Below are 57527 nucleotides of genomic sequence, written 5' to 3' on the forward strand. Positions count from 1 at the left end.
TCAGCTGGACCACGTATTCGCGGTCATAGCGGAACGGCTCGCGCTTTTTCGGCTCGATGACGATCGCGCCATAGGCCCCGTCCGGTTCCTGGAAGCCGCTGTGGCTGTGAAACCAGTAGGTGCCGCTCTGGGTAATCGGGAAGCGGTAGGTGAAGGTCTCGCCCGGCGCGATACCGTCATAGCTGATCCCTGGCACGCCATCCTGCTCAAAGGGCAGGATCAGGCCGTGCCAGTGGATCGAGGTCGGCTCGGAGAGGTTGTTGGTCACATTGATGGTGACATCCTCGCCTTCCTTGAAGCGCAGGACAGGCCCGGGCGTGGCGCCGTTATAGCCGATCCCGATCCGCGTGAAGGTGCCGGTGTCGACGGGGACCCGGTCGACGGTGAGATTGTATTCGCCGGCGGCGGCGGCGCCAGAAAGCGCGGCCGCCAGACCGGCACCGAGCAGAGAGGCCCGGCGCAACAGTCCGATTGTCATGGATGAGTTCCAGTCGAATATATGGTTATCGGCAGCTCTGCGACTGCGCATGCGTGCGTCAGTGGCTCAGTTTGACCTTGCCGTGCATACCGGTCTCGTAGTGGCCTGGTACATTGCAGGCGAATTCGAGGTCTGCATGCTTCGGGAAGGTCCAGACGATCTCGCCGGACTTGCCTGGCTCCAGCAGCACGCTGTTTGCCTCGTTATGCATGCCGTGTCCCATGGACGCTTGCATGGCCTTCGCCGCCTCAAGGTTAATGCGATCCGGCTCGAGTACGCCGTGCTCCATCATCATCATCATTTCCGGACGGTGGGCCTCGTGCATCGCCGCCGTGGCGATGTTGAATTCATGCACGAATTCGCCGGCGTTGCGGACCACGAAGCGGATGGTCTCGCCTTCCTTTATGTCCAGTGATTCAGGCTCGTAATAATTGTCGTACATGGTGATTTCGATGGTTCGGGAGACCTTGGCGGGGTCACCCGGCTTGCCGATTTTCATGTCGTGCATACCGTGACCGCCGCCATGCGAGCCGGCGGCGAGGGCCAGGCCGGAGGTGAGCAGGGCAAATGAAAGGCTGGCGCCAAGGACAGCGCCAAGGATTCTGGAAGAGGACATGTGTGTTCCTTCACGAACTGAATAGATTTCTGAATTCAGCGGCCCGGCCGGATGGCGGGCGCCTGAAGTGATTGAAATCCGGTCAGATACGTGGAGGCGGTGTCTCGGCGGCTGGACTGATTCCCCGGAGCTGCGCATCCGGCGTGGTGAAGAGTGAGAAACCGACATGGCCCACCGACACCATGTCTCCGGTGTCCGGAGGATAAAAGCCGGTGTGGCAGTGGGATGCGGTCAAGTCAGCGCATGTCGTCATCCGATTGTCCGAACATCCGGTGTCCGGGCAAAATGCGGCACTGATCCGAGCGATTTCTGCATGATCTATCGGCGCGCCAACGGCGTTATCGACAGCCGCGCTCGAGATGCCATCACGTGCTGGCATGCCGTGCCCGAACGACGGGAGCGCCGTCATCAGCAGGATCGCTGCCGCTATGAATGTTGTCCGCCACATGATGTCGTTTGTGAGGCTTCCACCGACTGGAAGGTCAAGCCGCAATTTAGACCTTCTTTACTTCCCCCACTTCAGCGCTATCGGATCAACCTCCCGCGCAAGTTCCAGCAACTGCGCCCGGGTTTCTGGATGCAGCGGCGCCACCGGGTGCCGTACATGCTCGCTCGCAATCACCCCGCCGTCCTTCATCACCGCCTTGCTGGCGCGCCAGCCGCACTGGCGGTTCTCGAAATTGATCAGCGGCAGCAGGCGTTCGTAAACCCGCTTCGCTTCCGCCCGGTCGCCCTTGAGATGCGCTGCGATGGCGGGGCGGATCAGGTCGGGGATCATGGCGGAGGTCATCGAGCCGGTGGCGCCTGCATCAAGATCGGCGAGCAAAGTGATCGCTTCCTCGCCATCGAACGGGCCTTCGATGGCATCGCCGCCGGCCTCGATCAGGGCGCGCAGTTTTGCCGCCGCCTGGGGCACCTCGATCTTGAACAGCTTCACCTGCTCGATCTCATTCGCCATGCGCACCAGCAAGGGCACCGAAAGGGCAACGCCGGAGAGTGGCGCGTCCTGCACCATGATCGGGATACCGCCGGCCTGGCTGGCGCGCCCGAAATGCTCGACCATGCCGGTCTCATCCGCTTTCAGCGCTGCGCCGTGATAGGGCGGCATCATCATCACCATAGCAGCCCCCATCGCTGTCGCCTCGCGCGCCCGTGTCTCGACGATGCCGGTGGAGAAATGGGAGATGGTGACGATCACCGGAACGCGGCCCGCCGTGTGCTCAAGGCAGAGCCTGGTCAGGTCCGCCCGCTCGGCATCGCTCAGGAGGAATTGCTCGGAGAAATTGGCGAGGATGCAGATCCCGTCCACACCCTGATCCACCATGCAGTCGATGACGCGCTTCATGCTTTCGAAATCGACCGCTCCATCATCGGTGAAGGGCGTCGGCGCGACCGGCCAGATGCCGGAATAGGGTTTGCTGGTCATGGTGTTTTTCCTCCCGCAGTTCTTTTGTACGCAAGATGAGCCGATCCGGGACCCGTGTCACTTCCCGATCCACGCAGTGTGTTACGTCGTCTGTGATATGATCTTGGGATATAATTCTGGCGTTGGGGTGCATTTGGCGTCATCACACCGCCGCACGCGCAATACGACTGAAGACGAGGATTGAAGGAGCTTCCTGAATTGACGGACGCGTCACACGCCGCCGCACCTGTTAACGACGCCCCGTTCGTGGTCGCGGCGCTTTACAAATTCACCGCCCTGCCGGATTTCGAAGCTCGCCAGCCAGCATTACTGGAAGCCTGCCGGATGGCCGATGTGTACGGCACGCTTTTACTAGCGTCCGAAGGCATCAACGGCACCATTGCCGGCAGCCGGAGCGGCATCGATGCAGCGCTTGAGCATGTTCGCAGCATTCCCGGCTGTGACGATCTGGAGCTGAAGGAATCCTTCGCCTATGTGAATCCGTTCTTTCGCATGAAGGTGCGGCTGAAAAAAGAGATCGTCACGATGGGCGTGCCGGACATCGACCCGCGCGAAACCGTCGGCACCTATGTCGAGCCTGACGCCTGGAACGACCTGATCAGCGACCCGGATGTCATCCTGATCGATACCCGAAATGCCTATGAAGTCGGTATCGGCACTTTCAAGGGGGCAATCGATCCCGACACAACTACTTTCCGCGAGTTTCCGGGCTGGTTCAGGGATCAGGAGAGCCTGTCTCCCGAGGCCGTGCGCGGTAAGAAGGTGGCGATGTTCTGTACCGGCGGTATTCGCTGTGAGAAGGCCACAGCGTTCGTCAAACAACAGGGCATCGAGGATGTCTTTCATCTGAAGGGCGGGATTCTGAAATATCTCGAAACCGTTCCCCCGGAAGAGTCGCTATGGGAAGGGGAGTGCTTCGTCTTCGACCAGCGCGTGTCGATAAAACACGGCCTTGAACTCGGCAGCTACGATATGTGCCATGCCTGCCGCATGCCCATTGATGAGCAGGGCAAGGCTTCATCCCTTTATGTCCCCGGTGTTTCTTGCCCGTCCTGTCACAGCACCAGCGACGACAGGCAGAAGAGGCGTTTCGAGGAGCGTGAACGTCAGGTGGAATTGGCGGAGCAGCGGGGCGAGAAGCATATCGGTAGCGCGCATAAAGTGCCGTCAACCGGCTCCGGGGAGCAAAGTGACTGAAGGCCCCGCCATCAACGGGCTGGAGACTTCAGGCAGCCCGCTTCCCGTTCTCTATTCTTTTCGCCGCTGTCCCTATGCCATGCGTGCGCGACTGGCCCTGACGGTAAGCCTGCAGGATTGCGCACTCCGCGAAGTTGTCTTGCGTGACAAGCCCGCGGAGATGCTGGAGCTTTCGCCAAAAGGAACGGTCCCGGTCCTGCACTTGCCCGACGGGCAAGTGTTGGAACAGAGCCTCGACATCATGCGGTGGACGCTTGCGCGCCATGACCCGGAAGGCTGGCTCAGCCCGGAGACCGGGAGCGTGGTGGAAATGGACGCGCTAATCGCCGATTGCGACGGGGGCTTCAAGCATCATCTCGACCGCTACAAGTATTCCGTCCGGTATGGGCCGGAAACCGATCCTCTCTATCATCGCGGTGAGGGTGCGGTTTTCCTGGGGCGCTTGAACGAGCGTCTGAAAGTCCAGTCTCAATTGTTCGGCGCCCGGCCGAGCCTTGCGGACTATGCGATATTCCCGTTTGTGCGCCAGTTCGCCAATACCGGCCGGGACTGGTTCGATGCCCAGCCTCTGGCCGCCCTGCAAGCCTGGCTCTCAGGTCATCTGAGCTCGGACATTTTCCAGTCGGTCATGCGCCGGAGGGAAGGCACTGATGGCGCTGCGGCGCAGAGACTGCTGCGCTGAAATCACGGCTTCGGTGGGCCGGGACTAATGAAAGCTCGCCTCGTCGCGGAGGGAGCAGAGATTACCGTCCGGGTCGGTGAAGTTGGCGATTGTGCCCCACGAATAGGTCTCTATCTCTATCGCGACACCCTTGGCCCGAAGTTCTGCCGCGGTTGCTTCTACATCCTCGACATTGAAACGAAGCTTGGTCGGGTTTTGTTCGAGGCTTTTCCGTGCAGCAGGAGCCGGGCCGCCGACCTCGATCATCAGGTACGCGTCGCCGAGGGCGCAGCAGGTGAGGTGCGATCCGGGTTCGTCCTTTGTGTACATCACCGCAAGGCCGAGCGTTCCTGTGTAGAATTCCACGCAGCCCTCGTAGTGACTGGTGAAGAGTATGATACCGTGGCGGGTAAAGTTCATCGTCGTGCTTCCTTAATCGGTGCTCTGAGCCTTGTTCCGGGCGCAGCGCCTGCATGAACTGGCGAGCAGTCGTCCAATGTCTCGGGACTGAGCCTCAACCTTGCAGCAGGGCATGGAGGCCGTAGTAAAGGATGAAGGCGTTGACGAAGGCGAGATAGTAGAGGCCGGTCATGAAATAGGCCTCCATCTGTGGCGACTTTGTGGAGAGCACCAGGATGTCACGTGCATCGGTCGGGCCCCGGACGATTAGCACGAAAAGGACGGCATTAATCATCAGGTGGCCAATCGCATCGACCAGGCCAAACTCGAAAATGCCGAGGACCAGCAGGGTCTGGAATGCGAAGGCAATCAAGCGGGTCGCCACCGAAGCCGCGCCCAACAAGGTGAAGATGATCACGAACTCCACAAACCCGGCCAGCACCATGTAGATCTCGGGGTCGATACCCATCAAAATCCCGGGGTGTTTGGCCAGCAGCGGATAGGTCCAATCCGGAAAGGCGAATTTCTCGATAGAGAGCCAGAGAAAATTGATGCCGGTGGCAGCGTAAAGGGTCACAAAGCCAGATTTCTTCCAGCCATATGAGGTGCTGGCGGTCGCCATGAAAAAATAGGCGATGGCCGGGAAGATCAGGTAGTCGATCAGATGGAAAACGCCGAAATCGTGCAGTGCCAGGGCGTAGAGCAGCAGGATTCCCGCACCTAGTAGCGGCGTGGTCCTCCGGCTCACGGCGCAGAGCGCAATGGCGAGTTGGAACCAGGGCACCCAGTCCTGATCGGCGGCCAGCTCTGGCGCGAGGTAGAAACTGTTCCCGCCGAATTCGGCCATGGCCCACGCCGATGCAAAGAACAGACCTGCCGCCCCACGCATAATCAGGATCGAAAGCCCGTCGAAGACCTTCAGCCGCTGGTGGAACGCGTCCATGATACCGTGACGCAGTGCGATACGGTCGATCACGAAGAACAGGTACACAAGGGCGACAGAGATCAGGAAGAAAGTTACGAAAGTGGAGCTCAGTACGGCGTCGATGGACTTGGGCTGGGCCGAAACGTCGAAAGGCTCAAACCACTTGATATGTGCCGCCGCGGGCGAAGCGATCGTCATTGTCGCAAGCAGGATTGCGAGGGTACGGACCATCTTCATTGCGAACTGTCCTTTTCCACGTCGGTGGTGACCTTCTGAGCCTTGGAAAACCGGCTGGTAGATATTGTGCTCCCTGCCGGAGACAGTCACCGCGATCTTGATGATGAGCAGATTCAATATGGTTAACGCTCAGCTTATAGGTGAGGAATATACTTCGATGATCGAGGCATCAACTTTCAATTTGAGGTGTCGGAGACCTTTCCGGATGCGGGCGCAGGCCTAACTCTCCGTGTCATGTGTTTCTATCTGCCAAACAGAATCCTCATCTCTCGCCGCAAAATCATTAGGTTCCTCGGCGGGATAGGGGCTACCTCACTCTTCCCTGGGACATTCGCCATGGCTTCCGGCTCTCCGGTTATCGACGATCTTTCTCATCCGCATCCGCAGTCGTCTCGCGGCACGCACTGGCAACTCGTCTCCGATCAGGTGATGGGCGGCGTTTCGGCGGGAGAGATGACGCGGGAGACAGTCGACGGCCACGTGGCGCTTCGCATGCGTGGCGAGGTGAGCCTCGAAAACAATGGCGGCTTTCTGCAGCTGGCGCTTGATCTCAATCCGGACGGGGCTCCGATGGACGCATCCGGCTGGAAAGGGATCGAGCTGCAGGTGCGGGGTGCGGGGGAGGCTTACAATCTGCACCTGCGCACCGAAGACATGACGCGTTCCTGGCAATCCTATCGCGCGGATTTCATCGCCAACCCGGACTGGCATACCGTTCGGCTCGATTTTGCCGATTTCGAGGCCCATCGACTGGAGGCGCCGCTTGATCTGTCCAAGCTCCGGCGCATCGGTCTCGTGGCCATCGGCCGGGCTTTCGACGCCGATCTGGCGCTGGCAGGGGTGCAATTCTACGCCTGAGATTCGCGTCGAAGAATTCCTTTATCTCCGTCTCCATGACGCGCGTCGGGCAAGGCTGCCGTTGAGAAGGTTTCAATTTGAGCTAATGTCGCGAAAATATCGTTATTATCCAAAGACTTTCTTCCGATTAAGTTGAGCATTATAGTGTGACGTGCGCCGGAACTTTGTCCGACCGGCTGCGCCTGCATGGGGAGTGCTTTGGAGAATGATCGATATTGAGGATTATGGGCTGATGGAGCCCGGCAAGCTGAGAGCGGGAATCAATCTCGGGAATGTGCTGCTGGTGACAGGCACGACGGAAAGTGGGAATCCATCGGGAGTCTCGCCTGCGATCGCAGCGGCCATCGCCCGCAATTTCGGGTTCAGTATCTCCTATTGCACCTATCCTTCACCGGGCGCGGTGGCCGATGCTGTCGACCGGGACGAGTGGGATATTTGCTTGATTGCCGAGGACCCGAAGAGGGCGGAGACTATCGAGTTCTGTGGCGCCTATGCCGAGATCGAGGCGACCTACATGGTACCGGCCGGCTCGAAACTTACGAGCCTGGAAGAGGTGGACAAGCCGGGTGTACGGATCGCGGTATCAGACAGGTCCGCCTATGATCTCTATCTCAGCCGCGCCCTGAAGCATGCCGAACTTAAACGGGCACCCGGACTGAAGGCGGCGTTCGAGCTGTTTTGCGATCAGAAACTGGATGCATTGGCTGGGCTTCGTCCGGCTTTGCTGGAGAACGCGGCGAGCATGCCAGGCGCAAAAGTCATGGACGGGTCCTATACGGCGGTTCGTCAGGCGGTCGGCGTGAAGCCAGGGAATCCGGCTTTCGCCAAGGCGGTAAAGCGTTTTGTATCGGACGCCAGATCGAATGGCCTGGTTGATGGGCTGATTAACGAGTTCGGTCAGCGAGGGCGACTCTCGGTCGCATCCTAAATTGAATTTCGACAATCCGGCTCTGGCCTCGAAACAGGCCTTCTGCTAGCGTCCGCTGCACCGCAATATAGCAACCGGATCGAGCCTATGTCCGACCTCGAAACCCTTTCCGCAGCTTACCGGAACCTGAAATCCCGCAACCAGAACATCGACATGACCCGAGGTAAGCCCTCGGCAGCCCAGCTCGATCTGGCAGCGGCCATGTTCGAGCTCGTCAGCAGTGACGACTGCAAAGGCGCGGACGGCACCGATTACCGCAATTACGGCATCCTCGCGGGTATCCCGGAAGCGCGCGGGCTGTTTGCGGAGCTGATGGAGACGATCCCGGATCTGGTGATTGCGGGCGGCAACGGCAGCCTGCAGATGATGTATGACGCGCTTCTGGGCGCGGTCATGTTCGGTGTCCCGGGCGGTGACGGGCCCTGGAAAGACGCGAAGTTCCTTTGTCCGGTGCCGGGTTATGACCGGCATTTCGCCATTTGCGAGCGGCTCGGCATCGAGATGATCCCGGTCGAGATGCTGGATGACGGGCCGGACATGGATGCGGTCGAGACGCTGGTCGCCGAAGATGCGTCCATCAAGGGCATCTGGTGCGTGCCGAAATATTCCAACCCGACCGGCGCGGTCTATTCCGACCTGACGGTGGATCGGCTGGCGGCGATGAAATGCGCCGCGCCGGATTTCCGGATCATGTGGGACAATGCCTATGTGGTGCACCATCTGACCGGTGACATAGCGACGGTCAAAAACATCCAGAAGGCGGCGGAAGCGGCGGGTAGTGCGGACCGTATCCTGACCTTTGTTTCGACCTCGAAGATCAGCCTTGCCGGTGGTGGCGTGGCGGCCATGTCCGCCTCCAAAATCAACATCGACGACCAGTTGGAGCGGATGTTCTATTCAAGCATCGGCCCGGACAAGATCAACCAGCTGCGCCACGTCCGGTTCTTCAAGGACACGGCCGGTGTCGCCGCGCATATGGTCAAACATGCAGCGATCATCGCGCCGAAATTCGCAGTCGTTGAAAAGGCCATGATCGCCGCCTTCGAAGGCACCGGGCTCGCTACCTGGACCAAGCCCGAGGGCGGCTATTTCGTCAGTGTGGATCTCGCCGACGGTTGCGCCGCGGAAACTGTGAAGCTCTGCGCTGAAGCAGGCGTGAAGCTTACGGCCTCCGGCGCCTGCTTCCCCTACGGCAACGACCCGCGCGACCGCAACATCCGCCTCGCCCCGACCATGCCGACGGTGGATGAGCTGGAGCGAGCGATGGAAGTGTTCTGCACCACGGCGAAGATGGTGTGTCTCAGAAAGAGGGCAGGCGGTTAACCGTGTTCCGCCATTCCCGCAAAAGCGAGTTTTGCCGGAATGAGTACATGAGGCTTATCCCAGCCAATAGTCCTTGTAACTGTCCGCCCATTTCTTGAAATCGGCAAAGTTCCGCTCCGGGTTCAGATCGGGTGACCAGCCAAGCGCTTCCTTCAGGCGGGCGCTGACCAGCAATTGCCGGTCCACGTCTCCATGCAGGTTCACCGTCGGCTCTTCATCCGGTTTGGCAAGGCGCCAGGAGAAGTCCGGATAACCGCCTGCCAGCAATTCGCACCAGTCCGCCGTGCTCCAGGGATCGGAGCAGCTGATGTTGAAGACGTCATAGGGGCGGCTCTCGCTGTTGATCAGACGGACCAGGGCGTCGGCGATGTCGCGGCTGTAGGTCCAGTCCCGCATATCCCGGTAACGCAGTGTGGCCTCGCCGCCTTTAAGTGCGATGAGGGACGCCTGCATCTGGGGGCTCAGCGTGTCGCGCAGCCCGCTGTCGACTTCCCAAGGGCCGAAGACGCCTGAAAGACGGACGCTGAACATGTCCATCCCCCAGAGCTCGGCGAGCCGGCGGGTGATGCATTCGGAGGCGAATTTCGTCGTCGAGTACATGTTGTGCGGCCAGGCCGGGAGGTCTTCTGACAAGGGTTTGTCACCGAAGGCCGTTGTGCCGTAGGCGGCAGTGGAGCCGACATTGATCACCCGCTTCAGCCCGGCATCGCGTGCAGCTTCCAGAGCGGCGGTGAACGCCATCAGGTTGACCTCTAGAATCGAGCGCGGGGCGTTGGCATCCCGTTCCGGGCCGGCAGTGATCGCGGCGGCGCAGAACATCCGGTCTACCTTGTTTTCCTTCAGGGCGGAGAGGATGGCGCCGTCCTTGAGCGCATCGCCGACGGTTTCGACGACAGTGCCCGGATGCGTCTCGAAGGCGCGCTTGGCGGCAGCCGGGATCGGGCGCCGGTCGAACACGACGACGGTTTCGCCCTTCGCCAGCAATGCCTCCGCGATGTTGAGGCCGACAAAACCCGCGCCGCCCAAAATCAGCACTGCCATTTCTCTCTCCAGTTCGCCCGTTGACTTGTAGGGGTGATCCTAATGCAGGTGGGTTTATTTCCAAGAAGTTCCAAAGGCATCGCACCTTGGACGGTCACGCGCTAGTCTTCCCCGCGTATAGTTGGGGAGTTCAGGAGCATGACTGCATATCCGCGCGACTTTGTCGGCTATGGGGCCAATCCGCCGGATCCGCACTGGCCTGGCGGGGCGCGTTTGGCGGTGAACTTTGTCGTCAATATCGAGGAGGGATCGGAATACTCGATTCATGACGGTGACGGGTTCTCCGAGTCCGGCCTGACGGAATCGCCGGGTTCGCCGAATATGCCGGGCAGCCGCGATCTCGCCGCAGAGTCGATGTTCGAGTATGGCAGCCGGGTCGGGTTCTGGCGGGTGCTGCGTCTGTTTCAGGAACGGGAAATGCCGGCCACCTTCTTCACCTGCGCTCTGGCGGTGGAGCGCAATGCGGAACTGGCGGCGGCAATCCGGTCCTCGGGTTTCGATATCTGTTGCCACGGATGGCGCTGGGAGGAGCACTTCAAACTTCAGCGTGACGAGGAACAGGAGCATATCCAGCGCGCCGTCGCTTCCTTGCAGAAGACACTCGGAGAGCGCCCGCTCGGCTGGTATTGCCGTCACGGCCCGGGGGAGGCGACGCGAGAGCTTCTGGTGGAAGAAGGCGGCTTTCTTTATGACAGCGACGCCTATAACGACGAGTTACCCTATTGGGTCGAAGTCGATGGCAACCCGCATCTCGTCGTGCCGTATTCCCTCACTCACAACGACTCGAAATTCTCACGGGGCTGGCTCAATACCGGCCAGCAGTTCTTCGAGTTTATCCGGGATGGCTTCGATATGCTGTATGCGGAGGGGGCGACGCAGCCGAAGATGATGTCGATCGGTCTGCACACGCGGCTCATCGGCCATCCGGCACGGGCTGCCGGGTTGGCGCGCCTGCTCGATTACATCAAAGGGTTCGACGATGTCTGGGTCACGGGGCGGCTGAATATCGCCCGACACTGGTGGGAGCATCATCCATATCGCTGATTGGCAGCCGGATATAACCGGGCCCGGCCTCTAGTCGCGCATATCAGTCCGGCGCGTAGGCCTTCAGAAAGCTCTCCACAGCAGGGCCGACCGAATTTATCGCGTCTTCGGCTGTCCAGTCGCAGGAAGATGTGAACAGTCTCTGGATCATGAACGGGCCAGTTACAAAGCCCTGAAAGTGCGCCGCAGCCATCGCCGGGTCGGTTTTCCTCAGCAGGCCCTCGTCCTGCATTTTCCCTATATAGCCCGCGAGTTCGTTGCGCATCTTGCCAGGACCTTCATTCCAGAAGGTTTCCCCGATCAGTGGAAACTGCTCGGCCTCCGCGATCACGGTGCGCATCAATCGTAGTTTTTCGGGGTTGTTCACTTTCGCCAGGATCAGAAGTGCACAATCAGTCAGTACTTCGCGAAGCGTCCCGGAATAATCGATGTCATCGGAATTGGGCTCGCCGAAACCGGCGCACATTCCCCCCATGACAGTGCAAAACAGGTGCTCCTTGCTATCGAAGTAGCTGTACACCGTGCGCTTGGAGACATTGGCTTCCGCGGCAACCTTGTCCATCGAGGTAACTTCATACCCCTGTTCCGTGAAAAGTTTGCAGGCAGCATCAACGATTTGTCGCTGTTTTTCGGTTAACGGCTCGCTGTCCGGAAAATTCTGATCGATTTTTACCATGAGTCCTTGAAGTCTCTCGGTACACCGCTAAGTTTACGTACACTGCACGGTGTAGTATAGTTTTTAACACCTAAGAGACAGTAGCACGTTCTCTGAGTCGTAGGAGGGGCCGATGTCGGACGTACGTTCCGGGGATTCCGCTATACGGAAGGCCGGGTGGGCAGCGAAATATGCCCTCTGGGTCATTCGCTGGCGTTGGGCGGTTATCGCCGTCTCGATTTTGCTAACACTGGGGGCGGGCTTCGGCGGCCAGTTCCTTTCCTTTTCCACTGACTACCGTGTCTTCTTCAGTAAGGAAAATCCGCAACTTCAGGCGTTTGAATCGCTGCAGCGGGTGTTCAACAAGGAAGACAATATCTCCCTGGTGCTGCAGCCGAAGAATGGCGATGTGTTCCAGGCTGACATGCTTGCCGCTATCCGGGACCTGACGGAGCAATCCTGGCAGGTACCCTTCGCAACGCGGGTCGACAGTATCTCCAATTTCCAGAACAGCACGGCGGAAGAAGACGATCTGATCGTTGACGATCTGGTGCCGGCTGGAAGTCCGCTCGATGCCTCCGATCTGCAGCGTATTCGCGCGGCGGCGATGACCGAGCCGCTGTTGCGGGACCGGATCATTTCCCCGGACGCCCGGACAACAATGGTCAACATCACCATCACGCTGCCCCAGAAGGAGCTGACGGAGGTGCCGGAGGCGATGGCCCATGTCGACAGACTGGTCGCTGATTTCCGGGCCGACAATCCGAACATCACTCTGGCAATCACCGGCTCGGTGGCGCTCAACAACAGTTTCTCGGTTTCCGCCCAGAACGACATGCAGACCCTCATCCCGCTGATGTACGGGGTTCTGCTGCTGGTCATGGCAGTGCTTCTGCGTTCCATCTCGGGAACTTTCGCGACTCTTCTGGTAATCGCATTCTCGGCCATGACGGCAATGGGGTTGGCCGGCTGGCTCGGTATTCAGCTGACACCGCCGTCGGTCACGGCGCCGACCATCATTCTGACTTTGGCCATCGCGGATTCCGTCCATGTGTTGATCAGCATGTTCCATGGCATGAGGCGCGGGATGACGAAGCGGGATGCTCTGGTGGAGAGTCTTCGGGTGAATTTCCAGCCGGTCTTCCTGACCAGTCTGACCACCATGATCGGCTTCATGTCGCTGAATTTTTCCGATGCGCCACCGTTTCGGGATCTTGGCAATATCACGGCAATGGGTGTCGGGGCGGCCTGGTTTTTCTCCATCGCCTTCCTGCCGGCCCTGATGGCGGTGCTGCCGGTGCGGATCAAGCAGCGGGAGGAACATGAAAGCGTGGCCATGGAGCGGCTGGCGGAATTCGTCATCCGGCGCCGTGGCCCGATCATGATCGGTACGCTCGCCCTTGTTGCCGGACTTGTGGCCTTTATTCCGAAGATCGAGTTGAACGATCAGTTCGTGAAGTATTTTGACAAGAGCATCCAGTTCAGGAACGACACGGACTGGGCGACGGATAATCTCTCCGGAATTTATCAGGCCCAGTGGAGCATTCCGGCGGCCGAGAGCGGCGGGATCTCCGATCCCGATTATCTCCGCCGTCTCGAGGATTTCACGCAGTTCCTGAGGGTGCGCGGTGAGGTCGTCCACGTCCTCACGTTGACCGATATCTTCAAGCGCCTGAACAAGAATATGCATGGCGACGATCCGGACTGGTACAAACTGCCGGACGAGCGGGATCTTGCCGCGCAGTATCTGTTGTTGTTCGAGATGTCCCTGCCGTTCGGACTCGACCTGAATAATCAGGTGAATGTCGACAAGTCGGCGGTCCGGGTCATCGCCACGCTGGAGAACATCACCACCAACGAGCTCCGGGCGCTGGACGAGGAAGCCTCGGCCTGGCTCCAGGATCATTTCCCGAGCGCGGCCGAAACCCGGGCCTCTGGGCCGTTCGTCATGTTCGCCTATATTGCCAAGCGCAATATCGAGGGCATGCTGACCGGTACTTTCTTCGCCTTCCTGCTGATCTCCGCAACGCTGACCATCGCGCTTCGGAGCATGAAGCTCGGCGCCATTTCTCTGGCTCCAAACCTTGTGCCCGCGGCCATGGCCTTCGGGATCTGGGGGCTGACAGTCGGCGAAGTCGGCATGGCGTCCTCGGTCGTGACCGCGACCAGCCTCGGGATCATCGTCGATGCGACGGTGCATTTCCTCTCGAAATACCGGCGCGCCCGGGTCGAGCGGGGCGAGGATGCGGAGGACGCGGTGCGTTATGCCTTCTCGACGGTCGGCACGGCGCTCTGGGTCACCACCGCCATCCTGGTCGCCGGGTTCGCGGTGCTCTCTCTCTCCACTTTCAAGATCAACGGGTCCATGGGGATGCTGACCGCGATCACGCTGGTCATGGCCATCATCATCGACTTCCTCCTGTTGCCGGCCATGCTGCTGTTGCTCGATGGCCGGCGCAAAGACCGGGACGCCGGACAGGCGCCCCTTGCTCAAGCTGCGGAGTAAGAAAATGGGAAAACTTCAGCGCATTCTTGCCTTGGCGGTGCTTGCCATCAGCCCGATGCTGCAATCCGCCTACGCGGAAACGCCACAAGAGAAGGGGCGAGCGATTGCCGAGGAGACCGACCGGCGGGATCTCGGTTGGGGCGACAGCGATGTCGTGATGTCGATGATCCTGCGCAACGCCGAGGGAGAGAGCAGCGTCCGTGAATTACGGCTCCGCTCCCTCGAAGTGCCGGAGCGGGGCGTCGGAGACAAGAGCATCACGGTGTTCGACAAGCCGAGGGATATCGAGGGGACGGCCTTTCTCTCGCACACCAGGATCCTGGACCCGGACGACCAGTGGCTTTACCTGCCGGCCCTGAAGCGGGTGAAACGGATCTCGTCCAAGAACAAGTCCGGTCCCTTTGTCGGCTCCGAGTTTGCCTATGAGGACCTGGTGAGCCAGGAAGTCGACCGGTACGACTACACATGGCTGCGGGACGAGAATTGCGGCGAAGCGGCGCCAACCAGGGAGTGCTTCGTTGTCGAGCGCACGCCGCTCTATGAGCATTCTGGCTATACCAAACAGATCTCCTGGGTGGACAACCAGGATTATCAGCCGCGCAAGATCGAGTTCTACGATCGTAAGGATGCCCTGCTGAAGACCCTGCTGATGCTCGACTACAAGCAGTATCAGGCTCGCTACTGGCGCACCCACCGGATGGACATGACCAACCACCAGACCGGCAAGTCCACCACCCTGACCTTCGAGGATTACAGCTTCAAGGTTGGGCTCTCGGAGGATGATTTCGAAAAGAACAGGCTGAAGCGCGTCAGATGATCAGAGGCGTCAGGTTTGCGGCGGCGGGGCTGTGCCTCGCCGCCAGCGCTCAGTCCGCTCTGGCGGAAGAGCCGAATATAGAAACCAGTTTGGAGCTCGGCATGGAGCTTCGGTTGTTCCCGGATGACCCGGCCTTCGGGTCGCAGCGTAACAGGGCCGTCAGTCCATCTTTTTATCTGGAGCCGGAACTCTCTGCGGATTGGAACGGAGGAGACGACCGTCTCTCGCTGGTGCCCTATGCCCGTGTCGACCGGGACGATGACAGCCGCACTCATGTCGATCTTCGGGAGGCCAACTGGCTGCATATCGGAGACGGCTACGATCTTGTGGTTGGCGCGGACAAGGTGTTCTGGGGCGTCACCGAGTCCCGTCATCTGGTGGATATCATCAACCAGAGCGACGGGGTTGAGGATGTGGATCTGGAAGACAAACTCGGCCAGCCGATGGTCCAGCTTGCGGTGCCGAGTGATCTGGGGACATTCAGCTTATTCGTCATGCCCTATTTCCGTGAGCGTACCTTCCCCGATGCGGATGCCCGGCTGAGCGGCGGCGTGCGTGTCGCTGGCGATGCGCAGTACGACTCGCCTGCGGAGGAGTTCCACCCGGACCTTGCCGTCCGCTGGTCCCAGGTGATCGGCGATTTCGATGTTGGGTTGTCGCATTTCCACGGCACCAGCCGCGAGCCGCGCCTGCTCGCGCTCGATCCCGCCAATCCGTCCAACCTGACCCCGTATTACGACCAGATCGACCAGACCGGGCTGGATCTGCAATACACCACCGATGCCTGGCTCTGGAAACTGGAGGCCATCGGGAGGGGCGGCCACGGGGACTATTTCCCCGCCGCTGTCGCCGGGTTCGAATATACACTCTTCGGCATTCGCGGTAGTGACATGGATCTCGGGTTTCTGGCCGAATATCAGTATGACGGCCGGGACGAGCATGGCAGTGCGCCGGGCACGCTCGCCAACAACGACACTTTCGTTGGCACGCGGTTGACCTTCAACGATGTGGACGACACCTCGGTCCTTGCCGGGGCTGTGGTCGATAACGAAGATGGCTCGACCCTGCTGTCCCTGGAGGCAGAGCGCCGGATCGGGGATGCCTGGAAGGTGGAGGCGGTTGCCCGTTTCTTTCTCAATGCCGACCGGGAGAATGCCCTCAAGGCGCTGGAGCGTGACGATTTCGTCAGTCTGACCCTGATCCGTTATTTCTGAGGTGCGGCCTGCAGGACTATGCCGCCGGTTTCACCGCAGAAAGCATGGCGTGGCCGGCGACGCAGCTTCGCAGGCCGGCAAGGATGAAGACGCCCTCGGGGGTGAGGATACGGACGTTCAGCTGTCATTCCGTTCCACATGTCGCATCTGCCGGATAGAGATCGGATTAATGCTGCATAGCCTCTTCCCAGTCGCGCCGGCGGATCAGCACTGGCTCGCAATCGGTTTCTTTCGGCAAGAAGACCCAGAGACCTACCTCGGGCGAGCGCGGGTCGTCATGCCCGTTCGCCTTGCTGATCGTGCCTACCCGATTAAAGAGAGGCTCATGAATATCGCCGGTGTACCGAGCGGTTCGGTGTTCCATAGTCAGGTTCATCGCGACCTCCCGCGCCAAATGGTATGCCCAGTTGACGAAAAAGGGAGCGTTAGGTGAAGTGTCAGCTTGTTTAAAAATATTCGAAAAAAAGAAAATTTTCCCTGATTGGTTGGCTAACCAATTGCTTGCGGAAGATTTTTTCGAAAAATGGTCAGATCTCTGCAATAAGCCACTATTTTAATCAAGAAATTTGGTTTTTAGGCCAAAAAGACATTCAGCGCATATATATTGGTGACGTGTTCGCTGGGTGTTTTTCTTGCGACGACTTCTGCTTGATATTCAACCGCCGCCAGTCGCAGGCCGACTCTCCAGGAAGCCTGTTCTGCGCACGTATCGGGCTTCTACAAGAGCGGATCGTGAGCGATGACGTATCCACTGATGCGGCTTCTCTCTTTACGCCGCTGGGGACCGGGGATAAGAACCGAAGGCATTTGTTCGTGAGGTGATGACGTGACCGACCAATCTCCGGATACCGGCGCCAAGGCGCCAGCGCCACTCGGCCCTGACGATCCGGCAACGGTTATCGTATTGGGGAATGAGAAAGGCGGCTCCGGCAAATCCACGGGCTCCATGCATGTGATCGTGGCCTTGCTCAGACTTGGCTTTAAAGTTGGCTCCATCGATCTCGACATGCGGCAATGGACGCTGACTCGGTATCTTTCGAACCGCGCTGGGACGATGAAGAACGATGGCATTTCGATGCCGATGCCCGTGCATGTATTTCTCTCCCGCAGCGACAAGCCGAACCGCAAGGAAGCAGAGGCGGAGGACCGGCAACGTTTCGAGGCTGTTCTGAAGAAATTGCGGGCAGACTCCGATTTCGTGGTGATCGATTGTCCAGGTACCGATACCTATATCGGCCGCCTCGCGACTGGTTATGCGGACAAACTGGTCACGCCGCTGAATGACAGTTTCGTCGATCTCGACATGCTGGCTAACGTCGATGGCCGGACCGGCGAGATCATCAAGCCGAGTGTCTATTCCGAAATGGTCTGGGAAGCCCGCAAACAGAAAGCGGCCCGCGATGGCGGCACGCTCGACTGGATTGTGATGCGCAACCGCCTCTCCAGTCTGGCGGCGCGCAACAAGCAGGAAATGGAGCGCGTGGTCGGTCTGCTGGCAAAGCGGATCGGCTTTCGGGTGGCGCCTGGTTTCAGTGAACGGGTGATTTTCCGCGAGTTGTTCCTGCGCGGTCTGACCATGCTCGATGTCTTCGAGATCGGCGACAGTGGCAAGCCGCAGCTTTCTCATGTCGCGGCCCGTCAGGAAGTCCGGGGCCTGCTGAATTCATTGCAGCTGCCAAACCGGATACCGACGCCGCATTCCAGTGAGCCGGCTGACGAGGCCGTCGAGACCCCATCGGTGATAGGGGATGAGGACCAGGAAGAGTAAGGGCCTCTGTCTGTTTTTCCGGACTTTATGTCCAGCACCTGCCGCAAGAATGGACTGCTGCCGTGAGTGTGACTGCCGGACTGAACCATCTAGGCCTGTCTGTCCGAGATCTGGACGAGACCACCCGGTTTTTTGTCGAGGTGCTCGGCTGGGAGGAACTGGCGCGGGACGAGAGTTACCCTCGTAACGCAGTCACGGATGGAAATCTGCGCCTGACACTCTGGCAGGTTGACCATTCACAGGACGTGGTTGATTTCGACCGGCGGGCGAATATCGGCCTGCACCACCTTGCCATCGAGGTTCCGGGCGAAGATGTCCTCTATGCGACTGCCGAGCGTGTGCGGGACTGGCCGGCGGTGGAGATCGAGTTCATGCCGGAATTCATGGGCGCCGGGCCGAGGAAGCACATGATGTTCCGCGAGCCGGGCGGCATTCGTCTGGAGTTGGTCTGGCCGGGCGCCGCGTAGGTGTTCTTGAAGTTTTAGCGCCAGCTCGACTCGGCAGCCATCTCGTTCAATGTAGGTCCGCTGAGCTCGAAGTCCGCAGCTTGGTATTGTCGGCTGCCGATATGGTTATAGAAATCAATGGCGACCGAATTTGTCGGCAGGGATTGCCAGACCACCCAGGATCCCCCGCGTGCGATGGTTTCCGCTGCGACGGCACCAATCAGGGCGCGTCCTGCTCCGGTGCCACGGGCACTGTCCTCGACATAGAGGTCGAGCATGTGGAGGCCAGGCGTGCCGAGACCTATATTGAAGCTGTTGATGAAGATGGCGTAACCGATCAGGTCTGAATCACGTTCCGCGACGATGCCGTCGAACCGCTTGTGTTCGCCGAAACCGTAGCGGATCACGTCGTCGGCATCGAAAGGCGGTGGCGGCATGCCTTCATGAGCGGACAAAGCGGCGGCCATCTCCGCCACGCGCTGCGCATCCTTTTCCAGCAAAGCCCTGACACGGAATTCCATTATGATCTCCCTGCGATGCGGGTTGGAAACTTGAGGCTGCGATGCAACATAATGCTAAAGCCTCGAAGAAAGTGAAGCGTCGAAGATGACCACACGAAAAAAGAGCGGAGGGATCGTTGACCGGCCGGGAGCGGCGCCGTCCGCGTCGATCTCGTCCCAATCCGATATCGACGCATTCGTGCGCCGGGTCCGCAGCGCGCCCGCAGCGGTTCCCACGGGACGGCCGGGGCGTCTGCTCTTCGCCATGGATGCCACGGCCAGTCGTGAGCCTTCCTGGGACCGGGCCTGCCAGCTTCAGGGTGAGATGTTTTCGGAAACGGCCGCTCTTGGCGGTCTTGCGGTGCAACTCGCTTACTATCGAGGGTTCGGTGAGTTCAAAGCCAGCGCCTGGCTGACGGAAACAGAGAAACTGCTGCGGGAGATGACGGGCGTATTCTGCCTTGGGGGGCAGACCCAGATCGGACGCTTGCTTGGCCACGTCATCTCCGAGACAGGCAAGGAGCGGGTTCAGGCGGTCGTGTTTGTCGGCGATGCGTTCGAAGAAGACATCGATGCGGTCTGTCATCGGGCAGGTGAACTTGGCGTTCTCGGGGTTCCGGTCTTCATCTTTCACGAAGGTGGCGATCCGGTCGCACGGCGCGCATTCGAGCAGATCGCGCGATTGACCAAGGGCGCCTGCTGCCCATTCGACGGTAACAGTGCCCAGCAGCTCCGGGATTTACTGGCGGCGGTTGCCGTTTATGCGGCGGGCGGCAGAAAGGCTCTGCAGGATTTTTCAGCGCAACGGGGGGGGGCGGCCTTACAGTTGACCCATCGCTTCGGCAAATGACGGCGACCGGCGGGAGGATAGCCAGGTGCAGTTTCTGATACTGGGCAGCAGTCTGTTGGTCGGGTTTGGTCTGATCGGTTACTGGTTCATCAACGCCGATCCGGCAAAGATTCGCGCGACCGCGAAATGGTTCGGGCTTGGTCTGCTCGGCGTTCTTGTGATGGCGCTGATTTTCTTCCGGCGTTTCGACTGGTTGATGTATGCCGGATTAGTCGGATTGCCGGTGCTCATGCGGGCTGGCGCACTATTCCGTCGTTTCAGGAACGCTGTCAAAATGGCGCGCGGTCCGGCCGCCGGGCAGAGCAGCGCGGTGCGCACGGAAACGCTTGCGGTCAGTCTCGACCATGACAGTGGAGCGATGGATGGTGAGGTGTTGCGAGGCCGTTTTGCAGGAATGCAGCTCTCCGCTCTGACCTTTGACGATGTACTGGAACTGCTGGCGGACTGTGCCAGGAACGATCCGAAGTCTGTCGCCGTGCTGGAAAGCTATCTCGCTGCGGCTCATGGGCCTGACTGGCAGGAACGGGCCGGTGAGGCCGCAGGTGCGAATAACGATACCCGGAGCAGGCGGGCATCGCCCGGCTCCGGTGTCATGTCGCGAGAGCAGGCGCTGGAAGTTTTGGGCCTGGAGGAAGGCGCTGACAAGGCTGCGATTCGGGAGGCACACCGCCGTTTGATGATGGTCAATCACCCCGACCGCGGTGGATCCGACTATCTCGCAGCCCAGATCAACGAAGCAAAAGACGTTCTGTTAGGCTCCTGAGCCAAGCGATCCTTGCGGTTTTTGCCGGATGTGTGCGAATAACGAGGCGCCTTGCCGACCACTATGGCGAGGTAGGGGACCGGAGCAACGATTAGAGGTTCAGATATGCCAGTACCAGTGCGGAAGGCGATCTTTCCGGTAGGGGGGCTTGGCACGCGTTTCCTGCCGGCAACCAAGTCGATGCCGAAGGAAATGCTCCCGGTTGTCGACAAGCCACTCATCCAATATGCCGTTGAAGAAGCCCGCGCCGCCGGGATAGAGGAGTTCATCTTCGTCACCGGCCGGGGCAAGTCCGCGATAGAGGATCATTTCGATCATGCGTTCGAGCTGCAATCCATGCTCGGTGAGCGTGGCAAGGAAGAGGCGCTGAAGGTTGTCGAGGCGACGATCCCGCAGCCCGGACAATTTTCCTACACTCGCCAACAGGAGCCGCTGGGGCTCGGACATGCAGTCTGGTGCGCGCGGAATTTCGTCGGCATGGAACCGGTAGCGGTTCTACTCGCGGATGACCTGATCTTGAATGGCCAAGGCTGTCTGAAGCAGATGGTCGATACCTATAACGAGGTCGGCGGAAACATGGTTGCGGCCATGGAGGTCGCACGTGAGGAAACCCAGTCGTACGGGGTCATCACGCCGGGAGAGGTTAAGGGCCGTTTGATTGAGGTGCGTGGTCTGGTGGAAAAGCCAAAACCGAAAGATGCGCCCTCGAATTATGCAGTTATCGGCCGCTATATCCTGCAGCCGAAGGTGTTTGAGGACCTGGCGCGTTTCGAGAAAGGCGCCGGTGGGGAAATCCAGCTGACGGACGCCTTGGCGCGGCAGCTTGGGCTGCAACCGTTCAACGGCTATCTTTTTGAAGGCCATCGCTTCGATTGCGGCAGTAAGGCCGGCTTCCTCGAAGCGAATATCGCGTATGCTCTCGACCGACCGGACATGGCAGATGCCGTCCGGAGTTTTTTGAAGAATTACGCCTGATAACGGAGCGAATTCATGCGTATTGCCATGATCGGTACCGGCTATGTCGGCCTGGTATCCGGAGCCTGCTTTTCGGAATTCGGTAACGACGTCGTTTGCGTCGACAAGGACGAGGTGAAGATCTCCCGTCTCGATCGCGGAGAAATCCCGATCTTCGAGCCGGGCCTGGACGACCTTGTCGCCAACAATGTGCGGGCCGGGCGGCTGACCTTCACCACGGACCTGACCTCGGCGGTCAGGGACGCGGACGCGGTGTTCATCGCCGTCGGCACGCCGACGCGGCGCGGCGACGGGCACGCGGATCTCTCCTACGTCTATGGCGCTGCGAAAGAGATCGCCGCGGCGATGGATGGTTATACCGTCGTCGTCACCAAATCGACGGTGCCTGTCGGAACCGGTCGCGAAGTCGAGCGGATCATTCGCGAAGTGCGGCCGGACCTGGAGTTCGACGTTTGTTCGAACCCGGAGTTCCTGCGCGAAGGGGCTGCGATCGCGGACTTCATGCGGCCCGACCGGGTGGTGATCGGCACGGAAAGCGAGCGCGCCCAGGAAGCGATGCGGGAAATCTACCGGCCGCTTTATCTGATCGAGACCCCCATCGTCTTCACTTCATTGCAGACCAGCGAGTTGATCAAATACGCGGCGAACACTTTCCTCGCGACCAAGATTACCTTCATCAATGAAATCGCGGATCTGTGCGAGCAGGTTGGCGCCGATGTGCATGACGTGTCGCGCGGTATCGGCCTCGATGGCCGGATCGGCCGCAAGTTCCTGCACCCCGGTCCTGGTTATGGTGGTTCATGCTTCCCGAAGGATACGCTGGCGCTGGTCAAGACGGCGCAGGATTATAATGCGCCGCTGCGCATCATCGAGACGGTTGTCGATATCAACGACAAGCGCAAAAAGCAGATGGCGGATAAAGTCATTGCGGCCTGTGGCGGTTCGGTCTCCGGGAAGACCATTGCTGTCCTTGGCCTGACCTTCAAACCGAACACGGATGACATGCGGGACAGCCCCAGCCTCGACATTGTGCCGGCCCTGCAGGCCGCCGGTGCCACGGTGAAGGCTTATGATCCCGAAGGCATGAAGGAAGCGCGGGAGATGCTCCCGGGTGTCGAGATGTGTGACAATGCATACGCACCGATCGACGGGGCCGATGTCGTTGTGCTCATCACCGAGTGGAATGAGTTCCGGGCGCTCGATCTGAAGCGCATCAAGGGACTGCTGAAGGAGCCGCTGATGGTCGATCTCCGTAATGTCTATAACCCGGACGAGATGGCCGAAGCCGGCTTCACCTATGTCTGTGTCGGACGCAGTACAGTTGACGCGAAGGTTTCTGTATGAGCGCGCATCAGTTCCTGCCGACGATCCTCCGGGAATATGACGTTCGCGGCGTCATCGGCGAGACCCTGTCCGCCGATGACGCGCGTGCTCTTGGCCGGGCCTTCGGTACCCGGGTGATCCGCAATGGCGGGACAAAGGTTTCTGTCGGACGGGACGGACGGCTGAGTTCCCCGGCCATGGAAGCGGCGGTGGTCGAGGGGCTGATGGCGGCCGGTATCGCCGTTACCCGGCTCGGCAGCGTTGCCACGCCTATGCTCTATTATTCGGTCTATGCCCTCGAGACCGATGGCGGGATCATGATTACCGGTTCGCACAATCCGCCGAACCACAACGGTTTCAAGATGATGCTGGGCAAGGGGCCGTTCTTCGGTGCCGATATTCAGGATCTTGGCCGGATCGCGGCCGAAGGCGATTTCGAAAGTGGCGCGGGCTCGGTCGAGGATGTCGATATTCTCGACGGCTATATAGACCGACTGCTGCGGGACATCAGCCTGGGCCGCCAGCTGAAAATCGTCTGGGATTGCGGAAACGGCGCTGCAGGCCCGTCGGTGAACGAGGTCTGCATGCGCCTGCCCTCGAACCACAAGGTGCTGTTCCCTGAAGTCGACGGAACCTTCCCGAACCATCATCCGGATCCGACCGTTCCCGAGAATCTCGAAGACCTTATGGCCATGGTCCTGGAGCGCGGCGCGGATCTCGGAATTGCCTTCGATGGCGACGGCGACCGTATCGGCGTCATCGATGACAAGGGCCGGGTGCTGTGGGGCGATCAGCTGCTGACGGTGCTGGCCGAGGACGTGCTGAAGGAAAATCCTGGCGCAACTGTCATCGCCGACGTGAAGGCAAGCCAGGTGTTGTTCGACAAGATCGCGGAATTTGGCGGCAAGCCGCTGATGTGGCGGACCGGCCATTCCCTGATCAAGACCAAGATGGCGGAGACGGGCGCACCGCTCGCTGGTGAGATGAGCGGGCATATCTTCTTCAAGGACCGCTATTACGGCTTCGACGACGCACTCTATGCAGCTGTCCGGCTGATAGAGGGACTGAGCCACCGGGACGAGCCTCTGTCGGCCATCCGGGACGCGCTGCCGCAGGTTATGAACACACCCGAAATGCGATTCCAGTGCGACGACACACGCAAGTTCGACGTCGTGACCGAGGTCAAGGACTGGCTCTCCGGCCAGACCGGCATCGAGGTGTCCGATGCGGACGGGGTCCGGGTCAACACGCCGGATGGCTGGTGGCTGCTGCGCGCTTCCAACACGCAGGACGTGCTTGTCGCTCGTTGCGAATCCCAGACCGAGGAAGGGCTGGAGCGGCTGAAGGGTCAGCTCCGTGCTGCGCTGACGGCCGTCGGTGAGACACCACCGGACATCTGATTGTTCTTTTGGGATAAGTCAGGAAAAGCGCAGCTGGGAAATTGCGGCGCTTTTTTTGTCAGTCGCTCGCCGGGATGGTGGCGACTTCGAGGCCCTCGTTGCCTGGAACAGGGACACAAGGCACATGCTTGCGGGCCAGCAGGGCGCAGGCATTGCGGGCGCCGGCCTCGCTCAGGCCGGTAATACGCGAACGGTAGACGGTGCCATGGTCGCGGGTCACGCGCTCAACGGATTCGATCGAGCCCTTCAGTATTTTCTTCAGATGACCGCGGGCCGTGCTGATCATCGCTTCAGCCGGACCCTTGCTTGAATAGGCCCCGACCTGGATACCCCAGCCGCGGTCCGAACCGCTCAGAGCCGTATCGGTTTGCTGGCTTATGTCAGTTTGCAGGGTGGTGTCGGCAATCGTCGATTGCGCGGAGGCGAGTTGAATGATGCCGTTTTCATCGAAGGCTGGCCGTGCCATCGGGATCGGCGCGGGCGTCCGGTTGCGGGCGATCAGTTCCGCCTTTTTAAAGCCGCGATTAAGGAGTGAGATCATGTGTCGGTCGCGGGATTTTGCGGTCCGGCCGCCAAACACCACGGCGATCAGATGTCTGTCGCCCTGGTGGACGGAGGAGACCAGATTGAAACCGGATGCGCGGGTGTAGCCCGTCTTGATGCCATCGGTTCCGGAATAGCGGCCGAGAAGGTTGTTGTGATTGCCGTAGGTACGGCCCTTGTAGGTGAATTTCTTGGTCCGGAAGAAGTGGTAATATTGCGGAAAGTCGCGCTGGATCCGGAGACCAAGCTTGGCCATGTCGCGGGCTGTGCTTTTTTGCCGGCGATTAGGCAGGCCAGAGGCGTTCCGGAAGCTGGTCTTGGTCATGCCAAGCGCGCGCGCCTTTTTGGTCATGGCGCCGGCGAAATTGATTTCGCTTTTCTCCAGATGCTCGCCGATCACGGTGGCGACGTCGTTAGCGGAGCGGGTGACCAGAGCGAGGATCGCGTCTTTGACGGAGATGCGATCACCTTTACGCAAGCCGATATTGGTTTGCGGCTGCCCAGCGGCACGCTTGGAAACCTTCATCTGGGTTTTTAGCGTAATCTTGCCTTTATCCAGAGCATCGAAAACCATGTAGAGGGTCATGATCTTGGTGAGGGATGCAGGGTAGTTTCTGGTATCGGCATTCTTGGCGTAGAGGACGTCCAGCGTCTCAGCGTCCATGACGAAGGAGGCGTAGCGTGCCTCGGCGTTGCCTGCCGCGAGCCAGACCATCAGGCCGAGCGTGAGGGCGCAGAAAGTTCTGAAGGCTCGCCGTGTCACGCTGTCCGCCATATGCCCCCCAATCTTCCGCACTGCCAAAAGTGCAATACGGGTACACCCCAACGAAAAACTCCAAAATCTTATGTAAGAGCTTAGCTGTTGTCCATAACCGATTGAAACAAAATTAAACATGCCGTCGATATTGGAGGCGTTTTCAGAATCATCCGGAGGTTAGGGAGCGAGTCGCAAGCTTGTCCTGAATAATAATGTTGCAGCGCACAAAAATGCACTTGACCTTTCGCCAGCATTCCCTATCTTAACGTGCATGTTGCAGTGCAGCATGAGCCGAGACATATCCTGTGAGTGTGCGTGTCCAAGGGACATGCCTGCGGCCCGCCGGGTAAGGCCCCGGATTTTGATAATGAATGCGCAAGGAGAGTGAAGATGGTTGCGAAGAAAACCACCTCTACCGCTGCTGCCGGCCAAGTTGAAGACGCGGTCGCAGCTGGTAAGGAAGCTGTTGAAACGGCTGTGAAGGCGACTCAGGACGTTGCCCAAAAGGGCTACGATCAGGCGGTTGAGCTGATGAAAGAGCATGCCGAGAAGGCCCAGAAGACCCTCTATGGCGGCTATGACGAATATGCCTCGCTCGGCAAGGCCAATTACGATGCCTATGTCACCGCGATGAACACTTGGTCCAAGGGCTTTGAGGCCATCGGCAAAGAGCTCTATGCCTTCGGTCAGGAAAGCGTTGAGGTCTCCGTCGAAACCGGCAAGACCGTGATGAGCTGCAAGACCGTCAACGATCTGATGGAACTGCAGAACGACATGACCAAGAAGAGCTATGACAAGGCCGTCGGGGAAATCACCAAGATTTCCGAGATGTCCGTCAAGACGGTCAATGAAGCGATCAAGCCGATCCAGGAAAGCCTGACCGGTACGTTCGAAAAACTGTCCAAGCAGGTTGCCGCCTAACAGGCAGCGCTACATAGGACGAGTGAAAGCCCGGCTGTTTCAGCCGGGCTTTTTGCATATGGCCTTTATCCAGCCCCCTCTGGGCTCCGGATTTCTCCGGCAAGATATTTTTCTGATCCGGAAATTGGGTGGCGTCTGTCCGATTTAACCTTGCAACGGCTTGTGCTCGACACGAAATGTCTGTCACCCTATTCGCATAGGACAAGAGGTCCGGCGGGAAGTATCGCTTGGGCTTTCTTCTGGTCCGCAACGGTTTAATTTAGCGAGTGCAGCATGTTGATACCGGCCCGGTGTGGTGCGGAAGAGTTACGGTTCTGGAAATGAGCAAAGACGACGACAAGACCGGTGATGGCACCAACACAGGCGTGGTGGTCAAGGCGCGCCCGAAAACCAAGAAGCCGGCAATGTATAAAGTCATCATGCTGAATGATGATTATACGCCGATGGAGTTCGTCGTTCACGTTCTGGAAAGATTTTTCTCCAAGAATAGGGACGAGGCGACGACCATAATGATGCATGTCCACCAGCGCGGGGTCGGTATATGCGGCGTTTACACCTACGAAGTCGCTGAAACGAAGGTTACCCAGGTGATGGATTTTGCCCGTCAGCACCAGCACCCGTTGCAATGCACTCTAGAAAAGGCTTGAGCACTCATGTTGTCGAAAAACCTAGAGGAAAGTCTGCATAGAGCCCTTGATCTCGCGAACGAGCGCAGCCACGAATATGCGACGCTTGAGCATCTGCTCTACGCATTGACAACTGATCAGGACGCCATAGCGGTGATGCGGGCCTGCGACGTCGATGTCGAGAGATTGCGCGGCGATTTGGCCGGGTATATCGACAATGATCTGATGAACCTGATTGGCGGGCAGGAAGAAGAAGCCAAGCCGACCGCAGGTTTCCAGCGGGTCGTTCAGCGGGCCGTGATCCACGTGCAGTCCTCCGGCCGGGCAGAGGTGACGGGCGCGAACGTTCTGGTTGCGCTGTTCTCCGAGCGCGAGAGCCATGCCGTCTACTTCCTGCAGGAGCAGGAAATGTCCCGCTTCGACGCGGTGAATTACATCTCCCATGGTATCGCCAAGGTGCATGGCCAGACGGAGGCCCCCCGGGTCGACGGCGCCGATGAGGACGCCAAGCAGGATACCGTGAACAAGAGCGGCAACGAGGCACTGGACGCCTATTGCGTCGACCTGAACAAGAAGGCAATGGCGGGCAAGATCGATCCGCTGATCGGCCGGGAGTTCGAGGTCGACCGCACCATCCAGATCCTTTGCCGCCGGACCAAGAACAACCCGCTTTATGTCGGCGATCCCGGTGTTGGCAAGACCGCCATCGCGGAAGGCCTCGCGCGCCGTATCGTGGACGGGCAAGTCCCCGAGGTGTTGCAGAACGCCCAGATCTTCTCGCTCGATATGGGCTCGCTGCTTGCCGGTACCCGTTATCGCGGTGACTTTGAGGAGCGGCTGAAGGCCGTTGTCTCCGAACTTGAGCGCAACCCGGAGGCCGTGCTGTTCATCGACGAAATCCACACGGTGATCGGTGCCGGCGCAACCTCCGGCGGCGCGATGGACGCATCGAACCTGCTGAAGCCCGCGCTTCAATCAGGTGCCCTGCGCTGCATCGGTTCGACCACCTACAAGGAATTCCGGACTCATTTCGAGAAGGACCGCGCGCTGGTCCGCCGGTTCCAGAAAATCGACGTGAAAGAGCCGTCCATTGAGGACAGCATCAAGATCCTGAAAGGTCTGAAGCCCTATTACGAAGAGCATCATAAGGTGCGCTTCACCGCTGAGGCGCTGAGGACTGCTGTCGAACTTTCTGCGAAATATATCGGCGACCGCAAATTGCCCGATAAGGCGATTGACGTGATCGACGAGGTCGGCGCTGCACAGATGCTGGTCGCCCCGTCCAAACGGCGCAAGACAATCGGCGTGAAGGAAGTCGAGGAGATCGTTGCCAAGATCGCCCGCATCCCTCCGAAGAGCGTGTCGACCGACGATAAGACGGTCCTGAAGCACCTGGAGCGCGATCTGAAGACCGTGGTCTTCGGGCAGGATACTGCCATTGCGTCTCTGGCGACCGCGATCAAGCTCTCACGGGCGGGGCTGCGCGAGCCAGAAAAGCCGATCGGCAATTATCTCTTCTCCGGCCCGACCGGTGTCGGCAAGACCGAGGTGGCGCGTCAGCTTGCGAATGCGCTGGGTATCGAGCTCACCCGTTTCGACATGTCGGAATATATGGAGCGCCACAGCATCTCCCGCCTGATCGGCGCGCCTCCGGGCTATGTCGGGTTCGACCAGGGCGGCCTGCTGACGGACGCTATCGATCAGAACCCGCATTGTGTTCTGCTGCTTGATGAAATCGAGAAGGCGCATCCGGATCTGTTCAACGTGCTGCTGCAGGTCATGGATCACGGCAAGCTGACGGATCACAATGGCAAGAACGTTGATTTCCGGAACGTGATCCTGATCATGACCACCAATGCCGGTGCATCCGATTTGGCAAAGGAAGCTGTCGGCTTCATGCGCACGGAGCGCGAAGGTGACGATTCCGAAGCGATCAACCGGATGTTCACGCCTGAATTCCGGAACCGTCTGGACGCCATCATACCGTTCAGCAACCTGACGCCGGAAATCATCTCCCGCGTTGTCGAGAAGTTCATCATGCAGCTCGAGGTGCAGCTCTCTGACCGGGGCGTGACCATCGAGTTGAGTGATGCTGCACGCAACTGGCTCGGTGAGAAGGGCTTCGACCGTCTCTATGGCGCTCGTCCGCTCGCCCGGGTCATTCAGGAACACGTCAAGAAGCCGCTGGCGGAAGAACTGCTCTTCGGCAAGCTGGTGAAGGGTGGTCTGGTGCAGGTCGGTTTGAAAGACGGCGCCCTGACCTTTTCCTATCCGGACGAAGACGGGGGCGACTCTGGCGGTGGTTCCGGCAAGGGCACGAAGAAAAAGCCCGAACTGGTCAGCTGACACAGAAATATGCCGAGGCCGGAAACGGCCTCGGCTGACAGTACGCCAGACACAAAAAAGGCCCGCACAATTGTGCGGGCCTTTTTTATCGTCGGCAGTAAACCGTTGAAGGTTTACGCAGCCTGCAGATAGCCGGCGGAACCATCGACGACAGCCTTGAGGGCGTCGGGATCGATGCGCCAAGCGCCATTTGCGCTGACGGCAATGTCGGCGTGCCGGTCAACGAGAATGAGCATTTCAGCAGTCGTGAAGCCGTTCATTTCGGCAGCTTCGAGAAGTGTGAGGCAAAAACGGTCGCCCATAATGTATCTCCTGTATCTTGATCTGGTTGGCGCTGACGGCGCCAGATGGCTGGCCAGTCAGCGAATGTGCTGAGTGATATAGTGACCTATTTGCTGTTTTTGCGGTGCACAAATAGCGAAGGTCAGCCATGCATCCCGTTCAACCCTCCGAGCGGAACGGAGATTGATTTTCGAGGGCTTCTTTTTCGTAGGCCATCTGCTCGGTTTCCCGCCGCAGGAAATCGGCGACCGCGTCACTGAAGGAGCGCGAGGGGATGAGATGGCAGCTGTGGGTATAGCGGGGCATATAGCCACGTTGGATCTTGTGCTGCCCCTGGGCACCGGCTTCGACCCATTTCAGGCTGCGCTCGATGGCGAAATCGATAGCTTGATAGTAGCAAAGCTCAAAATGCAGGAACTTGAAGTCGGCGCTGCAACCCCAGTTGCGGCCATAGAGCGTATCGTCGCCGATCAGGTTGAGGGCGCCGGCGACGGGCGTGCCGTCCATTTCCGCTATCACCAGCAGCACCCGGTCAGCCATGCGCTCGCCAAGCAGATCGAAGAAGGAGCGTGTCAGATAGGCTGAGCCCCATTTCCTGTCGCTGGTGTCCGTATAGAACTCGAAGAAGGCGTCCCAGTGCCGGGGCTCGATATCGGCGCCGGTCAGCCTTCGGATGGTAAGGCCTGCTTCTGCCGCTGCCTTGCGTTCCTTGCGGATCGCCTTACGCTTGCGGGAGGAGAGAGCGTCGAGGAAGTCACCGAAATTCTGGTAGCCGTCATTATGCCAGTGAAATTGCAGGCCGACCCGTTTCAGAAAGCCGGCCTCCCCAAGAGCGTTCCATTGCGCTTCCGGCAGGAAATTCACATGCAGGGACGACACGTCGAAACGTCGCGTGATCTCGATCAGGCCGCCAATCAAGATGTTCGTGGTGGCGTCGGCATCCGCATCGGGATGGCAAAGCAGTCGGGGACCCGTTACCGGTGTGAAGGGCACGGCTGAGAGCAGTTTCGGGTAATACTCGCCACCGGCGCGCTCATACGCGTCCGCCCAGCCCCAGTCGAACACATACTCGCCCTGGGAGTGGCCCTTCAGATAGAGCGGAACGACTCCGGCGATCCGGTCTTCGTCATCGGCATAAACCAGATGTTGCGGCAGCCAGCCGGTCTCGGCCTTGACCGAGCCACTGTCTTCCAGCGCGGACAGGAAGGCATGGCTGAGAAAGGGATTGGCCGCACCGGCGCAGGCGTCCCAATCGGCCGGGGCGATCTCGTGGATGGAGCGGGCAACCGAGATGGCCGCCCGCGTTTCCGCATTGTTTTCACCGTCGGGCACCGGTCCTCACCTTCCGTTGGTGTTGCTCTTGGAAGATTGTGCGCCGCAACGATCAGTCAACCGCTAACGGTTGCTCAAGCGAGTTCAATGACCGCTTCGACCTCGACCGCGACACCGAGCGGTAGGGAACCTGCGCCGACGGCGAAACGGGCATGCTTGCCCTTGTCGCCAAACACTTCGACCATCAGGTCGGACGCTCCGTTGATCACCATCGGGTGCTGGGTAAAGTCGTCCGTCGCATTGACGAAACCGCCGACTTTCACGATCCGCGCAACCTTGTCTAGGTCGCCGCCGCATGCAGCGCGGGCCTGGGCAATGATATTGAGGGCACAGATCCGGGCAATTTTTTGGGCATCCTCGGCTGTCATGTCGTTGCCGACTTTGCCGACGCCTTTCAGCTCTCCGTTCCAGAACGGAACCTGACCTGAAATATACAGGGTCTTCCCGGAAATAACGTATGGCACATAATTGGCCGCGGGCGCGGCGGCGTTGGGAAGCTCGATGCCGAGTTCGGAAAGGCGTGCGTCAATTGCGCCGGCCATGGCTGACTCCTTAGTATCCTGGAATGATCTTGCGAATTGTCCTGAAGGACCGCGCAAAGCATAGACAGTCACGCCGGAGGCCGCTACTTTTTCCAAAAAGAGGGGTGCGTCAGTAAATGACGCACCCAGTATCGGACGATAGAGGCTTCGTCCTTAGGAGCTTCACAGGGTAATCGGGGAGCGGGGATGGGAGAGTACCGCTCCCCGGTTTTCCATCGTTTGGCTGACGATGGAACTCTGAACCTAGAGGGCTGAAGCTCTGCCCTCACGGGTCCGCTACCAGGGGGAGCCGCTCTAAATTCGGCTCAATAACTCTATATATAGTAGTTTAGGGTGTCATGAACCGCAACAAGTATTTTTGCAGGTAATTTTATGGAATATTTAAAAAGAAGATGAGTTAGTTGCCCGTTACTTAAGTAACCTTCAGCGTATTAGGGCCATTTTCGTCGAGTCTTTGACCCACTGTGAATGTCATTTTCATGGCGCGGGTCCACCCGGTTTTTCGAGAGTGCGGCGAACTCTCTGAAAGCGGAAACGCAGGACGCGTAATACGTGTCGCTTTTGTAGTTCAAGTCTCCGATCGCTCGCTCTACTGCGGCAACGGGGTCGCCCACAGTCTTCATCAGCTCGTGTGCGCAGGCCTCACGCCGTCTTGCCAATTCATGCCGTACCGGTTCCGGAGGAGACGGGGCCGATTGCAGGAAATCAAGCGATGGCCGGAAATTGCGGAGCCGTGTCATGGCAATCATCTGGTCCGATCCCGGGGCGAGGGATATTCCGGCGCCAACGCGGTTGACGCAGATGATCGGAAAGAGTGCGGCAATACCCGGAAATTCGGTATTCGCGTAGGTATCGCAGTTCCAGTAAGACCCCGCGATCCGAGCAAAATGAAAGAAATCGGATACCGGGACCATGCCGGACTTCTTGAGAGGCAGGATTTCGATCCGTGGCTTCGCCGGATTGACAGTATCGTTGGCGACATCGACATAGAATGTGCCGAACTGCATCGCATTCTGGAAATAGCTTTCCCGCAGAACGCCCCAGATCTTGCGGCCTATACCGCCGGCGCGAATGAAGCTGAGCAGTGCCAGGGATGTGGCGCATCTGGGTTGATGAATGTCGGCGACCAGTCGGTCATAGACGGCGTCCCGGATTTCCCGGCAGCGGCCCAGCGGATAAAGTTTGCCACTGAACTCCGGAAATTGCGGTGCAAGCTCAGTGTCAACTTCCCGTCGCAGTTTCCCGAGATAGTCGAGGAGCGCTGGAGCATCGAGGTGGGCCCGGCTCAGGGAGCGCTGCTTGGCATCGGGAGCCATTGGCTGCTGAGGGAGGAGTTCCGCCGCCATTGTGCTGTGATCCGTGAATTGCCGAGGTCGGCCTTTTTAAAAGGCTTTCGTATTTTATGGCAAGGCGCGGTCGATGTGCGGAGACAGGATGGCCCGGCGGCGGAGACCGCCAACCGGGCCGTCTGCGGTCAGTTTTCGTTCAGCTTGCGAACAAAGGTATCGATCTCCTGACGGAGTGAGCGGACCTGCTGGCTGAGATTGCCGGTCACTTCCGACAGATCGCGCGCCGTAACATCGGAGCGTTCGCCGGCCGAACTGACCCGGCCAATGTTGCTGGTTACGGTGTCGGTCGCCCGCGAAACCTGCTCGACATTGTTGGAAATCTCGCGCGTTGCGGATTCCTGCTCCTCCACGGCGGCAGCAATGGCTGACGTCGTCTCGTCGATATTCTGGATCGTCCCGACGATGGCTCCGATCACGTCGGCGGCATCCTTGGTCGCCTGCTGAATGGCCGAAATCTGTCCGGCGATCTCCTGGGTCGCACTGCCGGTCTGGTTGGCGAGAGATTTCACTTCGCTCGCAACCACGGCAAAACCCTTGCCCGCTTCTCCGGCCCGGGCCGCTTCGATCGTCGCGTTGAGGGCGAGGAGGTTTGTCTGCTCGGCGATGTCGTTGATCAGGCTGACGACTTCCCCGATCCGTTCGGCTGAGGTTTGAAGGCTGGTCACCTTGGCATTGGCGTCTTCGGCCTCCGTCGCAGCGGAACGGGAAATGGATGCGGATTGGTCTGCCTGCCGGCCGATTTCCGCGATGGAATTCGTCAGCTGTTCTGTCGCGGCGGCCACGCTCTGAAGGCTTTCAGATGCTTCTTGTGCCGCATGATTGGCCTCACGGGCACTCTCGGCGGTTTCTGTCGCATTGTGCTGCATGTCGGCCGCTGATTTCTGCGCGGAATTCACCGAAGTCTCGACCTCACCCGTGACCCGGCCAACGGAGCTTTCCAGATCCTTGGTGAGCTCCTGCAGGAGGCGGTGACGTTCGGACTGGGCCTTCTCGGCATCCTGTAACCGACTCTCTTCAAGTGATGAGACGCGTTCCGCGTTTTCCTTGAAGACCTGGACGGCTTGCGCCATCGCGCCAATCTCGTCCCGGCGGTTGGTGCCAGGCACCGAGACCGCAATATTGTTGCCTGCAAGCTGCGACATCGTATTTCGCAGCGCTTCCATCGGGCGGGTCATGCTCCGTGCGATCGCCAGTCCGGCGGCGACCATGATCAACAGAAAGATCGCAGAGAATCCCGCTGAACGCATTGCGTAGTTAGCGAGGGCCGCATCGATGTCGTCGGTATAGATTCCGGTCCCGACAAAGATCTGCCAAGGCTCTATCATTGCGACATAAGACAGTTTCGGCTGGGGGACTTCGGACCCGGCTTTCGGCCACATGTATTCGCTGGTTCCACCTTTCGGATCTTTCTTGAGAAGCTCAACCATCTCCTGGATGATCTTGACACCGTTCGGGTCTGCCACGCCGGACATGTCCTTGCCCTTCAGCGACGGTTTTCCGCCATGCACGACATTGATGCCGTTCATGGTGTAGGCGAACAGATATTCAACGCCCCGGAAGCGCGCTGCGACTGCGGTTTTTTCCCAGGCGGACAAAGCCTCTTCCCGTGAAATCTCACCGCTCTTCACGCGCGCCTCATGGGCCAGTGCTTCGGAAACGCTCATTTCCACGACAGATTGAATCTCGCGCGTCCGCTCCTTGTAGAGCTGCTGTCGCTCTAGCCATACGGTTGAGGCAATCTGCGTGATCATTGCAATGGCGGCGAGCAGAATGATCAGGGCGATCTTCTGCGCGAAAGACAGGCGGTCCAGGCCCATTTGAGGGAACTCCATCCACGAGGAAATTTATAAACCTCATTATGCAGTTTCTTCGTTAATTAAGCTCTAACGCGCTGGATGGGAGTCGGCTGCTGCCAATATGCTGCATGTTTGCGCCTCTTGGAGCCTCCTCAGCGGGGCACTTCATGCGTGTTTGGTGAGCCCGGGCGCTCAAGGCAAGAAACGTCTCGGTGGTTCTTCTTAATCCTTCAGGATTTGATGCCCAGACGATCTGGCGTTGGTCACATAGCACCGATAGGGGGAAATTCATGAACCCATTCCTGCCAGACATGTAATAATCTGCGTTATGTCTTTCGCGGCTTCGGACGCGGGGGCCTGCAATTGGATAACTAAACTGTTGGGGTAGTAGAATGCAGGTACCACACAAGGCTTGGGTGCTCGTCGCGGATGGCGAACGCTTCGTTGTGTTCGAGAATCACGGAGATGCCGAGATCATCGATCTCCGTACCGTCGATGCGGGATCTATTCGGAACCCGCCGGATCATTTGCAGGGAACGGATCGGCCCGGGCGTCTGAACGATGCCTCGTACAGGCAAAAGAGTGCGGTCGAGGCGACGGATTGGCATGTCTTCGAGAAGAGGCATTTTGCCGAGCAGACCGCCGCAAACCTGAATGCGTGGGTGCGTGACAAAAGATTTGGCGATCTTGTCGTTATCGCGGACCCCCGAACGCTCGGAACCTTGAGGTCCCACTACAGTGCGGCGGTGCAGGACGCGTTGCTGGCCGAAATCGACAAGGATCTGACGGCGAAGCCGGTCAACGAACTTGAAGAAGCTATCTCGCGGATGTAGGGCGAGAGTTTCGTTCGTTTCGGTTTAAAAGCAGACGGCCGCCGCGAGATCTCGCGGCGGCCGTTTGTATTTGGCTTTGATGGAGCCTTAGCTGCATTGTAGGACATAAAAAAATGTAAAAATAAGATAAAGTGTAGAAATTATGGTATAATTTACTACATTTATATCTCAAGTCGATATTTTATGGAAAAAATACTACGAGAAAAGTCGCTCAGGCCCTGGAAATTTTCCAACTTTATGCAAGTCGTGACATAGGCTGGAGGTCATTCTGATCTGTGGCTCGCAGTGATTACCCTAATAGCTTGTCGGTAGCAGGCTCATTTTTGAGATTCCAGATGGCTCAGTGGTAGCGGGCGACCGGCGGCGCTGGTCGGGGTTGCAGAGCCGGTCGCCCGCGGATGACACACAATATCTTAGTCGTGTTGCTCGATTCGCGCTCTGGCCTCGCCTCCTGTTCTGCAAATGACGTGACGAGAAAGTGTGTCTCGAGAAAAATTTTCGGTCGGGGCACGCATCCTATCAGGCGTAATAGGGTTCCAAGTTGAACGGTTTCGCATCCATCAGGATCGTGCACCGGCGGGCCGGCCCGTCTTTCCCGTCATAATCCGGATCGACGCTGACTGCGTTCGCATGGTGGCTGACCATGCTGTCCCGGATATAGAGGGTCTCTCCAGGACGGAGTGTGCATTTGTAGAGGATGTGATTTGGCGAAGCCTCCGACGGATGAAGGCCGGCGGCGGCAACCTTGCCAATAACGCTCTGCCCCCCGGTGACTCCGATCCGCTCGATCAGGTGGATTGCCGTATCCTCGAGATCCTGATGCAGATAGTTCGGGGAAACGGGCGAGGTCTTGCCTGGTTTGGGGCGCTGGGCGACCAAGTGCGCGGTCACCAGATGCGGCTGAGACCAATGAGCACCCGGGAATGCCGCCTTCATGGAAAGGCATTGATGGATGGCCAGTTGCCTTACGATCGAATTCCCGACGATATGCGCCGGAGCGGCGGTAATTCGGCGCTCACGATCGGGAAACTCCGGATTCACACCGTCGCCCTGGAAGAATGGGTAAAACTGCTCCTCATCGGCGCCGATATCCGCCGGCCAGGGCAGAAGGGTTCCACTTCCCGGATGGAAAATGTAGCAGGCCATCACCCGATGGCGCAGGCCTCGGGGATCGTAGGGGTCAGCCGGAATTTCTTCGCTCAAATACCGTATGGATCCTCCTATGGCGTTCTGAGCGCGGCCCGGATGGCTTGGGGTGCCCCCAGCCGTATCTCGCCGATAGGTCCAGCGTTCGAGAATGTTATTTGGCTGAACTTGGCCTCGTAGTTTTAGTGGGTAAAAACTAAGCGTTGGCTGGCGCTGGAAGCAGTGGCCTTGCTTCAATCGCCGATCCCAACATCGCGAGCGCGATAAGGTCCTCTTCCTGCTCCTGCTCCTGGTTCTGCTTTTTGCGCCTTCGAAGGAGCTTCCTCGCCGCCGCTCCGGCTCCCATGCCGCCGGCCGCCACGCCGGCAATAGCACCGGGAACACTCCCGACGGTGCCGCCACCAATTGTACCCAGGGTTCCTCCGGCTGTGCCGGCAGCACCGATCGCCAGACTCGCCCCAATCTTGGGTAGCTTGTGCTTCAAGAGTGTAGTTCGAGCCTGCGGCCCTTCCTGCAGTGCAAGGTAGAAGGTAGAGTTTCGAGACGCGCTTACGTGGATGTTTTACCGTCTGCCGGATGACCATCAAAAAACTTGGATGAGTCTGTTCCCGGACGCCGCCAAAAAGATGTGATTATGACCACCTCCATCTCCCCCTGGTACGAGCACCCCTACAGCACCGGCGGCCGCCGGATCTTCGTGATCGGCGACGTCCACGGCATGCTCGAGCCGATGGAATTCGTCCTGAAGACCTTCCGTGAGCTCGCAGGTGAGGGTGGCCCCGAAGGCGCCGATCTGGTCTGGCTTGGCGACGTTATCGACCGCGGGCCGAAGAGCGCAGCCTGCCTGCAGGCGTATCTTGCTGACGATCCGACGTTCGAAAATGTCGTCCGGCTTTGCGGGAACCATGAGCAGATGATGCTCCTGGGGCTCGGCTTTCATCCGTATCGAGATCGTGGGGACTTCCCGACCCGGGTGTGGGAGAGAAATCAGTACAGCATCTGGCTGAAAAACGGCGGTGAAGCAGCACGCCGGAGCCTCCGCGCCGCAGCTGGCCTCTCGGACCCTAATGAGGACGAACTGGACGATCAGATCGCCGCTGATCGAGAAGCTCTCAAAAGACTACGTGTCGGTATCCCATCCGCTTTTCATGAAGGGCAGGGGGCCAGTTATCAGGTCGGCGACCTTCTCTTCGTCCACGCTGGCGTGCATCCCTTTCAGGATCTCGAGATTTTCTTGGCGCGCCCCTGGTGGGAATTCCCGATCGAGGGCTCCGATCCGGAGCGTAATTTCTGGTCCTGGATCCGAGGCCCGTTCCTCATCCATCCGGAACCCGCCGGTGAGGGGGGGCTAGTGGTGCATGGACACACACCGCAGCGGCCGGCGATCGAGCTGTTCAACGATCGGGATGTTCCGTTTCCGGAGAGTTACGGCGATCCCGACCAGGTCGCAGCCTTCATTGAGCGCGGCGGTCACCGGATCTACGAAGGCAAGCTCAACCTCGATGGAGGCTCATACGACACGGGCCTTGTTGTCGGTACCCAGATCGAGGACGGTCGTTACCGGATCATCTCAGCATGGGGGCAGGCATGAAGAAGGCCATGATCGGTGAGTGGCTTGAGCACCCCTATAGCACTGCCGGCCGCCGGATCTTCGCGATCGGCGATGTCCATGGCATGCGCATTCCGATGGAGGCCGTCCTGGACACCATGCGCGAGCTCGCAGGGGAGGGCGGTCCTGACGGGGCCGACCTGGTCTGGCTCGGAGACGTCATTGACCGCGGCCCCGATAGCGCGGCCTGTCTGCAGGCCTATCTGGCCGACGATCCGGCTTTCGCTCGCACCGTCCGGCTTTGCGGCAACCACGAAAAGATGATGCTCCTGGGCCTTGGCTTCTCGCCGAAGCACAGGCCCGGGCTGTTCAATTTCACTGAGATCTACTGCCTCGATCTCTGGCTCGACAATGGCGGCCGGGCCGCGGTCCGGGAGCTCATTGAAGCTGCAGACCTGTCGATGCCGGATACCAATGACGTCGAGGAGCTACGCGATCGTGTTGCGGAGGCGCTGAGGGCACTCGGCGTCGATCTTCCCAGGCGGTTCTACGAGGGTGATGGGGCTCATTATCGTGCGGGCGACCTGATCTTCGTTCATGCCGGGATCAACCCGCTTTTCGATCAGAAGCGGTTCCTGGACCAGCGATGGTGGGCATATCCGAAGCGAGATGAGAACGACCACTGGGCCTGGGTCCGGGCGCCGTTCTTGCGCGCTGAAAATCCTGGAGGGGAGGGGGGGCTGGTGGTTCATGGCCATACCCCGGAGCCTTCGGCGATCCGGAATTTCAGCGACCTGGATATCCCGGTTCCGGAGGATTTCGGGAACCCCGACCAGGTTGAGAAATATCTCGCGGCCGGCGGACACCGGATCCGGGATGGGAAGCTGAACCTGGATGGCGGGTCGTCCTGGAGCAGGATGGTTGTCGGGGCGCAGATTGAGGACAGGCGGTATAGGATCATCTGGGCGAGGAAAGAGGCGTAACGAAAGTGCTGCAGGGTCTGGTTGAACGAGTTATTGAAACCGCCTAGCCAAGGAAAAGATTGAATGCTGCTTCAAGAAAAGGGCGATGATTTCTCAAGGCTCAATCTCGCGCGGCACTCACTAACCATAGTGCTGGATGGCAGTGATGATCGACGTTCCCCCACTCCAAGATCTACCGGACCTATCCGATCCGGCCGCACGCCAACGTCTCGGCCCGGCCGCTTTGCGTGCGTTCTATCGCATGATGCAGACTTGGCATATCTCCGACGTGGATGCTGACCTGCTTCTCGTCGGAATTCCGGCTGACGGCCGGCAACTCTCCGAAGAGCAGATGCTGCGGATCTCGTATCTGCTCGGGATTTGGAAAGCTCTGCGGATGCTGTTCAGCGGACCACTTGCCGAAGGCTGGATCCAGACGGAGAACAAGGGGCCGCTCTATAATGGCGCGACCCCCTTGCAGTTTATCATTAGCGGCGGCTTGCCGGCGCTGGAGCAAGTCCGGCTACGCTTGGATTCAATGACTTGGTGAGGAATTCAGTAAAGATAAATAGTGCCAATCCTAGACATGCCGACGGTTCCTGAGAGAGCTTTCAGAAAGCTGAGAGCTTAATTTTTATAAGCCTTCGGTTTGAGAGAGAGGACCAATACGATTTTTGAGAGCAGGAGCTGCCAGGCTGCGTTGTGTAGATGCCCGCGCCTTCTGCCGTCAGAATCGCTGTGACTTGAGCCCTGTAATTTCCTTCGTTTTGGGCAGACCCCAACAACGCGTTACCAAACGGGCGTTTCCTCGCGTGTACTAAGTTTTGAAATCCAGCGAATTGCGGTTGAGTTATTAGTCTGAACTGGTTCGAAAGGCCCGACTGAAGTGATCTCCGAAATCCGGACAGGTCGCTGAGTGAGCTGATTTCGTACCGCTTGCCGAGGCCAATCACTATAAGGGCGTCGCGAGTAATCGGGCATTTTATTTTTTATCTGGATTGTACCCGTATATTCTCGTGTTACTTGGAGTAATGAATGGTGTTCCTTGAGGTATAATTATTTTCCATACATAAACTTGATATTGCCCATTTGTCGACGTTGAAGGATAAACGCTGGGTGTTCCCGTTTTTATGAGAGAAGAGAACTTTGTATCACGATAGGGATATACGATTCTATGTATCATTCTTTTTCGATCAGAAAAAGCATTCGTAAGCCGTAGCACACCACCTCCATGGTTGGGTATACTAAGTATTGGGTTATATTTTCCTTTAATATTTTTCTCGCCAAGAAATTTTTTAGAATTAAATAGTTTTTGTATATCTTTCTTTTTTCCGGCTAAAAGAAAAAAAGACTCGTAATCTTCATTTTCTATCATTAATGCTAATCGTAATATATCCCATGTTATGTTTTCAACGGTGCAGTGGCTGCTGCCGGCCCATTTCGCCTCAACAGCCGCTATAGTTTTTCCATAAATCGGTGCAAGGGCAGCAAAATCCACTTCGGACTTTCGTCCTTTTTTATTCTTCCGCGCATTCTTTAGAATTGGATGTGTAAATTTGATTGCAATATTTGTTGAAAATGCATGCTTCATTGCCTCTTGAATAGGGGTTGTCAATATACTTTCTTCAAAAGATCTGCTGTTTCCTATCGCATATTGGTAGCTGAGGTAGGCACCAGTGGCGTGGGCAATCACTCGACCTTTGTTTTTGTAGACACGCTTTTGATCGTTTGCATTTGTCATCGGACCCCCACATCGTAATCGGGATCATTTCTGATCGTGACCAGCCCATAATAACTTGTCCTGACCCCATCTTTGATCCAGCCAGTATGCGACTTTTCGGGCTGGGTTGATTTGGGCCACAAAGGCGCTGTGGGTCAAGTTTCCCAGGCTGGAATGCGGCCGGTTCCGATTGTAGTCCTATAGGATTCAATTCCTTCGAGTTCATGCTCGACAACAGGCGACCCAATGCGGTCGTCCAACCGTCGATGATTTGGAGATAAGTCGCATGTCCCCTCAATTCCCCGCTTCGAGTTAAGTGTCGTGTCCCCGCAATTCCGTGACAGGCGATAGCGCCCGCTATCTCGTACGCGACCGGCGGGATTACGGCTGGTTCTAGAGTGCCGTGCTGTTCGTACTAATCGGGATCGGTTTGGTGCACCCGGTAGGCATGCTTCTTCCAGATCACCCAGATGCTCTCGAAGCGACCCGTGCCGGCCCTTGTCGCGCCGGCAAATGACGCGATCACCTGTGCATGAACGCCGCCCCAGTCTTCCAGATTGAGGTAGATTGCCAGATTTACCGGATCCGAATAGCTTTTCGCGAGTTTGCGAGCGACGGCGTTTCTGAGCCAATCACAAGTATTTTGAACGGCCTCCTTCGGCGTCGGAAGCGGCTCAAGATCAACGTTTTCGAGATCGACCTCGTCGTCGCGAACGCCCAGATACTCCACGCCGCGCCGCCGACCGGGTTGGTCGGCCTCGACCATCTCGAACTGCTGAACGATCCCGTTCGACAACTTGATCTCGAAATCGGGCCACTGGTCGTCGACAAGATGGATTTTCGAGATGGGCAGACCCGACGTCGTTCCAAACACTGATGCGACGTAGGCGTCTCGGAGGAAGGCAAGGCCACCTTGGTTGAACAAGGTTTCGGGGGGAACCCGCTCGGCAATCGACTCCCATACAGCCGCAAACTCCTCCGGCGATCTCCATACCACGAGCTCGTCCTGAATTCGTCGCAGTTCGTCTGGCCCTATGCGTACGGACAAGTTGGTCATTCGCCGCCTTCTGTGTCGGCTGCGGGATATGTCGTGATGGCACCATCTGGCGGGAGATAGACGTCGGCCGTGGACGTCACGGTCTCCTTGCCCGGCAACGTCAACACGTACTGCTTGGCAATGACTGTCGCCTGGTCCCCGGTCAATTGCCGGTGCCGGCGTATCCGCGCGTGCATGAGTTCCGCGAGTCCCAAGCAGAGGTTGACGATGTACCTGTCTCGAGCAGTGTCGACGGGACCGATTTTTTCGGCGAGATCGCCCATGTCATCGGGATTTGGATAGAAGCCCCGACCTTCGTGTAGCGTCAGTTTCGCCAGCGCGGCCGAAAGTTTCTGCGACGGATCGGACAGCATCGCGCCGAGGTCATGAGCGAGCTTGTTCCGCACAGTGTTGAGCGCGAGCAACGCTTCGTGGAGCGGCTTCTCGATGGCCTCAAGCAGATAGAGCATGTCGATCTGAGCGGCGATGGTATCGAGCTTACCGCCAACGTTCGTGAGCTTGCCTTGTATGGACAGATCCTTACGGGTCCAGCGCAAGAGGGTCTTGAGGACCGCATCCTCCAGGAGCGTTCCACCGAGGATCACGGCCTCATGGTCGCTCCCGCTCTCCATGATCCGGACGACGGTCTCCAGATGCTGATTGCCTTCGCCCGTGAATATCGACCAGGTCATTTGCCTCCTCGCAAGCCATTAGAGATCACGTTAAGCACAAGGTCGAGCAACCCCGAGAGAAGCATTCGCATGACATCGCTCTCCTTGCAAACTAGTTAGCCAACTGATTTTCTAGCAGACATACGACTCGACAAATGCCGCGCCCTTTGGAGTGATATTTCCTATGGCGTATCAGGCGAAACGCGACGGACATGCATTCCATGGAACGGCAGAGATATCCGCGCTCAACACCGCATCGGTCGCCTTGAACGTCCGCTTCCCATCCTGCAGATCCAGATGGCCTATTCGGCAGGCCGCGACCCAAAGCGGACGTTCGACACCTTCGTGAGGATTCCGCTCGGAGCCGACGGCTCGTCAAATACCCACGGATAGAGAACACACTCTATTATTTAATAAGTTTTTAATTAATCTAATCCATAAGTTTATTCGTAACATCTCTAAAGGTCGACGGATTAGGGGGGGTAAATTGCAGTTCTCAGGTAAAGAAGTGTTTTTTGATCGCGATGATCTCATCGTGAGTAAAACAGATCCACAAGGCCGACTCACATACGTTAACCATACATTTCTGGATATAGCTGAATATTCGGAAGAAGAGTGTGTCGGCCAACAACACAACATGATCCGCAACCCGAACATGCCGAGGGCGATATTCGAGTTGTTGTGGAAAACCATCGCCAGCGGCGAGGAAATCTTCGCCTACGTGGTCAATGCAACCAAATCAGGCGGTCATTATTGGGTGATCGCCCACGTGACGCCCAGCATCGTGAACGGGCAGATCGTCGGCTACCATTCGACACGCCGTGTGCCGAACGGTGAAACCATTCGCACCACCATCATGCCACTCTACGACCGTCTCCAGTCGGTCGAGAAATCCAACTCGCTGAAAAAGGATGCGCTCGCCGCATCGGTTGGCGCCCTCAACGACATGCTGAGGGAAAAAGGCGTGACATATAATGAGTTCATTTCAAACCTGATGAAGAGTGACTGACATGTTTATGCGCAACAGCAAGTCCACGAATGGGTCATCCGCCACCATCAGCGACGAAAAAATCGGCGAAATACTGGACGTTCTCGAAAAGGTTTGCCGCGGCGATTTCGAAGCGCGGGTCAAAAACGTCACGACGGTCCAGGGCCGAGAGAGAGAACTCAGCGTCAAGATCAACGAGATGATCGACCGCTCCGATGCCTACGTGCGCGAGTCCAAGGCGTGCCTCGGCTTCATTGCGAAAAACCAGTATTTTCGAAGGATTTCAGAGAACGGCATGCTCGGAGCGTACCGGGAAGCTTCGCAAGCAATCAACGTGGCCGCCGACGGCGTTGAAGAGAAGATGAACCAGTTTGGTGAAATGGTGGGCTCCATTGCCGGGGCGGCACGAGATCTCAAAGAAAATTCCGGAACGCTGCAGGGAGCCGCCACCATGGCGAGCGATCGCGTCGGTGCTGTTGCGGCAGCAGCAGAAGAGGCTGGAACCAATACCCAAACCGTAGCCGCGTCTGCAGAGCAATTGAACGCCTCCATTCAGGAGATCAACCATCAGGTCGCTGAGTCGAGCACGATGGCGGCCGACGCCAAAGACCGTGCCGGCGAAGCTAACGCGTTGATTGGAGGGCTCTCGGAAGCCTCCGAAAAAATTGGCGGCGTTGTCAAACTGATCAACGACATCGCCGGGCAAACCAATCTGCTGGCACTCAATGCCACCATCGAGGCGGCCAGGGCCGGAGATGCCGGAAAGGGTTTCGCGGTCGTGGCCGCGGAAGTCAAGGGGTTGGCCGGACAGACGGCGATAGCGACTGATGAAATCAAAAAGCAGATCGATGATATTCAGGAATCCACCCGGCACGCTGTCAGGGCAATCAACGAGATTACCGAGAAGGTCACGATTTTCAGCGACGTAACGACATCCATATCGGCGGCCGTCGAGGAACAGGGCGCAGCCACTCAGGAAATCACCCGTAATGTTCAAGAGACGTCGGCAGGCGTCAGGGAGGTGTCGGAGAGTATCGTCTCGGTCAGTAGCAATGTCGATCAGGTGAACGACGTGAGCGGAAAACTCTCTACCGTTGCAGAAGGCCTATCGGGGCAAGCCGACGCTCTGGCCAAAGTCCTTCAGAATTAGTCCACGATCCAAATCGCGAGTGCGCTCGATCCGGAGCAATATAGCTTGGTTACCGTCATTCCGGTTTAGCCAATTGCCGGCGCATCGCCTTGCGAGATACCGACTTCGGTAGAGCTTAATGCATGACAAATTCAAACACCGAGTGGCACGCATCAACGATGAACGGCGCACGTCAATTAGGAACAAACTCAATGATGCGACAGTTGAACTTGAGAGGCTGGAAGCGGAACTGGTCGAGACCGGACTGTATAAGACCTTTCCCGTAACCCGTGAGTTCTTGATTGCCATCGTTGCGCTTCGTCACGAACTGCGACATTGGCATCAGACAAGCGGCACCGCGCCTGACGCGATCGACCTTCTCAAAAGGATTGAGGCCATAATGCAAAACATAGTCGCTAACTTGGCTCCGGCCATGGAGGAGTAGGATTGTAATGCTCGGTATTGATCAGCCAATCGAATATGCTTGGCCCGACAGGGGCCCTCGCGCCCCTCTCGGCCGGATTTGAGCGCCTTCAAGTTTATTGAACATGTGCGTCAGCAACATCAACACAACCACGCTTGACGAGCTTGCCGCTCCTTTGCACCCGAAGGAAGCGGAACGCCTCGCGGAACTCAAACGAACCGGGCTTTTGGACACTCTGGCCGATTGCCGAATTGACCGCATCACCGAACTGGTCTCGCGGACGCTCAAGGTGCCCACGGTTCTGTTCAGTCTTGTCGACGAAGACCGTCAATGGTTCAAATCCATGTGCGGATTCGAAATCCGGGAAATAAGGCGTGAGGTCGCCTTTTGCGCGCATGCAATTCTTGAACGGAAGCCATTCCTGATCGTTCCGGACGCTCGGGAAGACGCGCGTTTCGCCAAGAATCCGTTAGTGACGGGCGCTCCTCATATCAGGGCTTATTGTGGAAGACCTATCCGGTCCCCCTCCGGCCTGCCAATCGGGACGTTGTGTGCCATCGACTACGCTCCCCGTATATTCGATGAAGACTTCCTGGGGAGCTTCGATCTTTTCGCGGGATTAGTCGAACATGAAATCTACCGATCAATTTCGGGCGAACTCGTCAGCGCCCGTCCCGGGGAAACCGGGCGCGGAAACCTGCAATCAGGCGACCTTCTGAAGAGCAATGAGCAGTTTGAGGCGACAATCAAGGAGCTGGTCGCGTTCAATCGGGACACCGCTTTTTGTTGCCTGCAAATCGGCATTCCAAAACTGGGCAACATTGCGCGTAATTTCGGAACAACTGCAGCAGATGAGGTCGTCTCTAAAATTGCCGATTCCATAAAGGTCGCCTTGCGAGACAGGGAACACGTTATCGGCCGCGGCGCCTTTTGCGACATCGTCGCCATTTGTGGGTTTACCAACACAAAAGACACACTCGATTTCGTGCTTGAGGACATCGAAAGCGCGATAGGCACGCAGGTGCTCACATGCGTCGGCTCCATCCAGACCCCTGTTCGGGTCGGCGCGGATATTTTAAACGCGGGCGACCAGGAAATTCATACCGTTTTCTGGAATGCCCGAACGGCACACGACGCCATTATCACTATGGAACCGGGCGTTCACGGCAAACTCTTCACTACCGGCATGGCCGAGACCGTACGATTGCTGCAGTCGGTGATGCGCGACCTGCCCGCCGCGATTTCCAAGGGGCAGATCGAGCTGTTCTTTCAGCCCAAGATCGATGTTTCGAGCTCTCGTATCTGCTCCGTCGAATCCCTGTTGCGCTGGCAACACCCGGAACATGGATGGTTGCCTCCGATCAAGATCATCGAGGCGGCAAGAGTGATCGGTATTGAACGAGAGCTGGACAATTACATCATCCGGCAGGCCTGCTTCCAGTTCATGAAGTGGCGCCGAAGTGAGCTTAAAATAGACACCATTTCGGTCAATATCTCGTCCCATGGTCTTTTGCGGCCCGATTTCGTCGAGGACCTGGCAACGATCATCTCCGAAACGCGGATCAACCCTGTTCATCTTGAGATTGAGATCCTGGAGGATTCTTTAATCGTGAATTTTGAGGAGACGGTCGCGCTTCTGGCCGAGTTGCGCCATCTCGGAGTCAAAATCAGCCTGGACGATTTTGGTACAGGTCAATCATCACTCTCTTATCTCCAGAAGCTCCCACTGGATATTATCAAGATCGACCGCGAATTTTTCAAAGACATCCTGGATGACCCGAGAAAGTGCGCTCTGGCCCGTCAGATAATAAATTTAGGGAAAACGCTTGGTCTTAAGACCGTTGCCGAAGGCATCGAGACAGCCGGTCAGTATAAAATCATGCAATCGTGCCAATGCGACATGATCCAGGGTTATTTCTTTTCGCGACCACTGCCAGCAACAGCCTTCGAAGCTCTGTACCGGCGTAACGGCGGCGAACTTCAGCCCCAAGACCTGTCCGACTAGCCAACTACCTCGCTTCTGAATCCGAATGGATGGGTGAACCGAGTGAACCGGACGTTTAAGGGTTTGTAAGCTTTTCGCATGCATAAAATTTATCTCACAATATTCGCGAAAAGGTGACGACCAAGTGACACAAGCGCTCGATGAGGTCACCCTCGATACTTCTGGGCTTTTCTATCGCGAGCTCATAAACAATACGGCCGATGCAATCGTGGCGATTGATTGCAGGCAGACACTCGTGTTTGCCAACCGAGCGTCGGAAGATCTTTTTGGTTACCACGCCGACGATATCCTCGGAAAGAATCTGGACATTCTTTTGCCATCCTGCTTCCGGGAAGTGCATGCCGCCTATGTTGACGGCTTCGCCAGTTCGTCGATCAATGCCCAATATATGGGGGACCGGAAAGGTCAGGTCGTTGGCCGCCACGCCGACGGTCGCGACCTCAAACTCGGCGCCACCATAGTGCGGATTCAAAACGGCAAAGAAACTCTGTTCGCCGCAATCATGAGAGACATCGGCTGGCAAGTTGAGTTGGTCGACAAACTTACGGACATGGCAAGAGAAGATCCCCTGACCCGGCTCTTGAACCGCCGGAGCTTTGAGAAGCTCGCCAAAGCCGAGGAAAAGCGCGCCCAACGCGATAAAACGAGCCTGTCCTTTTTGTTTATCGATATCGACCATTTCAAGGACGTAAATGACAGACATGGGCACGGCGCTGGTGACGTGGTGCTCAAGGAACTTGGAAGAATTGCCAGTCAGTCTCTGCGAGGGATGGACCTTATTTGCCGATGGGGCGGAGGAGAATTTGTCGGCATTCTTCCGAACACCGATTTCGATGGCGCGAAAGCGGTCGCGGAGCGTATCCGGCGCGCCATTGAAGACAACCGGTTCATCCTACCCAGCGGCGCAAGCATTTCAGTCACCGCCAGCATTGGCATCAGCCACGCCGCGAATGACGCTGTTGACGTAAATAACCTGATCGAGAAGGCCGATAAAGCTCTGTACCAAGCAAAGCGGGCGGGCCGAAACCGCGTGTCGTTCGCCGGTTGACCGATGCGCAGTCTGGAATATTTCTCCAAGCTTGAAGACCGTAAAAAATCTCACGCCGCAGCCCCTCTCATGAAGAAGCCAGCATGGAAAACACGAAAAACGAAATTACCGAAATGCGGAAGCGGTTTATCGCCCGGCTGACCGTCGAAATAGATGAGGTCGCGCAAGCTATTCCAGAAATTTGCACCGATGGGTACTCTCGTGAGGCGGTCCAGGATCTTCATAGAAAGATCCACAACATTGCGGGGAGCGCGGGGACATTTGGCCTGAATCCCATCACGGAACAGGCCCGCAAAGTCGAAAAAAACCTAATGAACATTTTAGACCGGGATTCTTCGCCAACAAGCGCGGAATGGAATGCCATAAAAGAAGGCGTCGAGCGCATCGCACACCTATCGGAAAACCGAACGGTCTGGGATGCACCGAGCCTTGAAGGGCCGGGCACCACCAGAGAAAGAGCTCACAATCCTCTCATCTACATCGTCGACGACAACGATGAAATAAATGGCCAGCTTGCTGCGGTCCTCCGGGAGCATCGCTACCGTGTAAGATCATTCTCGAATATCACAGACTTTTCTCGCGCACTCGCGCAGGAAAGTGAGGAAACACCGAACGCGATCCTTTTGGATATCGTCTTCGGGGACCACGAACGCGCTGGTATTGAAAAACTCGAAGAAATTGCAGAAACCTGCCAAACGGACATTCCCATTATCATAATGTCCATGCGCGACGATCTCCCGGCAAGGCTCGAGACGCTCAGAGCCGGCGCGATCCGGTATCTCGGGAAACCGGTCGACACATCGTTACTTCTCCATGTTCTCGGCGACCTGACCGCCCGGGCGTCAGAAGATCCGTACAGAGTGCTTATGCTGGACGACGACAAAGTCCTGCTGGACCTTTATTCGCTACTTCTTGCCGGAGAAGGCATGGACGTCCGCTGTCTGGACGAGCCGATGCGGTTCTTTGAAGTCCTCGACGAGTTCGATCCCGACGTGGTTGTCCTGGACGTATACATGCCAGGTGCAACCGGTCCGGAACTGGCAGCGGTTTTGCGACAAAGACCCGGATATTCGGAGATACCGATCCTTTTCCTGTCGGGTGAGGACGACCTCAGCGTGCAACTTACGGCGCTTGGACTTGGTGGTGATGATTTTCTGTCGAAGCCAATCGAGAAAGAGCATCTGATCGCAGCGGTCAGCGCGCGAGCCAGACGCTGTCGTCAGAGCAAGGCAATGGCCAAACGGGTTCAGCAATTGCTTTACGAAAAGGAGCGTGAACATCTCGCGCTCAACCAGCATGCGATCGTAAGCATCGCGGACCGGGCTGGGCGGATCACATATGTAAACGAAATGTTCTGCAGCGTCAGCGGATACGAAAGAGCAGAACTCCTTGGAGAAAATCACCGGATTGTCAAATCAGGTCAACATCCCGAAAGCTTTTACACGGAGTTATGGTCCACGATCTCCAAGGGGCAAATCTGGAACGGGGAAATCTGTAACAAACGCAAAGACGGCTCATTCTACTGGGTACAAGGAACGATCGTCCCTTTTCTGGATGGGAATGGAAAGCCTTATCAGTATGTGTCCGTTCGGACAGATGTAACCAAGGCAAAAGAAAACCAGCTTAAAACCGATTTCAAAAACCGACTTCAAAAACGCATCAACGATTGCGCGGAGAATATCGTCTCCGCGAGTGCTGCCGAAATCGATCTGGCCATCCAGGACGCCATTGCCAAAATCGCAGAAGGTATTGGGGCGGAACGTGCGTATATCTTGCTTATTTCGGAAGACAAGCAACGTATGGAATGCACGTCGGAATGGTGCGCGGACGGCATAGCGCGCGCGCCGGATGACTTCCGAAACACCGAATACAGGATCGCACCGTGGTGGCGGAACGAAGTCGAGAAATATGGATTGTGTGTAGCTGCTTCAGTGAACAGTTTGCCGGCACAGGCCGAATATGAACGGACACAGCTATCAAAAGCTGATGTTCAATCTCACTGCTCTGTCTCACTTCGCAGTAATGGTCAAGTATTCGGTTTGATCGGTTTCGACACAGTTACGGAAGAACGCGATTGGAGCCTCGAGCAACTCGACATGCTCCCCGTTTTCGGCGGTATTGTCGGCAGCGGGATGAAGCGCAAGCGCTCGGAGATCGCACTCGAACAGCACAAAGAACGGCTTCGCCGAGGGCAGATCTTCGCCAATATAGGGACCTGGGATTTCAACATCCAGACTGGGGAACTTTATTGGTCCGAACGGATAGCGCCACTGTTTGGATACCCTTCGGGAGACCTCAAGACCTCCTACGAGAATTTCCTGGAGGCCGTTCATCCCGAAGATCGCCAACTGGTGACCGACAGCGTGACCGCCTGCATTGAATCCGACGTGCCCTATGATATCGAACACCGGGTCGTTTGGCCGGATGGGACCACAAGATGGCTCTCCGAGCGCGGGGCTGTGGAACGCTCCGAAGACGGTGAGCCACTCCGGATGCTCGGCGTTGTTCAGGACATCCATGATCGTAAGATGGCAGAGAAGGCATTGTCCGAGCGTGAGGTTCAACTCAGAGAAGCGCAAAGCCGCGCAAAATTGGGGAATTGGCGCCAGGACAAGACAAATGATCAATTTGAGTGGTCGGACGAGACCTATCGGATATTCGGATATGAACCGGGGTCAATAAAGCCCTCTTTGTCGGTGTTTATGGAGCACATTCCTTTTGACGATCATGCGCTCGTGGAAGAAGCACAAAGATTATCCATAGAAACCGGGAAGTTTGATCTGATTCATCGCGTTCAACGGCCGGACGGAACCGTGATTCATGTGCACGAACTCGCCGGCGTCACGCATGACAGCGCCGGTCACATCATCGCCTTGACCGGGACCGTGCAGGACATTACGGATCGGATCGAAGCAGAAGACGCTCTCATTGCGGCACGCGACGATGCCCAGCGCGCGAACCAAGCAAAGTCCGATTTCTTGTCCAGTATGAGCCACGAATTACGCACGCCGATGAACGCCATACTTGGCTTCGGACAGTTGCTTGCCGCTGACACGACTTTGGACGAGGACAACGCGGACAGTGCACAAGAAATCGTAAAAGCTGGAGAACATCTGCTCGAACTGATCAATGAAGTTCTTGACCTTGCGAAGATAGAGTCCGGAAAAACCGGGTTCTCAATCGAATCGATCTCCTTGAAGTCCGTCATCGCCGAATGCCTGTCGATCGCAGAATCCCTCGCGCGTAAACGCGGAATTAGAATTCAGACCTCGCTGTCGGACAGCTGCCACGTGCGGGCCGATCGCATGCGCGTCAAACAGGTCCTCCTGAATCTCCTATCGAACGCCGTGAAATACAATAAAGAGTCTGGCGAGATTGACATCCACACTGAAGAAGCGCCGGACGGCAGGATCAGAATTTCGGTCACCGATACCGGGCCGGGAATTTCGGAAACGCATATCAAAGAGGTGTTTGAGCCTTTCAACAGGCTGGATGCAAACCAGACAGACGTCGAAGGCACGGGAATCGGGCTTACGATCAGCAAAAAGATTGCGGAAGAGCTCGGGGGCGAGATCGGACTCGAATCCGAACTCGGAAAGGGCAGTACATTCTGGATCGCGCTGCCTAAGGAGAAGAACCCGCTCTCCGAAACGGAGAACGAAGAGCCCGCCGCTTCTCCGCCGTCACCTGCATCGAACGCGGACAAGTCCCATACGGTTCTCTACATAGAAGACAACCCGGCGAATATAAAACTGATGCGGCAGGTCTTCAAAAACCGAACGAATATCGAGTTCAAAACCGCTCACACGCCCGAAATCGGCCTTGAACTGGCAATGACGCAGCGTCCGGACCTCATCCTGCTCGATATCAACATGCCGCAGATGGACGGATATCAAGTGCTCCGGGTCATGAAAGACGACGCCTCTCTCAAAACAGTGCCTGTCATCGCCGTGACGGCCAACGCGCACCAAAAAGACATCGAGTGCGGGAAAGCCGCCGGGTTTACGGACTACATCACCAAGCCGCTGGATATAGAAAATCTTAATAAAGTTGTTGATAAAGTGATTTTCAAGATGGCCTAGGGTTTTCAAAACCATGGACAAATCACGATATCTCTATGGTTTGCATTGATTGCAGGCCCGCTTCACATTCGAAATCCTGGTTGCCAAGTGCCGTGCGGACTTTCGAAGCAAGGAAAAGACAGTCGGAGTTTTAGAATGACTGACGCGTATTCCTCCAGCCTTAAAATCATGGTGGTGGACGACGAACCCGCCAACCTGAAGGTGCTGAAGAAAACGCTCAACGGTCACGGATACGATTCCATAAATCTGATTTCGGACCCTAGGGATGTCGTCGAAAAATACACTCTTGATCGGCCGGATCTCATATTGCTCGACCTGAACATGCCGTATCTCGACGGCTTCGAGGTTATGAGTCTGCTGCGCGACCTTGACGATCCACTGCTTCCTCCGATCGTGGTACTTACCGCGCAAACTGGTAAGGATTACGTTCTGCGCGCTCTCTCGCTCGGCGCGCGCGACTTCATCAGCAAACCGTTCGATCGGACCGAACTTCTGATGCGGGTGCGAAACCTGCTGGACGCCCAACTGGCCCACAGGTTGATCCATGATCAGAAGGCGGAACTTGAGCAAATGGTGCGTTGGCGAACGGAGGAACTCGCGGCAACCCGCCTGGAGGTCGTCCGGCGCCTTGGGATGGCTGCGGAATATCGAGACGAGGAGACAGGAAGCCACATCGTAAGAATGAGCAGGATCTGTGCGACCTTGGCCAGGGGCGCTGGTTGGAATGAAGAGATGTGCATGCTGATCCTGCACGCCAGCCCGATGCACGATCTTGGCAAGATCGGCATCCCCGATGCGGTCTTACTGAAACCCGGAAAACTCGATTCGGCAGAGTGGGAAATAATGAAGTCTCATGCCCAGGTTGGCGCCAATTTGCTTGACGGTAACGACTCTAGCTTGATGGAAATGTCGCGGGAAATTGCCCTCACTCACCATGAAAAATGGGATGGCAGCGGCTACCCCAATGGTCTTTCCGGGGAAGACATCCCGGAAAGCGGAAGGATCGCGGCTCTGGCCGATGTCTTCGACGCGCTGACCTCGGAAAGACCCTATAAAAAAGCATGGTCGATAGAGAGCGCACTCAAGCTGATCCGTGAGCAAAGAGGCCAGCATTTTGATCCCAGGCTGGTTGATGTTTTTTTCAATGCATTGGATGAAATTCTCGAAATAAAGACGGGTATCGAGCATTAGAAAAAGCACGGCCTACCGACCAAGATAGACGTCTCCATTCAAGGGAACAGGTGGATTTGGGCTGTGCCCCCGAAAACTGGATAGTGACGTAATCTACGGCGGCGGTGTCAGTGGGTCCTTGAGACGAGGGGAATGAGCGATGACAAAACGCACGTTCGGCGAAGCGCTTCAGGTCGCGCGCAGATCGTCGAGATAGATCCGCACAGCATTCTGCACGTGCCGGAAGCGGGCGCCGCCCAAATGCTTGCTGTCGAACCATCGCATCACCACGATGATATGCTCGTGCAATCGTTCTCGCTCCAGCGTCCACAAGATCACCCCCGCACCTGCCTCGCCATCATCGTTCTTTGATGGGGCGTCGGCGCTCAGCAGAGCCTGATGGCCTATTCGGTACTGTAGTGTGGGCAACTGCCGGAATTCCTTACGCAGCGAACAACGGTAGTTCTACTGGCGCGACATAGGGTTTTCGCTGCTTAATGCGCGAAATAACGGCCCCGCGCCGATCGGCACCGCCGGATTTTTGCCAGTGACTTACCAATGGCGCGCATTCTCCGTCCACCATCGTGAGCACATAAGCACTTCCTAGACGCCTCCGTGCGGATAGGCGCCGGCGTAGAGCACAAGTGGCGATGCGATTTGCTTCATCCAGGTTCCTGGCTACAGAAACAACATCCCGAAGTTTGGATCCATGTCGGCCGAACCGTGCCGTTACCGTAATGACGCCAAATAGATCATGATCGATCTCAAGCTCGTAAACCCGGTTGCGATTTTGCTCGGAATCAATGAGGCGCAGACGAAGGTAAACAAGTGAAAGCATAACCCAATTTTATCACGCCCAGAACAAAACATGAATCAGCTAATTTGGCTCTTTTGCAATTACCTGTTTTGGCAATCATATCGGTTGGCTTATTTCCGTTCGGAAAGGCAGCGTTACCCATTCCGTGTAATGGTGACTCTCGCTCCTGAGCATCCGGCGGGCAAACATCTACAGGATGAGGACCGCCGCTCGCAGTTCACGAGCGGCGGCTGTTCCTCATAATTCGACTTGCTCTGATATCGCCAATGCGTCTTCGACCTCGATGCCAAGGTAGCGCACCGTGCTCTCAAGCTTCGTGTGACCGAGGAGAAGCTGAACGGCGCGCAGGTTACCGGTCTTGCGATAGATCTGCGCCGCTTTGGTCCGGCGCATGGTGTGAGTCCCATACGCCGAGCTATCGAGACCGGCGCTCTCGACCCAGCCATGAACAATCCGGGCGTACTGGCGAGTCGACAAGTGAGGGCTCTTGCGGAGCCGGCTGATGAAGAGATAGTCGCCGGGACGTCGTCCGGCTTAGTCTATCCATGCTGCCAGTGCGTTCCGGGTTGCCGCTGTCATCTCAAACTGGACAGGACGTGCGGTCTTCTGTTGAACAACTGTCGTGCGCTCGCGAATACGGCCGTCGGAAAGAATATCATCAACCCGCAGGCTCCCCGCTATCTCAAGCCTCACCCGGATTGACCAGACATCCTTCGGCTTGAGCGGCCGCTTCTGGCTGACCAGTCTTCCCTTGTTCCAGGGGGTACGCAGTGGGGATCTTTCAAAACCATCAGGGTCAGTAAGCATCGTCGCATCCTCTCAAAAGAATGCTCCTTCCCTCCTGTCACGGGATTCAATGCCTTCGCGCTCATCTTGGCAACAGGCGACCAAAGCGGTCAGACAATTGAAGCCACGCGACCGGCTGTATTACGGACTATGCGGCTTCGGATGGCGGCCGCTCACTCATTCGGGGGTGCGGGGAGGAGACTTCGGCTCCGACTAGGGGGAAGGCTTGCCCCTTTAGGCTCATAGATGTGCGCAGGAGCGGCTCACAGGTCGTCGACGCTGCAACAAAATCCAACTATTTGCATAAAAACGATTTATCCCGCAAAATGCGTAATTCCTGATTTTGCGGGATAAATCCTCATGGCGACAAACATATTAACCTTCTCCGACGAGCAGCTCCGCGTCGCCGCGAATCTTGAACAGCATTACGATGTCTGGATCGAGACACAGCGATCCCTCTTTACGCTGCCCTATGGGATGAAGTGGAAAACGGTGTCCGGACGCGACTATCTTTACGAGACCGCGGACCGACAGGGGAACGGTAAAAGCCTGGGTCCCCGTTCCCCTGAAACCGAAGAGCGTTACAAGCGGTATCGCAAGGAAAAAGACTCGCTGAGCGAACGCGCGAAAGTCAGCGCGGCAAGGCTGCAGGAAACCTGTCGTCTCTACCGGGCCCTGCGCCTACCGATGATCGCGAGCGAGGCGGCGAAGATCCTCCGGGAAGCGGACCGCCGCCGCTTACTTGGATCGCATCTAATCGTGGTCGGGACCAATGCCATGCCCGCTTACGCGCTCGAGGCCGGCGGACGTTTCGACCAGGTGCCGGACGAAACGGACGATTTCGACATGGCTTGGTCCTATGACGGCGCCGAGCCGCCTCTACCGAACAAGACCGCTACCGTATGGACCATGCTCAAGGCCGTCGACGGGACCTATACTATAAATTCGGAGCGACCGTTCCAGGCACGCAACTCCTCGGCCTACGAATTTGAGCTGCTGAGCGCGGAATCCCGGATCAAAACCATGCACCGGCTGGACAAGCCAAAGCCGATCCCGCTGCCGGAGCAGGAATGGCTGCTCCCGGGTATGCGGGTCTCCCACGTCGTTCTCGGCCGGGACGGCTCACCAGCGCGCATCGTTGCGCCCGATCCCCGCTGGTTCGCGCTCCAGAAGCTCTGGATGGCAGCGCAAGAGAAGCGAAATCCCCTGAAACGGAAAAAGGACGCTATTCAGGGGGCGGCGCTTCTCGATGCGGTCAGCACTCACATGCGGCAGTTTCCCCTTGATGTCGCGTTTGAAGCAAGTCTTCCGGAGGAGCTGCAGCCCTTCTATCGAGACTGGCGGCATGAGCAGGGGGGCGCCGGCGCGAACGGCGCTCCGTCTTGGAGCGACGGTTAGCGCGATGATGCCGAAGATGCGGTCGGCGCTGCGAAAAAGCGGAGACAGCCGATCAGGAAGCTGGCACCAAGTCATGGTGCCGCCATGCTTCTACAGGCGAGTGACAGGGAAGTGCGCCGGACAGGCCACGGCGGCGTGAAAAGCTGCGGCATTAGGGTCTGTGGGGATTTAGGATTCCCTATTTCAAACGATCGATGGCAATTGTCCACCCGTTGCGGAAGATTGGCCGGACCGTTTCGGCAACGCCTCGCACACCATCTCAACGTTCACAGACTTGCTGCTATAAAATCCACGAAAGCCCGTACGGCCGGCGTGACATTTCGTGTCGCCGAATAAATTAGGTACATTCCAAACCTAAAATTGATCTCTTCTGGGAAAAGGTCCACTAGGCGTCCAGCTACGATGTCATCTCTAACGAAAAAGTCTGGCAGGAGGGAGATACCCAGTCCCGCCAGAGTCATTTGATGCACAATCTCCCCGTCATTGACGGTTACCGGCCCCTCGAATTCACCACCTTGTCCAATCGGCCAACGACGGCCGTAGGATGGCGCCATATCACTCAAACACGGATAGTCCCGCACCCTATCGATAGAGGGCGGCATCCCGTGCTGGGCGATAAATTCTGGACTCGCGGTCAGATGCACGACGACCTCTCCACACTTCCGCACGATGAGAGAACTATCCGACAAATGGCCGATCCGAATGGCGACGTCGATGCCCTCGGCGAGCAGGTCGATCTGTTCGTTCTGCAGGCGAATGTTTAAGCTAATTTCGGGATAGCGTTGAAGGAAAATTGGAACCAACGGCGCGATCAGCCGCCGCATGGGATGTGCGGCAGCAGCAATATTAAGGACACCCGCAGGCCTTTCTTGGAGGCCCTGGGCCTCATGCTTAAGGTCGTCCGTTGCGTTCACAATTT

54 protein-coding genes and 1 pseudogene (2 of these 55 running past the window's edge) are annotated in these 57527 nt (G+C 57.5%); 31 read left to right on the top strand and 24 right to left on the bottom strand.

Annotated elements, in window-relative coordinates:
• The 4 genes from VOI22_RS00790 to VOI22_RS00805 form a co-directional block, all read right to left on the bottom strand.
• Window positions 1–478, bottom strand: the 5' portion of a protein-coding gene (locus VOI22_RS00790) for a copper resistance system multicopper oxidase (RefSeq protein WP_323794700.1). The gene continues 1343 nt to the left of window position 1, outside the view; only the first 478 of its 1821 coding nucleotides appear in the window; the start codon lies at window positions 476–478; its stop codon lies beyond the left edge, outside the window.
• A gap of 58 nt (window positions 479–536) precedes the next feature.
• Window positions 537–1094 carry a cupredoxin domain-containing protein gene (locus VOI22_RS00795; RefSeq protein WP_323794701.1) on the bottom strand — a complete coding sequence of 186 codons (558 nt, stop codon included), beginning with the start codon at window positions 1092–1094 and terminating at the stop codon, window positions 537–539.
• An 82-nt stretch (window positions 1095–1176) separates the two neighbouring features.
• A complete protein-coding gene (locus VOI22_RS00800) occupies window positions 1177–1587 on the bottom strand; it encodes a hypothetical protein (protein ID WP_323794702.1) in 411 nt (136 codons plus the stop codon).
• 12 nt (window positions 1588–1599) lie between these two features.
• Complete coding sequence (locus VOI22_RS00805) at window positions 1600–2520, bottom strand: dihydrodipicolinate synthase family protein (protein WP_323794703.1); 921 nt, start codon at window positions 2518–2520, stop codon at window positions 1600–1602.
• Between the two features lie 198 nt (window positions 2521–2718).
• Between VOI22_RS00805 and VOI22_RS00810 the strand changes: the two genes are divergently transcribed.
• Complete coding sequence (locus VOI22_RS00810; protein ID WP_323794704.1) at window positions 2719–3717, top strand: rhodanese-related sulfurtransferase; 999 nt, start codon at window positions 2719–2721, stop codon at window positions 3715–3717.
• Window positions 3710–4399, top strand: coding sequence for a glutathione S-transferase (locus VOI22_RS00815; protein WP_323794705.1), 690 nt, complete (start codon window positions 3710–3712; stop codon window positions 4397–4399). Before VOI22_RS00810 ends, VOI22_RS00815 begins: the two co-directional genes overlap by 8 nt.
• A 24-nt stretch (window positions 4400–4423) precedes the next feature.
• Here VOI22_RS00815 and VOI22_RS00820 read toward each other — a convergent pair whose 3' ends face one another.
• Window positions 4424–4798 (bottom strand): VOC family protein, encoded by a 375-nt coding sequence (locus tag VOI22_RS00820; protein WP_323794706.1) that lies wholly within the window; start codon window positions 4796–4798, stop codon window positions 4424–4426.
• Window positions 4799–4892: 94 nt separating this feature from the next.
• Window positions 4893–5939, bottom strand: a complete 1047-nt coding sequence (locus tag VOI22_RS00825; RefSeq protein ID WP_323794707.1) for a hypothetical protein — start codon at window positions 5937–5939, stop codon at window positions 4893–4895.
• Window positions 5940–6275: 336 nt separating this feature from the next.
• Here VOI22_RS00825 and VOI22_RS00830 point away from each other — a divergent pair, with 336 nt between their 5' ends.
• The 3 genes from VOI22_RS00830 (at window position 6276) to VOI22_RS00840 (ending at window position 9048) form a co-directional block, all read left to right on the top strand.
• A complete protein-coding gene (locus tag VOI22_RS00830; RefSeq protein ID WP_323794708.1) occupies window positions 6276–6797 on the top strand; it encodes a CIA30 family protein in 522 nt (173 codons plus the stop codon).
• A 205-nt stretch (window positions 6798–7002) separates the two neighbouring features.
• A complete protein-coding gene (locus VOI22_RS00835) occupies window positions 7003–7725 on the top strand; it encodes a transporter substrate-binding domain-containing protein (protein ID WP_323794709.1) in 723 nt (240 codons plus the stop codon).
• 87 nt (window positions 7726–7812) lie between these two features.
• On the top strand, window positions 7813–9048 hold the full coding sequence (locus VOI22_RS00840; RefSeq protein WP_323794710.1) for an aminotransferase class I/II-fold pyridoxal phosphate-dependent enzyme: 1236 nt from the start codon (window positions 7813–7815) through the stop codon (window positions 9046–9048).
• Window positions 9049–9102: 54 nt separating this feature from the next.
• Here VOI22_RS00840 and VOI22_RS00845 read toward each other — a convergent pair whose 3' ends face one another.
• A complete protein-coding gene (locus tag VOI22_RS00845; RefSeq protein WP_323794711.1) occupies window positions 9103–10089 on the bottom strand; it encodes an NAD(P)-dependent oxidoreductase in 987 nt (328 codons plus the stop codon).
• 138 nt (window positions 10090–10227) lie between these two features.
• Here VOI22_RS00845 and VOI22_RS00850 point away from each other — a divergent pair, with 138 nt between their 5' ends.
• Window positions 10228–11133, top strand: coding sequence for an allantoinase PuuE (locus VOI22_RS00850; protein WP_323794712.1), 906 nt, complete (start codon window positions 10228–10230; stop codon window positions 11131–11133).
• A gap of 43 nt (window positions 11134–11176) precedes the next feature.
• Here VOI22_RS00850 and VOI22_RS00855 read toward each other — a convergent pair whose 3' ends face one another.
• Window positions 11177–11809 (bottom strand): TetR/AcrR family transcriptional regulator, encoded by a 633-nt coding sequence (locus tag VOI22_RS00855; RefSeq protein ID WP_323794713.1) that lies wholly within the window; start codon window positions 11807–11809, stop codon window positions 11177–11179.
• Between the two features lie 112 nt (window positions 11810–11921).
• Between VOI22_RS00855 and VOI22_RS00860 the strand changes: the two genes are divergently transcribed.
• Genes VOI22_RS00860 through VOI22_RS00870 form a run of 3 tightly spaced genes read left to right on the top strand, consistent with a single transcriptional unit; the run spans window position 11922 to window position 16325 of the window.
• A complete protein-coding gene (locus VOI22_RS00860) occupies window positions 11922–14294 on the top strand; it encodes an efflux RND transporter permease subunit (RefSeq protein WP_323794714.1) in 2373 nt (790 codons plus the stop codon).
• A gap of 4 nt (window positions 14295–14298) precedes the next feature.
• A complete protein-coding gene (locus VOI22_RS00865; RefSeq protein ID WP_323794715.1) occupies window positions 14299–15111 on the top strand; it encodes an outer membrane lipoprotein-sorting protein in 813 nt (270 codons plus the stop codon).
• The gene (locus VOI22_RS00870; protein ID WP_323794716.1) at window positions 15108–16325 is read left to right on the top strand and encodes a hypothetical protein; all 1218 of its coding nucleotides are present in this window, start codon (window positions 15108–15110) and stop codon (window positions 16323–16325) included. Before VOI22_RS00865 ends, VOI22_RS00870 begins: the two co-directional genes overlap by 4 nt.
• 166 nt (window positions 16326–16491) lie before the next feature.
• Here VOI22_RS00870 and VOI22_RS00875 read toward each other — a convergent pair whose 3' ends face one another.
• Window positions 16492–16701 carry a hypothetical protein gene (locus VOI22_RS00875; protein ID WP_323794717.1) on the bottom strand — a complete coding sequence of 70 codons (210 nt, stop codon included), beginning with the start codon at window positions 16699–16701 and terminating at the stop codon, window positions 16492–16494.
• A 450-nt stretch (window positions 16702–17151) separates the two neighbouring features.
• Here VOI22_RS00875 and VOI22_RS00880 point away from each other — a divergent pair, with 450 nt between their 5' ends.
• Both VOI22_RS00880 and VOI22_RS00885 read left to right on the top strand, forming a co-directional pair.
• Complete coding sequence (locus VOI22_RS00880) at window positions 17152–18093, top strand: division plane positioning ATPase MipZ (RefSeq protein ID WP_323794718.1); 942 nt, start codon at window positions 17152–17154, stop codon at window positions 18091–18093.
• A gap of 62 nt (window positions 18094–18155) precedes the next feature.
• On the top strand, window positions 18156–18560 hold the full coding sequence (locus VOI22_RS00885; protein WP_323794719.1) for a VOC family protein: 405 nt from the start codon (window positions 18156–18158) through the stop codon (window positions 18558–18560).
• Window positions 18561–18574: 14 nt separating this feature from the next.
• Here the strand turns inward: VOI22_RS00885 and VOI22_RS00890 are convergent, their stop codons facing one another.
• On the bottom strand, window positions 18575–19060 hold the full coding sequence (locus VOI22_RS00890; protein ID WP_323794720.1) for a GNAT family N-acetyltransferase: 486 nt from the start codon (window positions 19058–19060) through the stop codon (window positions 18575–18577).
• 85 nt (window positions 19061–19145) lie between these two features.
• On the opposite strand from VOI22_RS00890, the gene VOI22_RS00895 reads away from it, so the two are divergent.
• The 5 genes from VOI22_RS00895 to pgmG all read left to right on the top strand — a co-directional run bounded on the left by VOI22_RS00895 (window position 19146) and on the right by pgmG (window position 24350).
• Window positions 19146–19889, top strand: a complete 744-nt coding sequence (locus tag VOI22_RS00895) for a VWA domain-containing protein (protein ID WP_323794721.1) — start codon at window positions 19146–19148, stop codon at window positions 19887–19889.
• Window positions 19890–19914: 25 nt separating this feature from the next.
• Window positions 19915–20652, top strand: a complete 738-nt coding sequence (locus VOI22_RS00900) for a hypothetical protein (RefSeq protein WP_323794722.1) — start codon at window positions 19915–19917, stop codon at window positions 20650–20652.
• 105 nt (window positions 20653–20757) lie between these two features.
• Window positions 20758–21627 (top strand): UTP--glucose-1-phosphate uridylyltransferase GalU, encoded by an 870-nt coding sequence (gene galU / locus VOI22_RS00905; protein WP_028465780.1) that lies wholly within the window; start codon window positions 20758–20760, stop codon window positions 21625–21627.
• A 15-nt stretch (window positions 21628–21642) separates the two neighbouring features.
• The gene (locus VOI22_RS00910; RefSeq protein WP_323794723.1) at window positions 21643–22971 is read left to right on the top strand and encodes a UDP-glucose/GDP-mannose dehydrogenase family protein; all 1329 of its coding nucleotides are present in this window, start codon (window positions 21643–21645) and stop codon (window positions 22969–22971) included.
• Complete coding sequence (gene pgmG / locus VOI22_RS00915) at window positions 22968–24350, top strand: phosphoglucomutase/phosphomannomutase PgmG (RefSeq protein ID WP_323794724.1); 1383 nt, start codon at window positions 22968–22970, stop codon at window positions 24348–24350. Before VOI22_RS00910 ends, pgmG begins: the two co-directional genes overlap by 4 nt.
• 58 nt (window positions 24351–24408) lie before the next feature.
• On the opposite strand, the gene VOI22_RS00920 is transcribed toward pgmG, so the two are convergent.
• Window positions 24409–25668, bottom strand: coding sequence for a D-alanyl-D-alanine carboxypeptidase (locus tag VOI22_RS00920; RefSeq protein WP_323794725.1), 1260 nt, complete (start codon window positions 25666–25668; stop codon window positions 24409–24411).
• 372 nt (window positions 25669–26040) lie between these two features.
• Here VOI22_RS00920 and VOI22_RS00925 point away from each other — a divergent pair, with 372 nt between their 5' ends.
• The 3 genes from VOI22_RS00925 to clpA all read left to right on the top strand — a co-directional run bounded on the left by VOI22_RS00925 (window position 26041) and on the right by clpA (window position 29543).
• Window positions 26041–26571 (top strand): phasin family protein, encoded by a 531-nt coding sequence (locus VOI22_RS00925; protein ID WP_323794726.1) that lies wholly within the window; start codon window positions 26041–26043, stop codon window positions 26569–26571.
• 320 nt (window positions 26572–26891) lie between these two features.
• The gene (gene clpS / locus VOI22_RS00930) at window positions 26892–27218 is read left to right on the top strand and encodes an ATP-dependent Clp protease adapter ClpS (RefSeq protein ID WP_323794727.1); all 327 of its coding nucleotides are present in this window, start codon (window positions 26892–26894) and stop codon (window positions 27216–27218) included.
• Window positions 27219–27224: 6 nt separating this feature from the next.
• Complete coding sequence (gene clpA / locus VOI22_RS00935) at window positions 27225–29543, top strand: ATP-dependent Clp protease ATP-binding subunit ClpA (protein ID WP_323794728.1); 2319 nt, start codon at window positions 27225–27227, stop codon at window positions 29541–29543.
• A 113-nt stretch (window positions 29544–29656) separates the two neighbouring features.
• Here the strand turns inward: clpA and VOI22_RS00940 are convergent, their stop codons facing one another.
• From VOI22_RS00940 to VOI22_RS00960, 5 genes are all read right to left on the bottom strand, one after another.
• The gene (locus VOI22_RS00940; protein ID WP_323794729.1) at window positions 29657–29845 is read right to left on the bottom strand and encodes a hypothetical protein; all 189 of its coding nucleotides are present in this window, start codon (window positions 29843–29845) and stop codon (window positions 29657–29659) included.
• 139 nt (window positions 29846–29984) lie between these two features.
• A complete protein-coding gene (locus VOI22_RS00945) occupies window positions 29985–31157 on the bottom strand; it encodes a GNAT family N-acetyltransferase (protein WP_323794730.1) in 1173 nt (390 codons plus the stop codon).
• Between the two features lie 74 nt (window positions 31158–31231).
• Window positions 31232–31699 (bottom strand): RidA family protein, encoded by a 468-nt coding sequence (locus tag VOI22_RS00950; protein ID WP_323794731.1) that lies wholly within the window; start codon window positions 31697–31699, stop codon window positions 31232–31234.
• 431 nt (window positions 31700–32130) lie between these two features.
• Window positions 32131–33045 carry a hypothetical protein gene (locus tag VOI22_RS00955; RefSeq protein ID WP_323794732.1) on the bottom strand — a complete coding sequence of 305 codons (915 nt, stop codon included), beginning with the start codon at window positions 33043–33045 and terminating at the stop codon, window positions 32131–32133.
• A gap of 128 nt (window positions 33046–33173) precedes the next feature.
• A complete protein-coding gene (locus VOI22_RS00960; RefSeq protein WP_323794733.1) occupies window positions 33174–34865 on the bottom strand; it encodes a methyl-accepting chemotaxis protein in 1692 nt (563 codons plus the stop codon).
• A 371-nt stretch (window positions 34866–35236) separates the two neighbouring features.
• On the opposite strand from VOI22_RS00960, the gene VOI22_RS00965 reads away from it, so the two are divergent.
• On the top strand, window positions 35237–35677 hold the full coding sequence (locus tag VOI22_RS00965) for a host attachment family protein (RefSeq protein ID WP_323794734.1): 441 nt from the start codon (window positions 35237–35239) through the stop codon (window positions 35675–35677).
• 519 nt (window positions 35678–36196) lie between these two features.
• Here VOI22_RS00965 and VOI22_RS00970 read toward each other — a convergent pair.
• Window positions 36197–36880, bottom strand: a complete 684-nt coding sequence (locus VOI22_RS00970) for a 2OG-Fe dioxygenase family protein (RefSeq protein ID WP_323794735.1) — start codon at window positions 36878–36880, stop codon at window positions 36197–36199.
• Between the two features lie 577 nt (window positions 36881–37457).
• On the opposite strand from VOI22_RS00970, the gene VOI22_RS00975 reads away from it, so the two are divergent.
• The 3 genes from VOI22_RS00975 (at window position 37458) to VOI22_RS00985 (ending at window position 39884) form a co-directional block, all read left to right on the top strand.
• On the top strand, window positions 37458–38414 hold the full coding sequence (locus VOI22_RS00975) for a metallophosphoesterase (RefSeq protein ID WP_323794736.1): 957 nt from the start codon (window positions 37458–37460) through the stop codon (window positions 38412–38414).
• The gene (locus VOI22_RS00980; RefSeq protein ID WP_323794737.1) at window positions 38411–39355 is read left to right on the top strand and encodes a metallophosphoesterase; all 945 of its coding nucleotides are present in this window, start codon (window positions 38411–38413) and stop codon (window positions 39353–39355) included. The genes VOI22_RS00975 and VOI22_RS00980 overlap by 4 nt, the downstream gene beginning before the upstream one ends.
• A 145-nt stretch (window positions 39356–39500) precedes the next feature.
• Window positions 39501–39884 carry a DUF2384 domain-containing protein gene (locus VOI22_RS00985; RefSeq protein ID WP_323794738.1) on the top strand — a complete coding sequence of 128 codons (384 nt, stop codon included), beginning with the start codon at window positions 39501–39503 and terminating at the stop codon, window positions 39882–39884.
• 432 nt (window positions 39885–40316) lie between these two features.
• On the opposite strand, the gene VOI22_RS00990 is transcribed toward VOI22_RS00985, so the two are convergent.
• The 3 genes from VOI22_RS00990 to VOI22_RS01000 form a co-directional block, all read right to left on the bottom strand.
• Complete coding sequence (locus VOI22_RS00990) at window positions 40317–41075, bottom strand: hypothetical protein (protein ID WP_323794739.1); 759 nt, start codon at window positions 41073–41075, stop codon at window positions 40317–40319.
• 394 nt (window positions 41076–41469) lie between these two features.
• A complete protein-coding gene (locus tag VOI22_RS00995) occupies window positions 41470–42111 on the bottom strand; it encodes a hypothetical protein (protein ID WP_323794740.1) in 642 nt (213 codons plus the stop codon).
• Window positions 42108–42782 (bottom strand): hypothetical protein, encoded by a 675-nt coding sequence (locus tag VOI22_RS01000; RefSeq protein ID WP_323794741.1) that lies wholly within the window; start codon window positions 42780–42782, stop codon window positions 42108–42110. Before VOI22_RS01000 ends, VOI22_RS00995 begins: the two co-directional genes overlap by 4 nt.
• A gap of 466 nt (window positions 42783–43248) precedes the next feature.
• On the opposite strand from VOI22_RS01000, the gene VOI22_RS01005 reads away from it, so the two are divergent.
• The 7 genes from VOI22_RS01005 to VOI22_RS01035 all read left to right on the top strand — a co-directional run bounded on the left by VOI22_RS01005 (window position 43249) and on the right by VOI22_RS01035 (window position 53628).
• A complete protein-coding gene (locus VOI22_RS01005) occupies window positions 43249–43770 on the top strand; it encodes a PAS domain-containing protein (protein ID WP_323794742.1) in 522 nt (173 codons plus the stop codon).
• A 1-nt stretch (window position 43771) separates the two neighbouring features.
• Complete coding sequence (locus VOI22_RS01010; protein ID WP_323794743.1) at window positions 43772–44899, top strand: methyl-accepting chemotaxis protein; 1128 nt, start codon at window positions 43772–43774, stop codon at window positions 44897–44899.
• Between the two features lie 118 nt (window positions 44900–45017).
• Entirely contained in the window at window positions 45018–45323 is a 306-nt protein-coding gene (locus tag VOI22_RS01015) for a hypothetical protein (RefSeq protein WP_323794744.1), read from the top strand.
• A gap of 103 nt (window positions 45324–45426) precedes the next feature.
• Window positions 45427–47307 (top strand): EAL domain-containing protein, encoded by a 1881-nt coding sequence (locus VOI22_RS01020; RefSeq protein WP_323794745.1) that lies wholly within the window; start codon window positions 45427–45429, stop codon window positions 47305–47307.
• 124 nt (window positions 47308–47431) lie between these two features.
• Entirely contained in the window at window positions 47432–48355 is a 924-nt protein-coding gene (locus VOI22_RS01025; protein ID WP_323794746.1) for a sensor domain-containing diguanylate cyclase, read from the top strand.
• An 83-nt stretch (window positions 48356–48438) separates the two neighbouring features.
• A complete protein-coding gene (locus VOI22_RS01030) occupies window positions 48439–52437 on the top strand; it encodes a response regulator (RefSeq protein ID WP_323794747.1) in 3999 nt (1332 codons plus the stop codon).
• Between the two features lie 135 nt (window positions 52438–52572).
• Window positions 52573–53628, top strand: coding sequence for an HD domain-containing phosphohydrolase (locus VOI22_RS01035; RefSeq protein WP_323794748.1), 1056 nt, complete (start codon window positions 52573–52575; stop codon window positions 53626–53628).
• 168 nt (window positions 53629–53796) lie between these two features.
• Here the strand turns inward: VOI22_RS01035 and VOI22_RS01040 are convergent, their stop codons facing one another.
• The 3 genes and pseudogenes from VOI22_RS01040 to VOI22_RS01045 all read right to left on the bottom strand — a co-directional run.
• Window positions 53797–54036 (bottom strand): YigZ family protein, encoded by a 240-nt coding sequence (locus VOI22_RS01040; RefSeq protein ID WP_323794749.1) that lies wholly within the window; start codon window positions 54034–54036, stop codon window positions 53797–53799.
• Between the two features lie 13 nt (window positions 54037–54049).
• Window positions 54050–54445, bottom strand: a complete 396-nt coding sequence (locus VOI22_RS21095) for a WGR domain-containing protein (RefSeq protein ID WP_416366052.1) — start codon at window positions 54443–54445, stop codon at window positions 54050–54052.
• A 216-nt stretch (window positions 54446–54661) separates the two neighbouring features.
• Window positions 54662–54934 (bottom strand): annotated as a pseudogene (locus VOI22_RS01045) (tyrosine-type recombinase/integrase); the annotation flags it as partial.
• 636 nt (window positions 54935–55570) lie between these two features.
• Between VOI22_RS01045 and VOI22_RS01050 the strand changes: the two are divergent.
• Window positions 55571–56608: a GSU2403 family nucleotidyltransferase fold protein gene (locus tag VOI22_RS01050; RefSeq protein ID WP_323794750.1), complete on the top strand. Its 1038-nt coding sequence runs from the start codon at window positions 55571–55573 to the stop codon at window positions 56606–56608.
• Between the two features lie 266 nt (window positions 56609–56874).
• Here the strand turns inward: VOI22_RS01050 and VOI22_RS01055 are convergent, their stop codons facing one another.
• Window positions 56875–57527 carry the 3' portion of a LysR family transcriptional regulator gene (locus tag VOI22_RS01055; RefSeq protein WP_323794751.1) on the bottom strand. The gene runs 211 nt beyond the window's last position, so only the last 653 of its 864 coding nucleotides appear in the window; its start codon lies beyond the right edge, outside the window — the gene reads right to left on this strand; its stop codon occupies window positions 56875–56877.

The sequence above is a fragment of the Nisaea sp. genome, from assembly GCF_034670185.1.
Taxonomy (GTDB): domain Bacteria; phylum Pseudomonadota; class Alphaproteobacteria; order Thalassobaculales; family Thalassobaculaceae; genus Nisaea.

Bases quoted from the DNA above. Each gene is read 5' to 3' on its own strand.
- VOI22_RS00835 (WP_323794709.1), top strand. From the start codon at position 7,003: ATGATCGATATTGAGGATTATGGGCTGATGGAGCCCGGCAAGCTGAGA.
- VOI22_RS00845 (WP_323794711.1), bottom strand. From the start codon at position 10,089: ATGGCAGTGCTGATTTTGGGCGGCGCGGGTTTTGTCGGCCTCAACATC.
- VOI22_RS00875 (WP_323794717.1), bottom strand. From the start codon at position 16,701: ATGAACCTGACTATGGAACACCGAACCGCTCGGTACACCGGCGATATT.
- VOI22_RS00895 (WP_323794721.1), top strand. From the start codon at position 19,146: ATGACCACACGAAAAAAGAGCGGAGGGATCGTTGACCGGCCGGGAGCG.
- VOI22_RS01010 (WP_323794743.1), top strand. From the start codon at position 43,772: ATGTTTATGCGCAACAGCAAGTCCACGAATGGGTCATCCGCCACCATC.
- VOI22_RS00910 (WP_323794723.1), top strand. From the start codon at position 21,643: ATGCGTATTGCCATGATCGGTACCGGCTATGTCGGCCTGGTATCCGGA.
- VOI22_RS00955 (WP_323794732.1), bottom strand. From the start codon at position 33,045: ATGGCGGCGGAACTCCTCCCTCAGCAGCCAATGGCTCCCGATGCCAAG.
- VOI22_RS01000 (WP_323794741.1), bottom strand. From the start codon at position 42,782: ATGACCTGGTCGATATTCACGGGCGAAGGCAATCAGCATCTGGAGACC.
- VOI22_RS01030 (WP_323794747.1), top strand. From the start codon at position 48,439: ATGGAAAACACGAAAAACGAAATTACCGAAATGCGGAAGCGGTTTATC.
- VOI22_RS01015 (WP_323794744.1), top strand. From the start codon at position 45,018: ATGCATGACAAATTCAAACACCGAGTGGCACGCATCAACGATGAACGG.
- VOI22_RS00850 (WP_323794712.1), top strand. From the start codon at position 10,228: ATGACTGCATATCCGCGCGACTTTGTCGGCTATGGGGCCAATCCGCCG.
- VOI22_RS00965 (WP_323794734.1), top strand. From the start codon at position 35,237: ATGCAGGTACCACACAAGGCTTGGGTGCTCGTCGCGGATGGCGAACGC.
- clpS (WP_323794727.1), top strand. From the start codon at position 26,892: ATGAGCAAAGACGACGACAAGACCGGTGATGGCACCAACACAGGCGTG.
- VOI22_RS00825 (WP_323794707.1), bottom strand. From the start codon at position 5,939: ATGAAGATGGTCCGTACCCTCGCAATCCTGCTTGCGACAATGACGATC.
- VOI22_RS00960 (WP_323794733.1), bottom strand. From the start codon at position 34,865: ATGGGCCTGGACCGCCTGTCTTTCGCGCAGAAGATCGCCCTGATCATT.
- VOI22_RS00865 (WP_323794715.1), top strand. From the start codon at position 14,299: ATGGGAAAACTTCAGCGCATTCTTGCCTTGGCGGTGCTTGCCATCAGC.
- VOI22_RS00820 (WP_323794706.1), bottom strand. From the start codon at position 4,798: ATGAACTTTACCCGCCACGGTATCATACTCTTCACCAGTCACTACGAG.
- VOI22_RS00855 (WP_323794713.1), bottom strand. From the start codon at position 11,809: ATGGTAAAAATCGATCAGAATTTTCCGGACAGCGAGCCGTTAACCGAA.
- VOI22_RS00840 (WP_323794710.1), top strand. From the start codon at position 7,813: ATGTCCGACCTCGAAACCCTTTCCGCAGCTTACCGGAACCTGAAATCC.
- VOI22_RS00975 (WP_323794736.1), top strand. From the start codon at position 37,458: ATGACCACCTCCATCTCCCCCTGGTACGAGCACCCCTACAGCACCGGC.
- VOI22_RS00805 (WP_323794703.1), bottom strand. From the start codon at position 2,520: ATGACCAGCAAACCCTATTCCGGCATCTGGCCGGTCGCGCCGACGCCC.
- VOI22_RS01020 (WP_323794745.1), top strand. From the start codon at position 45,427: ATGTGCGTCAGCAACATCAACACAACCACGCTTGACGAGCTTGCCGCT.
- VOI22_RS00890 (WP_323794720.1), bottom strand. From the start codon at position 19,060: ATGGAATTCCGTGTCAGGGCTTTGCTGGAAAAGGATGCGCAGCGCGTG.
- clpA (WP_323794728.1), top strand. From the start codon at position 27,225: ATGTTGTCGAAAAACCTAGAGGAAAGTCTGCATAGAGCCCTTGATCTC.
- VOI22_RS00985 (WP_323794738.1), top strand. From the start codon at position 39,501: ATGATCGACGTTCCCCCACTCCAAGATCTACCGGACCTATCCGATCCG.
- galU (WP_028465780.1), top strand. From the start codon at position 20,758: ATGCCAGTACCAGTGCGGAAGGCGATCTTTCCGGTAGGGGGGCTTGGC.
- VOI22_RS00925 (WP_323794726.1), top strand. From the start codon at position 26,041: ATGGTTGCGAAGAAAACCACCTCTACCGCTGCTGCCGGCCAAGTTGAA.
- VOI22_RS00950 (WP_323794731.1), bottom strand. From the start codon at position 31,699: ATGGCCGGCGCAATTGACGCACGCCTTTCCGAACTCGGCATCGAGCTT.
- VOI22_RS00990 (WP_323794739.1), bottom strand. From the start codon at position 41,075: ATGACAAATGCAAACGATCAAAAGCGTGTCTACAAAAACAAAGGTCGA.
- VOI22_RS00870 (WP_323794716.1), top strand. From the start codon at position 15,108: ATGATCAGAGGCGTCAGGTTTGCGGCGGCGGGGCTGTGCCTCGCCGCC.
- VOI22_RS00920 (WP_323794725.1), bottom strand. From the start codon at position 25,668: ATGGCGGACAGCGTGACACGGCGAGCCTTCAGAACTTTCTGCGCCCTC.
- pgmG (WP_323794724.1), top strand. From the start codon at position 22,968: ATGAGCGCGCATCAGTTCCTGCCGACGATCCTCCGGGAATATGACGTT.
- VOI22_RS00830 (WP_323794708.1), top strand. From the start codon at position 6,276: ATGGCTTCCGGCTCTCCGGTTATCGACGATCTTTCTCATCCGCATCCG.
- VOI22_RS01050 (WP_323794750.1), top strand. From the start codon at position 55,571: ATGGCGACAAACATATTAACCTTCTCCGACGAGCAGCTCCGCGTCGCC.
- VOI22_RS00795 (WP_323794701.1), bottom strand. From the start codon at position 1,094: ATGTCCTCTTCCAGAATCCTTGGCGCTGTCCTTGGCGCCAGCCTTTCA.
- VOI22_RS21095 (WP_416366052.1), bottom strand. From the start codon at position 54,445: ATGCTTTCACTTGTTTACCTTCGTCTGCGCCTCATTGATTCCGAGCAA.
- VOI22_RS00860 (WP_323794714.1), top strand. From the start codon at position 11,922: ATGTCGGACGTACGTTCCGGGGATTCCGCTATACGGAAGGCCGGGTGG.
- VOI22_RS00940 (WP_323794729.1), bottom strand. From the start codon at position 29,845: ATGGGCGACCGTTTTTGCCTCACACTTCTCGAAGCTGCCGAAATGAAC.
- VOI22_RS00980 (WP_323794737.1), top strand. From the start codon at position 38,411: ATGAAGAAGGCCATGATCGGTGAGTGGCTTGAGCACCCCTATAGCACT.
- VOI22_RS00995 (WP_323794740.1), bottom strand. From the start codon at position 42,111: ATGACCAACTTGTCCGTACGCATAGGGCCAGACGAACTGCGACGAATT.
- VOI22_RS01035 (WP_323794748.1), top strand. From the start codon at position 52,573: ATGACTGACGCGTATTCCTCCAGCCTTAAAATCATGGTGGTGGACGAC.